This window comes from Rhodoligotrophos appendicifer (genome assembly GCF_007474605.1).
In the GTDB taxonomy this organism is placed as follows: domain Bacteria; phylum Pseudomonadota; class Alphaproteobacteria; order Rhizobiales; family Im1; genus Rhodoligotrophos; species Rhodoligotrophos appendicifer.
In genome coordinates this window covers 1-56,847 of record NZ_VHKL01000009.1, presented here as the reverse complement: position 1 = coordinate 56,847, position 56,847 = coordinate 1, and the positions used below count along the sequence as shown (strand labels likewise).

Genomic DNA, 56,847 nt, shown 5'->3' with positions numbered 1-56,847 from the left:
CGTGGTTCTCCGGCGTCGTTTTGCTCGCCATGGTGCTGATGTTCTGGACGGCCTCGCGCTACGCGACCTTCCGGCGCCGGCAGGTGGCCGAGGCCAAGGACACGCATGCAACCACCCATGCCCACCGGCTGCCACGCCGCCGCATCGTCTTTGCCATGGGAATTTTGATGGTGCTGCTGCTGTCGAAGAATGCCTATACGGCGAGCTTCACATCCTATTACACCTTCTATCTCATCGAGCGCTTCGGCGTCACGGTGCAGCTCTCTCAGATCATGCTGTTCCTCTACCTCGTGGTCGGCGCCTTTGGCGTGATTGCCGGTGGCATGCTCGGCGACCGGATCGGCCGCGACCGCGTGATCTGGCTGTCGATTCTCGGCACCCTGCCCTTCGCGCTGATGCTTCCCTATGCTGACCTGTTCTGGACCGGAGTGCTCAGCGTGGTCGTCAGCCTGATCATTGCGAGTGCCTTTTCCTCGATTCTGATCTATGCCATCGACCTTGTGCCCCATCGCGTCGGACTGGTCGGCGGGCTGTTCTACGGCCTGTCCTTCGGCCTGGGTGGCATTTGCGCTGCCGCACTCGGCGCGCTCGCCGATCGGATCGGCATCGTCAATGTGTTTTGGCTCTGTGCCTGGTTGCCGGCCATCGGGCTCCTGACCGTCTTTCTGCCGCGCAACACGCACCGCGCCTGACCATTGATGATGCGCACCGGGCGATAAGGGCCCCGTCGAAGCAGCCCAATCCATGGCAATTCGGCATCGGCGAGAGTGCCGGTTCCGATCTGGAACGAGTCGCAGCTGTCCTTGTTGACGTACAGAAACCACTCTGGAGGATAGCGATGAAAATCAAACTCTCAATCGCCACGGCAGCGGTGTGTCTCGGCGTTTTTTCCCTGCAGGCAGCCCCGGTGAGCGCGGCATCGAGTGTGGGTGGACTGACCCAGTCAAGCGTCGCGACGACGGCTGAGGCAAACCCGGTGCAGCTGGTTGCGTCCCGAAAATACAATCGGAACGAACACGGGCAACGCTACCGCAGTCGCCACAAGGGTTACGACCATTATCATGACGGCTACTGGTATGCGACGCCCTGGTGGACGGCGGCAGCCGTCGGTGGAGCCATCGGCGGCGCCGTTCTGGGTGGCGTCGCGAACACCGTGCAGGGTGTAGGGAACGCCGTCACCGGAGGTGCTGCCGGCGGCAATCACGTCGCCTGGTGTCAGGAACGCTACCGGACTTACGATCCCTCGACCGACACTTATGTTGGCCGCGGCGGCGTCAAGCGCCAATGCGAAAGCCCCTACTGAGATAGGGGACCAACCCTGCAGGGAGGAATCCCTGCAGGGCTTCTGTGCCAGCATTGCTGCACGCGCCCACTGGAACTCCCAGGCAGGCCACACCCGATCCGCCGGCTTATCGCCTACCTTTAGGTCTCTTCAGATTTTCAGAATTGTGCGGTGGGACGAGGATGCCGTCCTGCGCTAAGCTGGCCCTCTCGACAAGGGTCGAGGTTGAGCGCCGTGGGTCGGCAACAACCGATCAGGGGCTGCGACATCCCATAAAGGTCTCCGAGAGAATCACTCATGAAGGCGACGGTTGAGCTCAGGAACATCGCTGGCACCCAGGCTGCGCTCGGCTGGGCTGGGTCTCATACGCTTGTGGTCGATCGGCCTGAAGGCCGCGCCGGCGGTATGGGACTGGGCTTCAACGGCGCGCAACTCCTCGCCCTCACCATAGGCGGCTGCTTCTGCAACGATCTCCGCTATGTGGCCGCCGAGATGAATGTGGAGCTCGGCCGAATAGAAATCGGCGTCACGGTCGAGCTGGAGGGTGATCCGCTGCTGGCAACGTCCGCCACGATGACGGTCTCATGCGAGACAATGGACGGATCGGACTCCCGACAGGTAATCGAGAAGGCAAAAGTGAGCTGCATGGCGACGAACTCCCTTCGACGCGGCTTCCCCATTAGCGTTCTCAGCCGCGACTAGCAGCAGAGCTGCATGGCGTGTACGGGGCCCCCTTGGCCGGAAGTGGACCAACTGGTCTGTGATCCTTGCCGGCGAACTGCGCCCGTTGAGGATGATGACGAACCGTTACGATCTCATAAATAAATGTTGCAGCGCAGCGCGACTTGCGGCTATTCCGAGTGAACCGCATGGACCCGGTGAGATCCCGGGTGGCTCTTCCGGCCGCCGACCCGCCGGACAACTGAACCGATTTCCCACTGTTTGATCCACGGCCCCCCGGCCGCGGCGGTTCCGTTATTTTCTGGACAGTCATGAAGTCTGTTTCTGCCTACCGCGATGAGTGGTTCGGCAACATCCGCGGCGACCTGCTCGCGGGGCTCGTCGTGGCACTCGCCCTCATCCCCGAAGCCATCGCCTTTTCCATTATCGCCGGGGTTGACCCAAAGGTCGGCCTCTACGCCTCCTTCTCGATCGCGGTCATCATCGCCTTCACCGGCGGCCGTCCCGGCATGATCTCCGCCGCGACCGCCGCGACCGCGGTGCTGATGGTCACGCTGGTCAAGGATCACGGTCTGCAGTACCTGCTGGCGACCACGATCCTTGCCGGCGTGCTGCAGATCGCAGCAGGACTGTTCAGGCTCGGCGACCTGATGCGCTTCGTCTCCCGCTCGGTCATCACCGGCTTCGTCAATGCGCTGGCAATCCTGATCTTCATGGCGCAATTGCCGGAACTGATTGGCGTGCCCTGGCTGACCTATGTGATGGTCGCTTGCGGCCTCGGCATCATCTACATCTTTCCGCGCCTGACGAAGGCGATCCCGTCGCCGTTGGTCTGCATCATCGTGCTGACGGCGATTGCGCTCTGGTTCGGCATGGACATCCGCACCGTTGGCGACATGGGCGAACTTCCGGCGACGCTGCCGGTCTTCCTCTTGCCGGACGTGCCGCTGACTTTCGAGACCTTCATGATCGTGCTGCCGTATTCGGCAGCGGTCGCGGTGGTCGGCCTGCTCGAATCATTGATGACCGCCTCGATCGTCGATGAACTCACCGACACCGGCAGCGACAAGAACCGCGAATGCGTCGGCCAGGGCACGGCGAATATCGTCACCGGCTTTCTCGGCGGCATGGCGGGTTGTGCCATGATCGGCCAATCGGTCATCAATGTGAAGTCGGGCGGCCGGGGAAGGCTGTCCTGCTTCGCGGCTGGCGTGTTCCTGCTGATCCTATGCGTCGGCCTCGGCGATTGGGTCTCGATCATCCCGATGGCAGCCCTCGTCGCGATCATGATCATGGTCTCGATCGGCACCTTCTCCTGGTCGTCCATCCGCAACCTGCGAGACCATCCCCGCCGTTCGTCGACCGTGATGGTGGCGACCGTCGTCGCCGTCGTCTTCACCCACAACCTCGCGATCGGGGTTCTTCTCGGGGTGCTGTTGTCCGGCCTCTTTTTCGCATCGAAGGTGGCGCAGATCTTCCGCGTGACGTCGATACAATCGCCGGACGGGCGGGAGCGCTCCTATGTCGTGGAAGGCCAGGTCTTCTTCGCCTCGGCGGACGACTTCCTCAAGGCGTTCGACTTCAAGGAGGCTGTCGAAAAGGTGCGCATCGACGTCAGCCGCTCCCACATCTGGGACCTGACGGGCGTTGGCGCGCTCGACACCGTCATCCTCAAGTTCCGGCGGGAGGGTGCCGAGGTCGAGGTCATCGGCATGAACGAGGCCAGCGCGACGCTCGTCGACAAGCTCGCCATCCACGATAAGCCGGGCGCGCTCGACAGCCTGACGAGCCACTGAGGGAGAAATGGCCATGTCAAAGATACTCGCCTTCATCGACGGGTCGATCTACGCCGAAAGCGTGTGCAGCCTCTCGGCATGGGCTGCATCCCGGCTGGCGATGCCGGTCGTGATCGCGCACGTGCTCGGCCGCCGCATGTCGGGTGCGTTCGATCTGAGCGGCAGCCTGGAAGTCGACGAGCGGACCGCGCTACTGGATGAATACGCCCGCCTCGACGAACAGCACGCCAAGTTGGCACAAGCCAAAGGCCGTGCCCTGCTGGAAACGGCCAAGGGTCTCGTCAGCGCTCAAGGTCTGCAGGCGGACACGCGCCTCCGCCATGGCGATCTGCTGGAGGCACTGTCCGACTTGGAGAAGGACGCTGCCATCGTCGTCATCGGCAAGCGCGGCGAGGCGGCCGACTTCGCCAAGCTCCATCTTGGTTCGAACCTCGAACGTGTCGTCCGGGCCTCGACCCGCCCCGTGCTGGTGGCCGCACGGAAATATCGGCAGATCGAGCGCTTCCTGATCGCCTTTGACGGCGGCAAGAGCGCCAACCGTGCTGTGGATTTCGTCGCTTCAAGCGGGCTGCTGAAAGGACTGAAGGCGACAGTGCTGTCGGTTGGCCCCGACACGGTCGACAACCGCTCCCGGCTCGAGGCTCCCATCCGTCGTCTCCACGAGGCGGGCTTTGAGGTCGAAGGGGTACTCCTGACTGGTGATCCCGACGATGTCATCGTCAGTCAGGTTGAAACGCAGGACATCGGTCTCCTGGTCATGGGCGCCTATGGCCATTCCCGCATTCGCAGTCTCGTCATCGGCTCGACGACCGAGGCCATGGTCCGCCGCTGCAAGGTGCCGGTCCTGATGTTCCGCTGACCGGTCAATCCAGAAAGCGATATCCGACTCCCGGCTCATTCAGAATGAAGCGCGGAGAGGTGGGGTCGTCGCCGAGCTTGGCGCGGAGGCGTCCGATGAACACGCGCAGATATTGCAGGTCGTGCTCGTGGGCGGGGCCCCAGACATCGCTCAGAAGCTGGCGATGGGTGACGATCCGGCCGGCGTTGCGTGCGAGCATGGCAAGCAGGTCGAACTCCTTGCGCGTGAGCTTGATCACGTGTCCGGCGAGGGCGACCTCGTGGCGGACCAGATCGATGCGGAGTTCGCCGTGGACGATTTCGGGGATGGTTGCGGCAGAGTTCCGGTTCGATCGCAGGAGAGCCCGCACGCGCGCCATCATCTCCGAGATGCCGAAGGGCTTCACGACGTAATCATTGGCGCCCGCGTCGAGGGCGGCGACCTTCTCATCCTCCGACTGGCGCACGGACAGGATCAGGATCGGTACCTGCGACCATTCGCGGATCCGGGCGATTACCTGCTTGCCGTCCATGTCTGGAAGGCCGAGATCGAGAACCACCAAATCCGGCTGGACCGTGGCCGCCTTTGCCACTCCGTCACGCCCCGTAGCGGCCTCTTCCAGGCTAAACCCCTGCGCCTCCAGCGCCACGCGCAGAAACTTCCGGATGCCGGGATCATCCTCGACCAGAAGGATACGGCCCGTGTTCATGCGGGTGTCTGCCGGCGGGGCGCGGTCTTCGGAAGCGTCATCACGATGCGGGTGCCATGGCCGTCGGCCTTCGCGACCTCAGCTCTGATGTCGCCGCCATGAGCATCGACGATTCCCTTGGCGATGGCCAGCCCCAGCCCCGTGCCGCCGGGCTGGCCGTCGCCAGCGCGCACTCGGAAGAACATGTCGAAGACGTGCGCCCGATCGGCTGCCGGGATGCCGGGGCCTTCGTCGGAGATGGACAGCACGAGATTGTCATCTGTCTCCGCCACGGCGACCTTCACCTCCGATCCAGGGGGGGCGTACTTCGCGGCATTATCGAGCATGTTGGTGACCACCTGTTCCAGAAGCACCGGGTCGCCCGGCACGTCGGGCAGCGATGCTGGAAGGTCGCGCACCACGCGATGCCCCGCAAGGTCCCGCTCCAGTCGTCGAAGCGCGCGCCCGACCACCTCGCTGAGGTCGACCGGTTCCCGCGACACCTTCAGGGCACCGTAGCCGAGCCTGGTCATGTCGAGAAGGTTCTGGACGTAACGATTGAGCCGCTCGCCTTCGTCGCGGATCGTCTCGGCCATCACCCTTCGCCCTGCTTCACCCAGCGCACGGTCGGCCTCAATCAGCGAGGTGGCCGCACCGATGATGGAGACGAGAGGGGTTCTCAGATCGTGACTGACGGAAGAGAGCAGCGCCGCGCGCAGGCTTTCGGTTTCCGCCAGCAGGCGCGACTGCTCCATATCGGCCGCCAACTTCGTCCGTTCGATGGCGACGGCCACCTGATCGACGAGCGAACCCAGCAGTCGGCGCTCGTCGGTCGTGATATAATGGCGCGTGCCGAACTGCACGCCAAGCAGACCATGCACCCTGCCGGCACTGTTCATCGGCAGGAACAGCCATGAGGCCGAGGGCAATGTCTGGGACGACCAGCCGGCGGGCTCGTGCTTGTCCCAGGCCCATTCCGCAGCACCCCGATCCCGCGCGTCGAGCTGGTCCTCCGGCGGCATGCCACCGACGATCGCGAGCTTGCCCGACGCATCCGGCATCAGGATCAGCGCGGAGCATTGCATGGTGGAGGCGACATGCGTGACGGCCGCCCAGACCACGTCGTCAAGTGAGGCCACGCTTGCCACCTTGCGGGCGAAGTCGAACAGGTTCGCAGTCCGTTTCGCGATCGCCCTCTGGCCTTGGGCCTGGTTGCGCAGACGGGCCGCCAGATTGCCCGTGACGATCGCGACCAGGAGGAACAGGAAAAGCGTCACCACCACGTTCTGATGGGCGACCTCGAACGTGTAATAGGGCTCGGTGAGGAAGAAATTGTAGCCGAGAAAGGCAAGCACGCTGGCATAGATGGACGGCCACAGGCCGAACCGGCTCGCCACGGCGAGCACGCCGACCAGAAAGAACAGCGACAGGCTCTCGACCGGGAAGATGCGGTTGACGAGCATGGCGGTCGCGCCGGTGACGACCACGGTCAGCGTTGCCCAGAGATAGGCCTTCGGGTCGCGCTCCATGGCCGGGCGCGGCGCCCGGATAACCGCCTTGCGGGCTTCGGTCGGATCAGGGGAGACGATGGTGACCTCGAAGTCCTCCGCCTTGCGGATGATCTCCTCGGCGACGGTCTCGCGGAAGAAACTGGCCGTGAAGAGGCGCGGCCGCGGCCGCCCGATCACGATCCGGGAGACGTTGCGGCTGCGTGCGAATACGAGGATCTCGTCGGCGACGTGGCTCTCGGCATTGATGGTCGCGATCTCGGCGCCGAGCGTCTCGGCCAGCCGCAATGTCTCGGCGATCGCATCCTTGGCCGCGTCGGGAAGATGCTCCGACTGGGCCGTCGTCACGCTCGCCGCGATCCAGTCCGTCCGCGACCGCTCGGCCATCCGCTTGGCGGCCCTCACCAGCGCCTTGGAGACGGGAGCCTCGTTGACGCAGACGAGGACGCGGTCCTGTGCAGGCCAGGGCCCCGGGATGGCGTGGCTCCTCATATGGGCGGCCATCTGTGCATCGACGCGGTCGGCGGCAACCCGCATGGCCAGTTCGCGCAGCGCCGTCAGGTTGCCCTTGGAAAAGAAGTTCTGGATCGCGCGGGCGATCTGGTCATGAATGTAGACCTTGCCCTGGCGCAGCCGCTCGATGAGTTCCTCCGGCGGAAGATCGACCAGCTCGATGTCCTCGGCGAGCTCCAGAACCTTGTCCGGGACCGTCTCGCGCACCTTCACCCGTGCGATCCGCGCGACGACGTCGTTCAGGCTTTCCAGATGTTGGATGTTCAGTGTTGAGTAGACGTCGATGCCGGCCGCCAGCAGTTCCTCGACGTCTTGCCAGCGCTTGGCGTGGCGGCTGCCCGGCACATTTGTGTGGGCAAGTTCATCGACGAGGGCAAGTTTCGGCCGCCGCGCGATGATGCCGTCGAGATCCATTTCGGCGAGCAGGCGCCCTCCATAGGGGATCTGCGCCCGTGGCAGGACCTCCAGGTCGACCGTGAGGCGCTCGGTTTCGGCACGGCCATGGGTCTCGACGACGCCGATCACCACGTCGACGCCGTCGGCCCTGCGGCGCTGGGCGGCTTCCAACATGGCGTAGGTCTTGCCGACGCCCGGGGCCGCCCCAAGGAAGATCTTCAGCCGCCCACGTCCCTCTTTCGCCGCTTCGGCGAGCAGGGCTTCGGGCACCGGGCGGCTTTCCTTCTCCATCGTCACTCGCCGGCCGGCGGCGCCGGGAAACGCTCGTCGAGAGCGAGGTTGAGCATGAGCACATTGACACGCGGTTCACCAAGCAGACCAAGCGTGCGGCCCTCTGTCCGTTCGGCGACCAGCGCCCGGATGGCTCCCGTGTCGATGCCTCTCGCGGCGGCGATGCGCGCCACCTGGAAGCTTGCAGCTTCTGGCGAAATGTCTGGGTCGAGGCCGCTGGCGGACGCGGTGACGAGGTCCACGGGCACCCGGCCCCCGCCGTTCTCGGCGCTGATCCGCTGCGAGTCGGCCGTCACGCGCTCGACGAGCACCTTCGACGTCGGACCGAGGTTGCTGCCCCCGGTCGAGGCGGCATCGTAGCCCTTGCTGCCGGCAGCCGACGGCCGGCTGTGGAAGTAGGCGTCTCCCGTGAAGGACTGGCCGATGAGCGAAGAGCCGATCACCTGGCCGCCGCGCTCGACCAGGCTGCCGCCGGCCTGTGATGGGAACAGCGCTTGCGCGGCTCCGGTCATCGCGAGGGGATAAGCGACCCCCGTAAGCGCCGTGAACAGCACGAGCATGGTCAGCGCGGGTCTAAGTTCGGAAATCATGGTTTCACCTCATACGATGCCGGCGGCGTTGACAATAAGGTCGATCGCCTTGATGCCGACGAATGGAACGATGAGGCCGCCGAGGCCATAGACGAGAAGGTTGCGCCGCAGCAGGGTCACCGCCGTGGCGGGCTGATACTTCACGCCGCGCAGCGCCAGCGGGATCAGCGCGATGATGATCAGCGCGTTGAAGATCACAGCCGACAGGATCGCGCTGCCGGGACTGCCGAGCCGCATGGCGTTGAGCGCGTCGAGCGCAGGATAGGCCGTCACGAACAGTGCCGGCAGGATGGCGAAATACTTCGCCACGTCGTTGGCGACCGAGAAGGTCGTCAGCGACCCGCGGCTGATCAGCAGCTGCTTTCCGACCAGGACGATCTCGATCAGCTTGGTTGGATCCGAATCGAGATCGATCAGGTTTCCGGCCTCCTTGGCGGCGGGCGTGCCCGTGTTCATCGCGACGCCGACATCGGCCTGCGCGAGCGCCGGTGCATCATTGGACCCGTCGCCGCACATGGCGACGAGCTTGCCTTCGGCCTGCTCCTTGCGGATCAGCTCCAGCTTCCGTTCCGGGGTCGCTTCGGCGAGGAAGTCGTCGACGCCCGCCTCGGCAGCGATGGCGGCCGCAGTCAGCGGGTTGTCGCCCGTGACCATGACGGTGCGCACCCCCATGCGGCGCAGTTCCGCGAAGCGCTCCCGGATGCCTGGCTTGACGATATCTTTCAGGTGGATCACGCCCAGCACCTGCTTGTTGCGGGCCACCAGCAGAGGCGTACCGCCGGTTTTCGCGATCGCCTCGACGAGCGCGCGCAGCTCCGCGGTGGCGACGGTCCCGCACCAGCCGAGGATTGCATCCGAGGCACCCTTGCGCAATGTCGTCCCATCCTTCAGGTCCGCGCCTGAGATCCGCGTGTTGGCGGAGAAGGGAATGGCGTCGGCGATTTGGTCAGTCCTGTCCATGGTCCGCTCGACATACTTTCTCGCAAAGTCGACGATCGAACGTCCTTCAGGGGTTTCGTCGGCGAGCGAGGCGAGAAGGGCGGCTTCGGCCATTTGCTTCTGACTGACGCCCGGAAGGGTCTCGAAAGCATCGGCCATGCGCGCGCCGAAGGTGATGGTGCCCGTCTTGTCGAGCAGCAGCACGTCGACGTCGCCCGCGGCTTCCACTGCGCGGCCGGACTTGGCGATGACGTTCGCCTTCACCAGGCGGTCCATGCCCGCAATGCCGATGGCCGACAGAAGCCCGCCAATTGTGGTGGGGATCAGCGTGACCAGCAGCGCGACCAGGAAGACGACCGGCACGACGGCGCCGGAATAGATCACGAAGGGCTGCAGCGTGACGACGACGATCAGGAAGATGATCGTCAGGCCTGCGAGCAGGATGTTCAGTGCGACCTCGTTCGGGGTCTTCTGGCGTTCGGCGCCCTCGACCATCGCGATCATGCGGTCGAGGAAGCTCTCGCCGGGCTTCGAGGTGATCTTGACCTTGATCCAGTCGGACACGACGCGCGTGCCGCCCGTGACCGCCGAGCGGTCGCCACCGGCTTCGCGGATCACCGAAGCCGATTCGCCCGTGATCGCGCTTTCGTCGACGGAGGCGATGCCTTCGACGATCTCGCCGTCCGCGGGCACGATGTCGTCGACCGTCACGAGCACCAGGTCGCCAGGCTTCAGCGCGCGGCTGGAGACGACCTCGTGGGTCTCTGCGTCGACCGAGGCGAGCTTGCGTGCCGGCGTCTCGGACTGGGTGGCGCGCAAGCTGTCGGCGCGGGCTTTGCCTCGGCCCTCCGCCATGGCCTCCGCGAAATTCGCGAAATAGACCGTGAACCAGAGCCAGGCGGCGATCTGGCCCGCGATGGCGAGGGTGTCGCCACCGACGAAGATGTCGCGGAGGAAGAGCAGGGTCGAGAGTGCCGCCACGACCTCGGTCACGAACATGACCGGGTTCTTCGCCATGACGCGCGGGTCGAGCTTGGCGAAGGCCACCCTGAACGCTGGACCGGTGACGCGCCAGTCGAAGAGGGAAATATCGGGTTTCTTGCGCATGATGGTGTCCTTTAGCTTCGATCCGACGTCAGAGGCCACGAGCAGGCCTTCCATGGCCGCAGTCAGGACCGGCAGGCCAATCAGAGAAAGCAGGATGGTGGTCGAGGCGCGCAGCCGCTGTGGCTTCGCCTCGAAGGGCCGGCGGGGAGATTTTCGTGTCCGGGCCCATAGGTATTCGCACTCAGTAAGTCTTGCCGGCAATCATCGAGACATGCTCCGCGATCGGACCCAGCGCCAACGCCGGAAAGAAGGTCAGTCCGCCGAGGATCAGGATCACGGCGATGAGCAGAGTGACGAAAAGCGGCCCCTGCGTCGGGAAGGTGCCGCTGGACGCCGGCGCCGACTTCTTGGTCGCCAGTGAGCCTGCGACTGCCAGCATCGGCACGATGTAGACGAAGCGGCCGAGCAGCATCGCGATGCCCTGCATGGTGTTGTGGTAGGGCGTATTCGCGCCGAAGCCTGCGAATGCCGAGCCGTTGTTTCCTGTCGCGGAGGAATAGGCGTAGAGGATCTCCGACAGGCCGTGCGGTCCCGCGTCCTGAAGCGACGACAGCGAGATCGGCAACACGGCCGCGAGGGCGCCAAGGCCGAGTACGCCGACGGGCATGACCAGGAAGGCGATGACGGACAGCTTCACCTCGCGCGCCTCGATCTTCTTGCCGAGATATTCCGGTGTACGGCCGACCATCAGTCCGGCGAGGAAGACCGTCAGCACCACGAAGGACAGCATGCCGTAGAAGCCGGATCCGACGCCGCCGAACACCACCTCGCCGACCTGCATCAGGAGCATTGGGGCCAGCGCGCCGAGCGGCATGAAGCTGTCATGCATGGAGTTCACCGAGCCGTTGGATGCCGCCGTCGTCGCGGTCGCCCACAGCGCCGAATTGCCGACGCCGAAGCGAACCTCCTTGCCCTCCATGTTGCCGGCAGCCTGCTCGACGGGAAGCTGCGCGAAAGCCGGGTTGCCGGAGACCTCCGAGCCGTAGGTCAAAGCGAGTGCGCCGAGGAACAGGATGCCCATGGCGGCGAAGATCGCCACGCCCTGGCGCATATCCTTCACCATCTTGCCGAACATGAAGCAGAAGGCCGCCGGTATGAGGAGCAGCGAGATCATCTCGATCAGGTTCGAAAGCGGCGTCGGATTTTCGTAGGGCACGGCCGAGTTGGCGTTGAAGAAGCCGCCGCCATTGGTGCCAAGCTGCTTGATGGCGATCTGCGAAGCCGCCGGCCCTTGCGCGATGGTCTGCTGCGCACCTTCAACAGTTGTCGCGGTGACATAGGCCATCAGGTTCTGCGGCACGCCCTGCCAGACGAGAAAGAGCGTCAACAGGATGGACAGAGGCAAGAGCACGTAGAGGACAGAGCGCGTGAGATCGACCCAGAAGTTTCCGAGAGTCTTCTGCTCGCGGGCGAAGAAGCCGCGAATGATGGCGACGCAGACCGCCATTCCGACGCCGGCCGAGACGAAGTTCTGGACCGTCAGGCCGACCATCTGGCTGAAATACGACAGGGTCGTCTCTCCGCCATAGGCTTGCCAGTTGGTGTTGGTCATGAACGACACGGCCGTGTTGAATGCCAGGTCCGGCGAGAGCGGCCCGAGAGCTTGCGGATTGAGCGGCAGCAGATGTTGGAGGCGCAGGATTGAATAGAGCAGCACCCAGGACCCGAGGCTGAAGGCAAGCACGCAGAGCGCATATCGCGTCCAGTGCTGGCTTTGGTTCGGCCGGACTCCCGCCAGAGCGAAGACGCCGCGCTCGACGGGCTCTAGGACTGGAGAGAGCCATGTCCTGCCGCCCTCATAGACGCGGGCGAGATAGAGGCCGAGCGGCCAGCCGAGCGCGGTGACGAGGGCCGCATAGACGATGAACTGGAGAATATCGGGTGCCATCGGGCTTATCCTTGCGCGCGGTCAGAACCGTTCCGGCCGAACCAGCGCGTAACAGAGATAGACGAGGAGGAGAGCGGCTACTGCGCCGCCGATGAGCAGATCGAAAGTCATGGCGTGACCTCAGAGCCGTTCGAGCAGACGGACGCATGCCGCTGCGCCAAGGAAGAAGCCTGCAGCCAATGCGATGAAGAGGATGTCGAGCATGGGACGCTCCATGGTTTCAGGAGCGTCATATCTGTTGCGCGAACGCATCAACGCGCAATGTTCAATCGGCGACCTAGGCGTAAACGGGGCATAAACATACCCGAACTCCACGCCCTGAATGCGCTGGAACTCGCCTCGAGACTCCAGATCCGCTTCTGTGAGACCGACAGACAGCTGGCCAGCGACAACGATGGCTGCCCAGCGAGCAGCCATCGTTCCGCGCAATCAGTTCAGCCTGCTCCGGAGCGGGAGCCCCGAACATGAGGGAAAGCGGGGTGAGGTCAGCGTTCCCTATCTGACGAGTTCGATCTCGCCCGGCCGCCAGGTCTTGTTGAACCATGGCTCCAGCGGACCGTAGAGGCGAAGGATCATGAACCATCCCTTCTTGGGGATCGTCTGCACCCAGTTGTGCTCCATTCCCGCCGGGGCCTCGGGTCCGAAATAGACATCCGTCGAACCATCCGCATTGACCTTGACGGCCTTGCTTTGGCTGCTGACGCTCGGAGCTTTCTGGTCGGTTTGCAGCATGGAACGGGTCTGGTTGTCATAGACGATCACCGACCAGAAATCTTTCACCGGGATGTTGGGCGGCAGGCGGAGCTTGTAGGTCTTGCCGCCATCGAAGGGATCGCCCTTCGCATCCTGAACCGACCAGGGATATTGCGAGCCCTGGCCCACCATCTTCTCCTCCATGGCCGGCGTCACGGCGACGGCAAAATAGTAAAAGAAGACGGCACCATCCAGGTTGCTGACCCCGGGTGCCGACTCGAACTTGTAGCCCCCCAAGAAGGGCAGACGCCATGCGCTGTCCGGATAGAAATAGGCATCCTTCGAGCGGATCTTGAAGGCGATCGTTCGCGCCGTCACGGCGCCGATATTGGCGGCATCCGTGAGGATCGCCTTCATCCGCTCATCGGGAGTGAAGGGCTGGCCCTTGACGATGCCGATCGAGGCAAACAGGCCCAGTGTGGTGGGATCGGAACCCTCCGCCGGCTCTTCCTGGATGACCTGGTTCAGCAGAGTCCAGAACGAATAGTCGCCCGGCGCGACGAAGTTCGATGGAATTCCGGAGGCATCGACGAATTTCATCGGCGGCGGGTTGGCGGCCTCGGCCAGAGGATAGATCCGCAGGGTCTTCTTGACCGACTCGACTCCGGGTTTGGGAGAGCCGTCGACGAGGAAAGCGCGAAAGACGAAGTAGCTGCCGAAGGTGCTCGGCCGCAAGACGTGATACCCGGCGGGGATGTCGCCCGTGAAGCCCGGCGGCAACAGAAGGTACTTGCCGCCCGCGCCCTTGTCGGCCCCGGTGATGCCGATGTCGCCCACCCATTTGTACCAGAAGTCATCGACCGTCCCGAGCACCTTGGGCGGAACCTCGGCGACCACCGGGCCCTTGCTCGTGTCGACCCAAATGAAGTTATAGATCGTATTGTCGTTGCCGGTCAGCGCGACGGTCTTGGAATCCATCAGGCTTTCCCAGATCACATTCGTCTGGTTATCCGGCCCGAACTTGCGCAGTGACTCGCGCATGCCGGCCTGATTGACGATCGGGATCGCCAGCAGATACGCCTGCAATGCGCGGGACCGGTCCAGATTGTCATAGATTTTGTCGACGGTATCGGCCGACGGATAGCCATAATTGAGATTGAGCGTCCCGATCGACGACGGGATCTCGTCGGGGACGGCGACGCCCGGCGCGACAGGCGTCGTCATGGTGTAGGTCTGCGCGGAGGCAGCCATATCGGCGGAAGCGGCGGTGAGGCCGACCAGCATCGCCGCGACGGTGCCGAAAATAAGTCTCGCCATACCAGTCATCGCTTTCTCCTCATCGACATCCGCCGCCACGCCTCAGCAAGTTTGCAATCCTTATTGCGCCACAGTGATACCGGGCGGCTGCCATGCTCCCGTGCCGATCGGCAGAATCGAGGGTGCTTCGGTTTTCGGCCAGTAGAGCCGCATGACCATGTAGATCGGGCCGTCCGGAGCCGGCAGCCAGTTCGCTTCCTTGTCCGCACCCGGAGATGTGTGCTGGATGTACAGCGTCAGCGACCCGTCGGCGTTCTTCTTCATGGTCGGCAGCATCGGCGAGTTGATCAGATAGCGATTGATCGGATTTTTGATCAGCAGCTGCGTCTTGCCGTCATACATCGTCACCGACCAGAAGGCGTTGACCGGCGGCAATTGGTCGGCCGGGAAGGTCAGCGTGTAATTGTGCTGGGCGCCGTCGAGGGTCTTGCCGGCATCATCGACCCGCGTGATCGGATAGACCGCCTCGACTGAATCGTTGCCGTAGATGCCCGCCTTGGCGCCGGCGGCGCGTTTCAGCCAGTCGCCATTGTAGAATGCGGCATTGCCAAAGAAGGAATTGACCTGCCATCCGTTGAGCGATACGCCGCCCTTCGCGACGGCCTCGTCGATTTTTCGCTCGCCTTGCTTCATTCCGACGAGAATTTCCGCCTTGTGCTCAAGGGGCAGGTCCTTGAAGTTGAAAGTCTTTCCAGGCCCGACACCGATGCGCGCAAGCTTCGCGCGGATATCCCGCTCGCTGTCGAGCGCCGGCGCGAACTGCAAGCAGAAATCGAGATAGTCGAAGAAATTCGTCTTCGCGAGTTCCTTGTCGATCTTCGGGAAATTAGCAGGCGGCGAGGCGGGCGGCGCCGGCTGCTTCAGATAGGCGGAAAGCGGCTGGGCCTCATAACCGGCCTGCACCTTCATCACGTTGTCGATGTCGCCCGGATCGAAAAGTTGGGTGCGGTAGAGCACGAACGAAAACTGCGTGGTCGACCGGAACACGTTGCTGACCCCGGCGGGGGTTGCCCCCGTCCAGTCCGGTCCGGCGACCATGTAGTCGCCAGCCTCGCTCCCCGTGGCGCGACTGCCGATATATCCGTAATTGAACGCGTTGCCGTCGATGAGCTGGACAGCATAGTAGCGCTTCGGGTCCACCGCCGGGACCGAGAGCACCATCGGCTCCGCCCTGAGGTCCACCCACAAGATCGAATAGGGCGTGTCGCTGTTCGGCGTGACGACGGCCGTATCTTCATAGGTCGCGACGTGGGATAAGTTCTTGATCTGATTGAACGGCGCCTTGAACTGACCCGAGCTCTTGTCAATGGCGAATTCGTACATGATGCCGTAGTTCATCACGATCGGCAGACCGTAGATGAAGCCCTCCTCGGCGATGTCCTTGGCCTCGATGATGTCTGGATAGCCCTTCGCCATGAGACTGCTTGGCTTCGCAAGTGCAAGACCAGCGGCGAATGCCGCAGCCGAGCGAAGCAGGTCGCGTTTCGTAAGCATCTGAACACTTCCTTCCGGGTCGCTGCTTGCGTTCTGGCGCGCAAAGGCAGCAGAGGGGGCTGCGCGACCTCCGATGATTGACAACACAAGCGGCCAATTCAGACCGATCGTATGTCTTCCTGCGCAGTCGATCGCGACACCATTGAACTGCACGGCGTTGTGTCACCACTCATTTTGCGCCAAGTCTAACAAATTGCTTCGAGGGTAACGAGAATGCTCACGACGCCGGTCATTTCGAATCTGACAGTGAGTGGTCTCCCTCAGCTCATTCGCCGCGAGTTGGGTGAGCGCACGCTGGCGCAGGCTGTGCGAGCCGCCGGCGTTGATCTCGAGACGATTGAAGGCGAAAGCTGCTTCATTCCCCACGCGGCGGCGCTGAGGTTCATCGAAACGGCTGCCCATGCGGCCGGCGAAGTGAATTTCGGCTTGCTGATGGCTCCACAGATGGACGTCGCCAATTACGGGACCTATGGGCGGTATATTTATGCGGCCGAAACCCTCGGCTTGGCGATCGGCCGGGCGATCGAAGCGCTCGCCTACCATTCCAACGCCGACACGATGGCCCTCGACATCCGCGGCGACGAGGCCCGCTTCAGCTATGGCTTCGCGCTCGCGGGCCGTACCGGCTATCATCACGTCGCAAACGTCGCGGCGGGTGCGCTGTTAAGCGTCTGCCGCCACTTCCTGTCGGCCAACTGGCGCCCGCTGAGGATCGAGCTCGATATCCCTAGGCCGCGCCAGACCGCGCCCTTCGAGGATATGTTTCGCTGTCCCGTGGTCTTCAACGCACCAATGATGACCGTCGTATTCGACCGGAACTGGCTCGATGCGCGACGCTCGACGCCAGCCGCGGGACCGATCATCAGCATAGCCGACGTCGCGCGCGATCGGCGCGGCGCCGCCCCGCGCGACACGCTCGGCGTCATCTCGGAGCACATCCGCCTTCAGCTCCGGGGCGGCTCGATGTCCATCGACAGCACCGCCCGCGCGATGGACACCAGCATTCGTACCCTGCAGCGGGAGTTGAATCGCGAGGGAACGGACTTCCGCACCCTGGCGAATGCTGCCCGCGCAGGGCGCGCTCATGAGCTGCTCCAGCACACGGATGCCTCGATAACCCGTATCGCCGCGGAGCTTGGTTACTCCACTCCGGCCAACTTCAGCCGCGCCTTTCGCAATGCCACAGGCATGAACCCCAGCGCGCTGCGGGCGAGTGATTGATGCTGCCGAGTGCACGGGCCAGTTCGAGCTGCACGCGGTCACCAGGGGAACTGCGAAGCCTTCGTCTCGACCGTGGTGCTCAAGACGCCAAGATGCGCACCGGTACTCCTTTTGATGCGGGCGTCTTGGACGCCTGATCATGGTACCAGAGGGGGACCAACGGGTTCATCTCCGGATAATAGGCACCCACACATCTGTCCGGCAGCGAGAAGGGGGTGACGGTCAGACCGCCGACCTCGCGGTGAACGTCATCCTCGGCATCGCTGACGAGAGAGACCACTTGGCCAGGTTCAAGCCCGGCGCGTGCCATTTCGGCTGGATTGATCAGCAGCACGTCCCGCGTCCCCTCGATTCCCCGCAGGCGGTCGCTATAGCCGTAGATCGTGGTGTTGAATTGGTCATTGCTCCGCATGGTGATCAGCCGGTAGCGTCCGGGTGCATCCCCGACACCGATCGCGGAGAGCATGGCCGGCGTGGTGAACTGCGCCTTGCCGCTCTCGGTCTTCCATTGCCGTTCTCGGGCGCTGTTGCCGCGATAGAACCCTCCCGGCGTGAACAGGCGCCCATTGAAGTCGCGGAACATGTCGGGATAGGTCTGCTCGATGAGATTGCGGATCGTGCCGTAATCCTCGACCCAAGCGTCCCATGTCACCTTGGGGTTCGGTGCCAGCGTCGCCTTCGCCAATCCGGCCACGATGGCCACTTCCGAGAGCAGCTGATCGCTGGCGGGCTTTGCCTTGCCGAGGGAGCCGTGAATGCAGCTCAGGCTGTCTTCCATGGTGACCGTCTGCGGACCGCTCGCCTGAACGTCTTCTTCAGACCGTCCGAGGCAGGGCAACAGATAGGCGACCTCGCCATTGACCAAGTGGCTGCGATTGAGTTTGGTGGCGATCTGCACCGTCAGGCGCATGCTGGTCCACGCAGCTTCCATGGCCTCGCGGTCCGGGATGGCGCGGATGAAATTTCCCCCCAACCCAATGAACGCTTCGACCTCGCCCCGGCGCAAGGCTTCGCAGGCCTCGACGGTATTCATGCCTTTCTCGCGTGGGGGCTCGAAGCTGAAAAGCGTCGCGAGCTTATCCAGCGGAACCAGCTCGGGCTTCTCACTGATGCCCACGGTCCGCTGGCCCTGAACATTGGAATGGCCGCGCACCGGCGAGATTCCGGCGCCTTCTCGTCCGATGTTTCCCTTCATCAGCAGAAGATTGATGAAGGTCGCCACGTTTTCGAACCCGTGGAAGTGCTGCGTAAGGCCCATGCCGTAGATGCCGATGACGTTCTTAGCCTCGATGTAGACCTGGGCCGCCTCGGCGAGGGCCTCGCGGCTGAGGCCGGAGGCCGCCTCGATGTCCTCCCAGGATGTTTGCTTCAGCTTCTGTGCAAAGACCTCGAAGCCCACCGTATGGGTCTCGATGAAGTCGACGTCGAGCACGTGCCGATTATGGTCGCGCCAGCTTGTCTCCTCCGCGGCAAGGACCTGCTTGCACAAGCCCATCAACGCAGCGATGTCACCTCCGGCTTTGACCTGATGGTACTGGCAGGAGATCACGGTCTCCTTGCCAGTCAGCATCTCCGACATGTCTTGAGGATTGACGAAGACCTCGAGACCCTTTTCGCGGACCGGATTGAAGGTCACGATCTTGACGCCGCGGCGCACGCAGGCCTGGAGATCATGAAGAAACCGAGGGCTGTTTGATCCCGTGTTCTGGCCGAAGAAGAAGATCGCGTCGCATGTCTTGAAATCGCTCAGCACGACCGTCCCCACGGGAGCACCGATGACCTTCTTCAAGCCCACCGAGGTCGTCTCGTGGCACATGTTGGAGCTGTCGGGCAAATTGTTGTGGCCGTACAGACGAGCAAACAGGGCATAGAGATAGGAGGTTTCCAGGCTGGCGCGCCCCGACGCATAGAAGACGGTCTTTTGAGGGTCCAGCGACTGGAGCTCCCTGCCGATCTCGGCGAACGCCTCCTCCCAGCTGCACGGGACATATGTGTCGCTGCGCCGATCGTAGCGCATCGGGTGAGTGAGCCGGCCCTGTTGTTCGAGATCGTAGTCTTTCCAGCCTCTGAGCTCCGTCACGGTGTGCTCTGCGAAGAAGTCCGGCGTGCAGCGCCGTGTCGTCTGTTCCCACAGCGTGGCTTTTGCCCCATTCTCGCAGAATTCGAAGGGATGATGATCGGCAGGCTTGGTCCAGGCGCAGGACACGCACATGAAGCCGCCGGGCTTATTCTGACGCATGAGGGTCTTGCCAACCGACGGCCGGTCGAGTTCAGCGGCGAAGATGCGACTGATGCCACGAACTGAGCCCCATCCTCCTGCCGGAGAGTCGGAATGGACGACCTCTGCGTCGATCTGCTTTTTCGTCATGGGGCTTGCCTTCTCGAGCACGTTGCGGCTGTTCAGCTCCCGTCAGCACTGTGCTGGGGCTGGACGTCGAGTCCTGCAAAACGCGAAAAGAGAGCCATCGTTCCGGCTTGGAACGCAGGAGAAGACGAACCAAAGAGGTGAGGGCACCGACACGGAGGCCTGGCCTCCGATCCTTGTCGGCACCTATAAGGTCGTGCTGTGCCCGTGCCTCCGCCGGATTGGCGGGATGGGGGATCGGCAAAGGCAGCGCGGTGGTGATCTCAGTCGGTGACGCGTGGCCGGAAATTTGGCACCCCAAGCGGTAAGGTTTTTCTATCCCTGCTGCGAACGCGAACGCTCGGAGGTGGGGACCCAGACCTTGGCGACGCAATGCATGAAGAAGGCAAAATCCTCCGGCGCGACGAAGAGCTGGCCCTTGATGGCGCGATCGATCGACGGCAGCCAGGTCTCTGCATCCTGCCAGTTTTCCGTGTGGCTGAACTTCACCGCGAGAGAGCGGCCTCGGGAAGTCTCTTGGCCCTGTGCCAAGAGCACGACCCGCCCGGGAGTTCCCTGCGCCGTGATGAACTCTGTAGCCCGCTCAGGGAAACGGCTGCTCTCCGCCAGCGCCAGCGCCATCTCAGCGGCCGACATCCGCCCCCCCACGACAGCGCCGCCCGCTGTCGCAAATCCCCCCATGACCGCTTCGTCGAGCGCGCCCTGATAGAGGCAGAGGATCTCATCAGTCAGGTGTCTCGAACGGGCGGCGAAGTCCACGACGAACGGCATGTCACGGCAGTTCTCCACCATGAGTTCTGCGCAACCGTACCGCTTCGCGTCTGCCACCAGGGCATCCAACAGCAGGGGAGCCAATTCGAGGAGGCAACGCCCGCCGGCATCGATGGACAGGCATCCGGATGCGTGTTCTTTCGTGATGACCGCCTTGGGAAGAGGAGCGCGAGGCTGTTGCCCCATGAGCCGAAGCGCGTTCAAAGCCGTACCCGTGGCAGCCTGGCTCGCTGCCAAGGTATGGGCACCGCGCTCAGCCGTCGAGAACGAGTATCCCAGGCCACGTAATGCGTGAACACCGTTCCGCAACAGTTCAGCATAGGAAACAGCGATCATCTCCATCAGCCGTGAGCCTCGGCTGCGGGCTTCACCGGCATCATCCAGTCGCGCATCTCCCCCCGTGCGATCTCGGTCGGCGTGGGCGCACCCTGCAGAAGCACCCCTCGGACCCACGCCGAGCTTCTCGGCGTGCCGCTCTCAAAACCAAAGATCGTCAGCAGGAAGCGAATGACCTTCAATGGTAGAAACTCGCGATCGACGAGGTTGCCACGGATCTCCCCATAGGGTTTGTCCGCCATGAACTGGATGCGGGAAATCACATAGGCGTCGTCGGGAAACTGCAAGGCGAAGCGCGCAACCAGCTCGTCGTCGGCACGCCCGTCCAGATGCTGCCAGAGCTGTTGCACCGCTCCGATGACATCGACGAAGGTTTCGAACTCGACGCCGGAGTCGACAAATCGTTCACCACGTCGCTGCTCACCAGCTTCTTCGGAATGATACCAGAAATGCCACCGCCGTTCCGGCGCGGATCGATCCAGGTGAATGGCCCACGCATAATGCCTCTCGATGAGCAGACGCAGCTCTTGCACTGTCATGTGAGGATCGATTTTTCGCTGCTGCCGCATGGCCGGGGGGATCAGCGCCAGCAGCCGATGGGACGCAGCCGGATACAGGTCGATGAGCAGGGCATTGAGCTGCTCCAGAGCGTCCGGTCCGAGACTGCTCTTTGTCATTTCGCAGAGGGAAAGCCAACAAGGGGCACCCGGACGTCGGACCCACGCCTCCAAGGATTCCAAAAGCAGTTCCAGATCGCTGGCCAGTTCCTCATGGCTCGTCAGGCCATGTTCGGGGCCTGCCACCTCGCGGTAATAGCGCACCGCCCGTTGCAGTTTCTCCCGCAGCAGTGGCAGTTGCACCTCGACCGAAGAGGGGGGCTCGGTCTTCGCGTAAGCCAGCGCGAGTTCTCGGGTGAGGCACCAGATATTCACCCATTGCGGCCAACGGACGAGAGCGCATGTCATCCCCAGCCCGGACGAATTTCCGACCCCGATGTAAAGTCGAGTTTCTGGCGACAGCTCCACGGCCTGATGTGATCTGCGGCGGGCAATCGCTTCGACAAAATCCAGTCCGATCTCTCGCCACATATACACCAGGAAAAGATCCATATGGTACGGCGTCGCGAAAGGATGGTCCGAATCGATGCCGATCCAACTCGCCGCCCCAGCTCGGCCATTGCCGTAGAAGCCGGCGTTGCGGATCACGTAGCCGCCATTGCGCGCCAGCTCATCGAGATCAGGTTGAAGGCCCTCCGACAGCCGCTCGACTGTATGTTCGAAGGCCCGCGGACTGCGATTCGCAGCCGTCCAGCCGTAGGAAGCTGCATCCGTCCGGCCGCCCCATTGCGGAATCGCCATGGCTGCCAATTCGCGTTTCACGAGGGCTTCATCGGCGCGCTGCCGGGTCAGCGAGGCAAGGAAGTCCGCGGTCTTATCCATCCGGCGCCCAGGCTTTTCTTCGCCGTCCCAGGATGTGAGCACGATAAGCGTGAATTCATGTCCGTTGGCTTGGAGATCGTAGACGGCAAAGCCGTTGCCCACGGGATCGGTCTCGATCTCACGCCGGCTGATCGTCCAGCGCTCCTGCACCATCTTGTCCAGCAGCGTCCTGGAGATGCTCAGGGCGCAGGATTTCATCGCGCTCAGGGCATCCGGCGTCATGATCTCGTCGGGATCGCGCAGAAGCGGCAGCATTGCTGCCAGGCGATCCTCGCCATAGATAACGTGAAGCTGCGAATGCATTCGGGGGTCGAGTTCCATCATCGTCTCGCCGGCTAAGCAGGATCTAAAGAGGCAGCCGCGAGGGCCGCCGCCGGATGTTGACGGATTTCAAATACGTATAGCTTTCGATCTCCTCAAGGTTTCCCTCACGCCCGAAGCCGCTCAACTTGATTCCGCCGAAAGGGGATCCCAGCGCCCAGGATACAGCGCCGTTCACTTCGATATAGCCGACCTCCAGGTCTCGCTCGACCTGCTGCACCATGTTCAGATCTTCCGTCATGATCGCGGCGGTCAGGCCCACGGCGACCCCATTGGCGATCTGGATCATGCTGGCATAATCCGTCCAGTCGATCATGGTGATGATGGGGCCGAAAATCTCGTCCTGGGCAATCCGCATCGATGGTGTCGTGTCGACGAAAAGCGCCGGCGTGAGATAGAGACCCTGCTCAAAGTCTCTGCCCTTTGGGCGTTCGCCGCCGACGGCGAGGCAGGCGCCTTCCTGCCGGCCCGACTCCAGATAATGCTGACAACGATCGTACAGGGCCTGGAAACTGATCGATCCCATCTGGCCCTCGGGATCGAAAGGCGGTCTGACCCGGAGCGCCTGCAGGCGGTCCACGAGTCTTGCCTCGAATGGACGGCGGACGGAGGAATGAACCAGGATGCGAGAGGTCGAGCCGCAGGACGCGGCCTGCCAGCTGAAGTTCATCCCCGCGATTGCTGTGTCCGCAGCCAGATCCAGGTCGGCATCAGGGAAGACGATCAGGGCATTCTTTCCGCCAAGCTCGAGGGTCAGCGGCACCAGCCTCTCGGCGGCGGCCCGCATGACCGAGCGCCCCGCCTCGGTGCTGCCCACCAGCGAAAGGCGGTCGATGCCCGGATGGCTGACCAGCGGGAGTGCCACCCTTTCATTGGACCCCGTCAGGATCGACAGGACGCCTGGCGGGAATATGTCCGCGACCAACTCACCAATCAGCAGGGCCGACAGGGACGTATGAGGAGACGGCTTCATGATCAACGCATTGCCGGCCAGCAGGGGAGCCGCAGCCGCCACCCCGAATCCATAGGCGGGATGATTGAACGGCAGCAGCCGCGCCACGACGCCGAACGGCTCGCGTCGCGTGTAATGGAGGCCGTTATCGAGCTGCGTGGCCTCTCCCTTGAGCTCGTAGCCGACGGCGCAGAGATACTCGATTGCCTCCGCGGCATAGCCGGGATCGGCCCGCATGCCCGAATAGATGTTCCCGCTCTCCAGCGAATCCAGGGCTCCAAGCACAGGAGCGTGCTCGCGAAGCGCCGCCGCGAGCTTCAGCACGGCGGCCCGCCGCTCGGAATATGCCAGACGCCTCCAGTCCCGCTGCCCGGCTTTTGCAGAAGCGACGGCACGATCGAGGTCGTCGCGGCTGGCATCGGGGATTACGGTGAGCTTGCGGCCCAGCGCAGGATTCCAGGTCTCGATGGTCGCTCCATCGGCAGCGGTCACGAGCTTTCCGTCGACCAACATACGGAATGGATGGTTCACAAGCTCGGCCAGCTCGCGGGTCGAGGGAATGTCGCGGCCAAAGGCGGCCGCTCCTGCATTGATCATCATATCCTGCAAAGTTCGTTGGACGCATGTTTCGTATTATGTATGACAGGATACGATGGTCGTCCTCGGCTGTCGATAGCGTTCCATCTCACCGACATCGACGGTCGGTCGCATCCGCAAGAGGGTCCAACTCGATGCAATATGTCCGCCTTGGAAAGACCAACCTTCAGGTCTCGCGCCTGTCGTTGGGAACCATGTCCTTCGGGAGTCCTGAGTGGCGGTCCTGGACCCTCGACAAGGAGTCGGCCCGCGAGGTGGTGAAGGTCGCGCTCGAAGGCGGGATCAACCTGTTCGACAGCTGCAATTTCTACTCCATGGGCCGCAGCGAGGAGATTCTTGGCGACCTCATTGGAGAGATGGCCAACCGCGATGATGTGATCATCGCCACCAAGGCCGGCTACGCCATGAGGCCGGCACCGACGGCACGGGGCTTTTCCCGCAAGCATCTCTTCGAGCAGGTGGACGCATCCCTCCGGCGTCTCAAGATGGACTACATCGACCTCTATCAGACGCATATCTGGGACTCGAGCACGAACCTGGATGAAATGATCGTTGCCTTCGACGACCTGGTTCGCAGCGGTAAGGTGCTCTATGTCGGCGCCACCGACATGCCGGCATGGCAGTTCGTTAAATGTGTCACCATGGCCGAGGAGCGAAAGCTCGCCAGTTTCGTGACGATGCAGAACCACTACAATCTCGCTTGGCGCGAAGATGAGCGCGACCTCATCCCCTTCTGCGCCGCACAGGGGATCGGCCTGCTTCCCTACAGTCCTCATGCCCGCGGCCTGTTCTGCGGTCCTGCACGGCGGGATCCGGCAAGCCAGACGGAACGATACAAGACCGATGATTTCGCGAAGGCGTGGTTTGGGCGCGCAGCCGATGAGGCGCTCGCCGGGCTGGTGGATGACATTGCGGCCGAAGCGAACATGCTGCCATCACAGGTGGCGCTGGCTTGGGTTTTGTCGAAATCCGCGGTGCACTCTCCGATCATCGGTGCAACCCGACCACACCATGTGCGCGATGCTCTCGCCGCACTCGAACTTAGACTGTCTCCCGAGGTGATCGCACGCCTCGAAGCCGCCTATGTTTTAAGGCCAGCCAGCGCGCATGCCTGAATCAGAAAGAGGGCGAGGCCTGGCCTCGCCCTCTCATAACAAAGATAGACCTGCAGTGGATTAAACGAACCACCAGCGTTCGGCGCAGCGATCGCCATCCATCTCGCCATTGCCGGCGACTTTACCGGTGCCGATTTTTGAGTTGGTCGCCTGGACGAAGTTCAGGAAGCAGGGAAGCACGGTTCCGCAATCGTCTCGGATTAGGGCCTGGATGTCGTAGTACATCTGGCGGCGCTTCGCGTCATCGGCCTCGCTGCGCGCGGCAACGAGCAACTGATTGAACTGCGGATTGTCCCAGTGGGTTTCGTTGGAGTCGGCACCCTTCTCATAGCAGATCGAGAGAATAGCGTCCTCGGTCGGACGGCCGCTCCAGAACGAGACGCACCACGGCACCTTCATCCAGATGCGGCTCCAGTAGCCATCGCTCGGCACACGCTTCAGGTTGATGTTGATGCCCGCCTGGCGCGCGCTCTCCTGATAGAGAGCACAGGCATCGACCGCTCCGTTGAAGGCCGCGTCGGACACGTTCAGTTCGAAGGCATGACCCTCCATGCCCGCCTTTTTCATGTGGAACTTCGCCTTGTCCGGATCATAGGCCCGGATCGGCAGGTTCGGATCGAAGAAGCGGTTCACCGGTGCAATCGGCTGGTCATTGCCGACCTGGCCAAAGCCCTGGAGAACGTTGTCGACGATCTGCTGCCGATTGATCGCATATTTCAGGGCCAGCCGGACGTCGGGATTGTTGAACGGCACAGCGTCGACAAGCATCGGCAGAGTGAACTGCTTGGTACCCTGCACGTTCTGCAGCTTGAGGTTCGGATTACGCTGCACCAGCGCTGCCGTCTTGGTATCGACACGGTTGATCGCATCGACCTGGCCACTCACCAATGCGTTCATGCGCGCCGAGGAATCGTTGACGACGAGGGTGTCGACCTCGTCGAAGAAGCCGCGATCTGTGCGCCAGTAGTTCTCGTAGCGCTTGGTCAGCGCCCGGACGCCGGGTTGGTAGGACTGTAATGCGAAGGGACCGGTACCGACGCTGGTCAGCCAGTCGGTCGTCCCAGCCTGCATGATGACCAGATGGTAGTCACTCAGCGACATGGGGAAGTCGACCGATCCAACCTTCAATGTAAAGATGACTGCGTTTGGTCCGTCGGCCTTTACGTCGTCCACATTGGCGACGGTGCTCTTGGCGCCCGAGATGCTGTTCGGCCCGCGGTGATGGTTGATGGTGAAGACCACATCCTCCGAGGTGAAGGACTTGCCGTTGTGGAATTGCACCCCTTTGCGCAGGTTGAACTTCCAGGTCTTGAAATCCGCCGAGGGTTCCCAGGATTCAGCCAGGGAGGCGCCGGGCGAGAAATCCGGCATCACGTCGACCAGGGTATCGCGCACCTGCGCGGAAATGTTCTGGATGACGCTATCCCAAATGGAACCCGGCTCGAACGTGTCGGTCGTGCTGCCGCCTGCCAGGGCCAATCTGAAGCGCCCCCCACGCTTTGGCGTGGACTCCTGAGCCTGGAGATGGCTGCCCGGAAGCAGCGCCAAGCCGGCTGCACCGGCGCCGACCATGAACCCGCGCCTGGAGACGCCAGGCATCAGCAAATTGTCCGTCATGGAGTGTTTTCCCTCATATTCGGCGACCCTGCCTGATCGCCCCTCACGGCAGCCGGTCACTTTGTAATACAGATGATAATCATACGTGAGGACACGGGTCTAGGCCTCCCTTTTATCAAATCGCATTTTTGCCGTTCGGCCCAAAAAGGCACCGTGAGCAGCACAATGCGGCCAACAGCGGCGGGTCGCGCTTTGAGCGGATTGACTCGTTCTTGTCATACAATATAGTTCAGACGGCAGGGGTGAGGCCTTGAAACATAATCTATTTCCGTGACGGGTAATTCCGAATGTTGATCGATTGGCACACCAATCTCGCTCTCCCGGAGCATTACGGCGACGAGGAGAACGGCGAGCTCCAGACTCGAGTGAAAAACAGTGCAAGCGGGGATCCCGAGGCGCATGTCAGGCACGTGGCCGACATTGCGGAAAAATTCGTGGTGATCACCATGTACTTCCCGCTCCTCAACACGTTCGTGCCGAATGAATTCGTGGCGGATTATGTCCGGCCCTTTGGAGATCGAGCCAAGGGCCTTGCCTGCGTTGAGCCGATGAAGCCGGGTGCACCGAGCCAGTTGGAATATGCGATCCGTGAACTGGGCCTGCACGGACTTAAGATCTCTCCGGTGTATGGCGGGTTCGATCCATGGGCGCGTGAAGCCGGCGATATCTATCGGAAATGCGTGGAATTGAACATTCCTCTGCTCTGGCACCAGTCGGCGGGCTATGCGAGCAAATGCGCCCTCGAATACGGTAATCCGATCCTGCTCGACCGGGTTGCTCGCGAATTTCCGCAGCTGCGCATGATCGTCGCCCATTTCGGCCAGCCCTGGATTGGCGAGACGGCGGTGCTGCTGCGAAAAAACCCGCAGATTTTCTGTGACTTGTCAGCGCGCTATCACCGGCAGTGGCAGCTCTACAATGCGCTCATGCTTGCGCTGGATTACAACGTGACCGATCAGCTGCTGTTCGGTTCGGATTTCCCGCTCAGGACGCCGACGGAGGCCCTGGCGGAGTTCCGGGCACTGAATGACTGGAAGGGCAAGGCGATGCTTCCGGAGTTTCCGCCAGAGATCATTGAGGACATTATCAACAATCGGCCCCTCGAGCTGATCTGGCCCGAGGGCTGATCCGTTGAAGAGGTCGCCACTGGAACAGGATCGACAGGCCCGCGCATGGTAACGCTGATTGCAAAGCGGCTATGGGCCGGTGCCATTGCACTGCTGATCTTGCTCACGGCCATTTTCTTCGCCACAAGTCTGTTGCCAGGCGATCTCGCTGAAATCGTTCTTGGTCGCGACGCTTCCGCCGAAGCGCTGCAGAACTTCCGCCACGGCCTCGGCCTCGACCAACCTCTGTACATCCAGTATTGGCACTGGCTGCGTGGCATTTTCCGCGGCGATCTCGGTCATTCGCTCGCATCCGGCATGGCCATCAGCGACATGCTGTTTGAAAGATTGGGGAATACTCTGTTCCTGGCGCTCTATGCGGCCGTGATCGCCGTGCCGCTGGCGCTCGTCCTCGGCATCCTGACTGCGCTCTACCGGGATACGTTTTTCGACCGGGTGCTCAATGCCGGCACATTGGTGTCGATTTCCTTTCCCGACTTTTTCGTCGCCTATGTCCTGATCCTGCTCCTCACCATCACCTTTCCAATTTTTCCCAGCATCGCAAGTCTGCTGCCGGGGGCCAGCTTCTCCGAACGCCTCTATGTGACGTTCCTGCCCGCTGTGACCCTCTCGCTCTTTGTGATGGCCCACATGATGCGGATGACGCGGGCGGCCATCATTGATCTTCTGTCCCGGCCCTACATCGAGATGGCCGACCTCAAGGGGTTGCGAAAGCTGCGGATCATCGTGCGGCATGCCTTGCCGAATGCCTGGGCCCCGATCGTCAATGTGATCGCCTTCAACCTGGCCTATCTCGTCCTGGGGGTGGTGGTGGTCGAGGTCGTCTTCGCTTACCCCGGACTGGGCGGTCTGCTCGTGGATTCGGTGGCCCGCCGTGACATTCCGGTCGTACAGGCGGCGTGCCTGTTCTTCGCCTGCACATATCTCTTGATCAATTTGATCGCCGATATCCTGGCCATGCTCAGCAATCCGCGCTTGCGGCATCCGAGATAACTCATGAGATCTCCGCTGCGCCATCTTCGCAAGCTCTCCTGGGCTGCCCGCCTCGGCCTTCTTTTGGTCGTGCTCTACTTGATGGTTGCGGTTCTTGCGCCGCACATCGCGCCCTATGGCGAGACCCAGGTGGTCGGAACCGCCTTTGCCCCCTGGACCGAGACGAGCTGGCTTGGCACCGACAATCTCGGCCGTGACATGCTCTCGCGCCTCATCTACGGCGCCCGAAACATGATCTTCCTGGCGCTTGCCATCAACATCCTCTCATTCGTCTTGGGAGGTGGCCTGGGGATTCTGGCTGCCCTTCAGGGTGGCTGGGTCGATCAGATCATCGGGCGCGTCACCGATGCGATCATGGGCGTTCCGCAGCTGATCCTGGCGCTGCTGCTGATCGCCATCATCGGCAATTCCGTGCCGATCCTGATCGGCATCATCGTGGTTCTCGACGGCACCCGCGTCCTTCGCCTGTCGCGGGCGGTCGCGATGAACGTGGTGGCCACGGACTATGTGGAGGCAGCGAGACTGCGTGGGGAAGGGAACTGGTGGTGCCTCTGGTCGGAGGTCCTGCCCAATATCCGCACGCCTCTGATGGCCGAGTTCGGCATCCGATTCTGCTACGTCTTCCTGTTCATCAGCGGATTGAGCTTCCTAGGCATCGGCCTTCAGCCCCCCGGCGCCGACTGGGGCTCGATGGTGCGGGAATCCTCCGTGCTCATCACCTTCGGTGATTTCACGCCGCTCCTGCCAGCCGCGGCGATTGCCGTTCTCACGATCAGTGTGAATTTCATCGTCGACTGGCTGATCCACAACAATGCAAAGGCCCGTCTGTGACGAAACCATCGCGGGGCAATCCGACTGATCCCATCATCGTCATCCGGGGACTTCGCATCGAGGCCGGCGGCGACGGTGCCTGGGAAGAAATTGTCCATGGGATTGACCTGGAACTCCATCCAGGCGAGGTGCTGGGCCTGATTGGGGAGTCCGGCGCGGGCAAGTCGACCATCGGGCTGGCCGCCATGGGCTATGCCCGGAGCGGCGTCCGGATCTGCGGCGGAGAGATCGTGTTTGACGGTCGCGACCTGCTCAAGGTCGGCGAAACGGAGCGACGTCGGCTCCGCGGGAGGCGGGCGGCCTATGTGGCGCAAAGCGCCGCGGCCGCTTTCAACCCGGCCCATCGCCTCATCGACCAATGCGTCGAGGTGCCCCTGCTCAAGGGACAACACGACCGACGGTCCGCACAAGCGCTGATCCAGGACCTGTTTGCAAGGTTGCAGCTCCCTGAACCCAAGACGATCGGACAGCGCTATCCGCATCAATTGTCCGGAGGTCAGCTGCAGCGGGCCATGACTGCGATGGCCATGGGACCGCATCCGGAGGTGATCATCTTCGACGAGCCGACCACGGCTCTTGACGTGACAACCCAGGTGGAGGTCCTGGCCGCGATCCGTGCGGCGGTCCGTGACCTGTCCCTGTCCGCGATCTATATCTCTCACGATCTCGCCGTGGTGGCTCAGATTGCCGATCGGATCATGGTGCTCCGGCATGGCAGTCTGGTGGAGTCGGGGCCGACGACTGAAATCCTCAGCGCCCCCAAACAGGAGTACACCAAGCGCCTTGTTGCTCTGAGGCAGTTTCAAAAGCAGCATGTGGCCGTTCACTCTGAGACCATACTGACCATCAGGAACATCGAGCTGGCCTTCGGGGACAAGCCGGCTCTCGCCGATGTCAGTCTCGATGCCGGCGTGGGAGAAACGGTGGCCATTGTCGGCGAGTCCGGCAGCGGGAAAAGCACGCTCGCCCGAGTGATCGCCGGCCTCCTGCAACCAGAGCGGGGCACGGTAAGCCTTAGCGGCGAGCGCCTGCCTCCCGATTATCGCAACCGGACGCGCGATCAACTGCGCCGGATCCAACTCGTGCACCAGAGTCCTGACACAGCTCTCAATCCGCAGCAAAGCGTGCGGAAGATCCTCGGGCGTGCCGCAAACTTTTACTTCGGCCTTCGTGGCAATGCGCTTGCCGATCGCATCCGGGAATTGCTGAAGATGGTCGAACTCGACCCGGACCGACTGTTGGATCGAAAGCCTGAAGAGCTCTCCGGAGGGCAGAAGCAGCGCCTCTGTATCGCCCGTGCGATCGCGGCCGATCCCGTCCTGCTGATCTGCGACGAAGTCACCTCGGCGCTCGATCCCCTCGTGGCGGAGGAGATCCTGAAGCTGTTAGACAGGCTGCAGAGGGAGCGCCGGCTGACTTACCTCTTCATCACCCATGACATCGCCACAGTCCGGGCGATCGCCGATCGCGTGGCGGTTTTCCAGGCTGGTCGCGTCGTCGAGCAAGGTTCAAAGGAACAGGTCCTGTTGTCGCCAACCCAGGCCTATACCGAAACACTGCTGTCTTCGACCCCGGAAATGGACACGCATTGGCTGGATGGCCTTCTTGCGCGCCGCGGCAGCGCAAAGACCTGAGGAGAAGTCGGTGACGCATCCATCAGGCCGGACAGGTGCGCCTTTCGATTTCATCGTGATCGGCGCCGGCTCCGCCGGCTGCATCGTCGCGGCCCGGCTTGCCGAACGATCGACACATCGGGTGCTCCTGATCGAGGCCGGTCCGGGGGATCGTCACCCCTTCATTGCCATGCCCGCCGCCTTCACTTACGCGGTCGGCAGCAGCAGGTTTGACTGGGGCTTCAAGTCGGAGCCTGAACCGGGTTTTGATGGACGCCGCATCGACTGTCCGCGTGGGCGCGTTCTCGGCGGCTCCTCTTCGATCAACGCCATGGCCTTTGTTCGCGGACAGGCGGCTGATTATGACGACTGGGCACAGAGGGGACTGAATGACTGGAGTTTTGAACGCTGCCTGCCGTTCTTCAGGCGCCTTGAAACCTTCAGCGGCGGTGCCGACGCCTATCGCGGCGGCGACGGCCCCCTCCATGTTACGCGGCCAGTATACTCGACACCTCTGAATGGCCTTTTCCTCGAAGCGTGCCGGGAGGCCGGTTACGCCCTCTCGGACGACACGAACGGCGCTTGCCAAGATGGCTTTGGTCCGATGGAGCAAACCATTCATCATGGCATCCGAGAAAGCACCTCCCGCGCCTATCTGCGCAGGCTGGGCAGGCGCGGCAATCTGGAGATCTGCAAGAGTGCGCACGTTACTCGCATCGTGATGGAGGGTCGCCGGGCCGTGGGTGTCGAATATCGGCGGGGTGGCGCGGTGCATCAGGTCCACGCGGCCGGTGAAGTCATCCTCTGCGCAGGCGCAATAAGTTCACCGCAAATTTTGATGCTGTCAGGTATCGGCCCGGCAAGTGAGCTTGCCCGCTGTGGCATCTCGCTCGTCCAGCATTCCCCCGAGGTGGGCCAGAACCTGCAGGATCATGTCGATGTGAGCTGCAAGCATCTTGCACTTGGCCCGGTGACCATGACCTCGCTGCTCAAATGGTACCGTCGGCCTGCGATCTTCCTTGAGTGGGCGGCCCGGCGACGTGGCGGCGGTGCGACGAATCACTTCGAGGTGGCCGGCTATATCCGTGCGGATGGAAGCGACGGGCGGCCGGACATCCAGATTTGCTTCATCCCCATGATGGTTAGCGCCCACGGCGATGCAATCTCAGGCTCCCATGGGTTCCAATCGACCATCATGGGCCTCCGGCCTTACAGCCGCGGGCATATCGGTCTGCGCAGTAGGGATCCGTTGCAGGCGCCTGCCATCACGTTCAACTATCTGACGGATGGGCGTGACATCCAACCCTTGGCCGACGGGATCCGCCGCTACCGCGAAATCGTCGCTGCATCCGCGTTTTCGAGCATTGCTGGAGCCGAAGTCGCTCCCGGTACAGGAGTTGTGAGTGACGAGGATCTCGATGCCTTCGTGCGGGCCACCGGCAAGTCGACGCATCATCCCTGCGGCACCTGCCGCATGGGGATCGACGATCACGCGGTTGTCGATTCCGATGGTCGGGTCCGCGGGGTGGCCGGCCTTCGTGTCATCGACGCCTCCATCATGCCGACCATCACCAGCGGCAACATCAACGCCCCGACCATGATGATCGCGGAGAAACTTGCCCATGGCATGCTCACGGAGGCGCCGCGATCAGATTGATTGGCGGAGATTGCACGATGAGGTAGAGCCTTGTGCAACGCCTGAGCCGCTTCCTTAAGGAAAGACGCGTGGAATGAGCACTCCGACTGGTAGCTTCGAAGGCTTGCGCATCGCACAACCCCGCACGACCTTGCGTCAGCAGGTCGTCGAGGTCTTGCGAAAGGCGATCCTTGAATTCCAGTTCCGGCCGGGAGACCGGCTCATCGAACGGCATCTCTGCGAAATCACGGGGGTCAGCAGGACCAGCATTCGCGAGGCCCTGCGCCATCTGGAGAGCGAGGGGCTGGTCACGGTCGTTCCGCATCGCGGCCCCATCGTGGCGACGGTGTCGGTGGACGAGGCCTCCAAGATTTATGAGGTGCGGGCCGCCTTGGAGGGACTTGCTGGCCGCCTCTTCGCCGTGCGCGCCAGCGACGATGATGTCGCGCAACTGCAGCGTGCGTTCCAACGGCTGAAATCCGTTGTCGAGAGCGAGGGAGACCCCGGTGAAATCTCCCTTGCAACCACCGAATTCTATCGGATCTTTTTGGAAGGATGCGGCAACGACATCGTTGCCAGCCTGACGAAATCGCTGCAGGCGCGCGTCGTGTTGCTGCGCTTCCAGTCGATGGCTCAGCCGGGCCGCGGCCTGCGGAGCATCGGGGAGATCGAGCTGATGGTCGATGCCATCGCGCGTCGTGATCCGGACGGCGCGCAGACCCTTTGCGAGGTCCATGTACAACGCGCCTGTGCGGCAGCTCTGGCTCATCTCCGGCGACCCGTGAAAAAGCCGGCCCCTTTGGCAACGCCTGGCGCAAAGCCCAGTAAGCCTGCGAAAAAGGCCGTGCCGAGCGCGGAGAGGAAGAAGGCGCCCTCCCGACGGATTGTATGATAGAATACGTCTTACAATTGTTTACAGAGATCAAAGCTTGCCTATACTCTCCCTTGCGATCCGCCAATGGGAGAGGGGACTGTCATGTCTGAAGTCGAGGAGTACCGGCCGAACGCCAAGCTGCTGGGGACCGAGAACGCCTTCAAGCTTGCGGTCTTCGCCTTCAATGTCAGCCGCGCCACCTCCCTGACGTCCGCAGAGGGCACGATCGAGGTCACTTGGCCGGAGACGGTTCATATTGCGCAGACGGCAGAGCGTCTCAATTTCGACGCCGTGATCCCCGTGTCCCGCTGGAAGGGGTTCGGCGGTGTCAACAATCAAAACGGCCGGTCATTCGAGACCTTGAGCTGGGCTGCGGGCATCGCTGCGATCACGAAGTCCATCCAAGTCTTCGCCACCGTGCACGTGCCGACCATCCATCCGGTGCGGCTGGCGAAGGAAGTCGCAACCATCGACCACATCTCCAATGGTCGTTTCGGGCTCAACGTTGTTGCCGGATGGCACGACAAGGAGATCGAGCTCTTCGGAACCACGGTTGGGGATCATTCTCGCCGCTATGCCCTTTCGGATGAATGGATGAGGCTGGTCAAGCGGATCTGGGCTGAGACTGAGTTCGACTTCAACGGCGAGTTTTTCCAGGTCCCTGGAGCGCAGAGCGAGCCCAAGCCGTTGCAACGCCCTTACCCGGTGCTCATGAGCGCCGGCTCCAGCCCCGCGGGCCGTGACTTTGCCGCACGCCACACGGATCTGATCTTCATCATGTTTGACGATTTCGAGAAGGCCGCGCAGACCGTTTCGGAGATCAAGTCGACGGCTCGGGAGAAATACGGCCGCGAGGTCAAGGTGATGACAATGGCCACCATCGCCTGCGCCGACACCGAGCAGGAGGCCCGGGATTATTTCGAATATTGCGTCACCGAGAAGGGCGACTGGGAGACAGTGGCGCGCATCCTCGGCACCTTGGACCGCAATTCGCAGAGCGTGAACTACAAGGCCAGCAGCGTGGCACGGCAGTATATCGCCGGCTATGGCGCCGTTCCCCTGATCGGCAACCCCACGCAAGTGGTCGAAGGCTTCCAGCGGCTGGCTGCGACGGGACTGGACGGTGTGACCGTCACATGGGTTGATTTCAAGAGGGGCTTGGAAGTCTACGAGAATAAGCTCCTTCCCATTCTGCGCGACACCGGATTGCGGGCCTAGCAACCTCTCTGGAGGCGCCCCCGAGCCCGTAACTGGCTAGCCGCCGAAGGTGTCGCCATGTCAAAGCAGCACCTGAGCTTCAATTGCAGCCTTATCGATTACGGAGAACACCGCCGCGATCTTGCCCTTCCTCAGGGTGTAGAAGGCGTGCTCATGGAAGACGATGCGCCTTCCGCCCACAGGAATGCCAAGAAATTCACCGATCGGCGTGCAGTCGAAACGAATCCGGGCGGCGACATCCGTTTCATCCGCCACGCTCGCGCTGCCCGCTGCTGAATGAGCACATTCGATTGACGGCGCCGCATGACGGGGAGACTATCGGCTATGAACGCCTCGAGACCTGCCTTGGTACCGCGCCTGATCGACCGGTCGAAGTGGCCGCGCCCTTTGAGGCGCAAGAGCGTCGAGGTCCAGTTCCCTGGACCCTTGTTCGTCTGGAGCTATGCCAAACTCCCTCTGACGCTGAAGAATATCTCGATTGACGATCTCGACTTCGTTGTGCCGGCAGGCCCGCATGCCGGGATCGTATCCTATTGTCGCGATGCCGAATTCGATCCGGCCAAGCCCGACATCATGTTCTGTGCCGGCGATCGCGCCGGGCACTACACGCTGCAGGCGGTGGAGCGTACATCGAACATCGTGCTCGCCGAGGTCCCGTTTGAGATCACCATAGACTGGGCGGGCGAGCACGGACCGCCGCTGACATTCGCTGGCGCATTCGACCTGCCCACACCCTTGCTGGCTTGGGGCGACGACTCTGGCGAGGTGGCGAACGCTAATGTGCGCCCAGCCCCGCAGCGCCTGAACATTGCAGTTGTCTTCGTCGACACCGCAGATGCGCGATATCCGGAAGATGCTGCCGAGTTTGCGGTCATACGCGACCGCTGGATGAACGAGGTGATCCATGGCGTACAACACGAGGGCAAGACGGTCAGTACGCGCTCCTATCTGCGTGAGATGTCCTACAACAAGTACGACATCTCCGCACAGCCCTTCGGCCCCGTGCACCTGAGCAATAATTTCAAGGATATACTCGAGTCTAGTCTTGTCGGTTCCAAGTTTGACAATGATCAATTCCTCATGTGGAAAATTCCCAATTGGGGGCCGTTGTTAAGCCAGTCCATGAACCCTGACACGCCGGGCGGCGGCATTGATCTTTCGCCATTTACCACCGTAATCTTCGTGCAAGAGCGCTGGACCGAAGCCTCGGGCGCTGTGAACGATGTCTGGCCGCAGGCGAGTTATGGCCCCCACCTTCTCAATAAGGGCCTTGTCGCGACAAGCCGGTGCTGGGGGCAAGAGTTCAGGGAGGGTCGTACGATCCACTCGACGATGGCGCACGAGCTATTCCACACAATCTATTTGGACGACCAGTATTTTCCGAACACAGGCCGAAACGCGCGCTATTGGGATCCTATGGTATGGGACGTCGAACTCCCGCATCTCTCCTTGGTGCATCGGCTCATGCTGGGTTGGGTTCAGCCTGAATGGGTCAAGACCTACAATTTCGACTATAACGACACTGGTCTGATCCGCGAGGAAATCTCTCTGTCGCCGATCGAGCGCGGGCAACCGCCGCAAGGCCGATATGTTGGCATTGAGGTGCGCATCGCCGCCGGCTGGAATTATTACATCGAATATCGCTCGGCGCAGCCCGATCACGTCGGAGATCAGCGGCTCCCGACAAACAATGCCCTGCTTCTGACCGACGCCAACAGCCAGTCGCGTCCTTTCCTCCTCTTGGTCAAGAACGACGCGGACCGGGACGGCAGCGTGCTGACGGAGGGAAAGAACTACTGGGAGACCGATCCGACTGATCCAACCTTTCCGGTGGACTTCAAGGTGACCGCGGGACCGCTCACCGCCGACGGTGGCAAGGTCATCATCGAGTATGGTGTGCGCAGCCGACCCGACCCGGCCATAAGACCTTGGCCGGCAGGTCCCGACAGGCCCTGGCAAAGCCCGGATATTTTCGTGCGGAACGCTCGCTCCAGCCAAGATCCTTACTGGCACAATACGCCGTGGGAGGGGCATGCGAATACTGTCGAGGCTTACGTGAAAAACCTCGGAACGCTCGAAGCCAAAAATGTTCGGGTGGAATTCTTCCAGCGCATTTTCAACATGGGGGGCTTGATCAACATTCCCGACGCCCCCCTCATCCCGTTGCCATCAGATGACAATGTGAAAGACATTTTGCCGGGGCAATACGTCAAGTTCACGACGAACTGGTTTCCGCCGATTGGCGGTCACTACTGCCTCGTCGCCAGGATCATAGAATACGAGACGTCGGGCCCACATCCAATCAAGGAAACCTCGATCTTCAACAACGAAGCGCAAAGCAATTACACGCGCTTCATCTCCAGATCGTCATCTCCAGCGTCGCGCGAGATCGCTCAAGTGGTCGTGGGCAACCCCTTTGACAAGCCGACTAGAGTGCACATTCGCCACGGTCAGACGAACCCGCTCTACCGAACCTATGTGGAGCACACGAGCCTGCGCCTGCTGCCTGGGGAAGTGCGGCAGGTCAAGGTCATGAGCGAATTCGATCCAACCCTGGTGGGAAATGTCGTCTTGCGGATCGACGCCCACACGACGCTTCCCGCAATGCAGTCGGAGCGCGAAGACTACATCAAGCGGCGAGAAGTCCGAGCGAAGTTTGAGCCAGTGCCAAACAAGCTGAGCGTCTGCGCCTTCATCGATGACCCCCGAGACGATTTTGCCGACACACAGCGAGTGTTGTCCGGTGTCGAGATCGAAGTGGCCACTGGGACGAAGACCCGGATCGATTCATTCTACGTGAAGGGCAGGACGGTCGTGGGGCGCGTCGTGGAAGACACCGGCTCGCGGATGCCAGAGCCGGTTCCCACCGGCAGCATCATTTTGACGTACCGTACCCGGTCCCGGAACAGGGACCTGAGAACCATTGAGCAAAGCGTCCCTCTCAGCGGCGATGGGTGGTTCTCAGCAAACATGCCTGCCGCACTCAGGTCGCTCAGAGCGGGGACTGTCCAAGCTTATTATGTGCCAGAGGAATTCTATGGCGACTGTGAAAGTGCCACGATCAGGCTGGACGGCTGAAGGCGGGCGCGAACAACTACTCGCCTGGTGTTTGGGGCTCCGGTGAGGGCATGAACCTATCTGGATCTGCCAGAGGCTGTTTGGTTTGAGTAGACGCCATGGCGACCGTTCCCGCACATCTGCTGATTCTCCAATTTTTTGCTTCCCCTTGGACTTTCGTTGGAGACCCAGTCTAAGTTGTCTCTGGCTATTTGGTTTCGAACGGCTTCCAGATGAACGTTGAATTTCGCGTTCACCAGTTTGGGGCGGCGCTGCGAAGATCAAACTCAGGCAACATCAAGGTCCTCAAGCCAGAAAGGATTGGAGTTCCCGTGAACGTCAATTTGCGTGATGTCGCTTCGCTTTATCCCGAGCGCGGCGGCCCGGTTCAAATGTTCTATCGCCCCGAGGACCTGCCTCGCCTTCCCCGCATCGCCCGAGCTGAGGGCAGCTACATGTGGGACACCGAAGGGCGGCGCTATATTGACGGGTCATGCGGGCCGGTCGCCACGAATATCGGCCATGGCAATCCAGCGGTCCTCGCCGCGATCAAGGCCCAGGCGGACCGGGTTACCTTCGCCAACCGCACCGTGTTCGAGAACGAGGCGGACGAAGAGCTTTCCAATCTTGTCGCCAAACTTGCTGGCTCGGGCTTCGACCGGGCCTTCTTCGTCTCCGGCGGCGCCGAGGCGAATGAGGGCGCCATCAAGCTCGCGCGCCAATTCGCTGTCGCCAGGGGCGAAGCCTCGCGCTGGAAGGTCGTAGGTCTTGAGCAGAGCTATCATGGGCCGACCGCCGGCACCCTGGCTGTCAGCGGCGACCCCGCGGCAAAAGAGATCTTCGGTCCACTGGTCGTCTCCATGCCGAAGGTCCCTTCGCCGTCCACCTATCGGCTACCGGGAAACCACACGGTCGAATCCTACGCCAATTCGTGCGCCGACGCGCTCGAGGACTGCATCCGTCGCGAGGGTGCAGACACTGTCCTCGCCTTCATCATGGAGCCCGTTGGCGGCGTAGCCACGGGTGCTCTCGTGCCACATGACACCTATTTCCGGCGGGTGCGCGAGATCTGCACGAAATATGGCGTCTTGATCATCTTCGACGAAGTCATGGCCGGCGCGGGCCGGACCGGGACCTTCCTGGCCGCCGATCACTGGCCCGACTGCCGACCCGACCTCGTAACCCTGGCGAAAGGTCTCGCTGCCGGTTATACGCCCTTCGGCGCCGTGCTGGCGCCGGCGCATATCGTGCGCACGGTCACCCAGGCCGGTGGCTTCATGCATGGCCATACGGCTGCGGCCAATCCATTCTCCTGCGCGATCGCCTTGGCGGTTGTGAACGAAGTTGTCGATCGCGGCCTGATGGAGAGGGTGAATGAGACCAGCCCCGGCTTCCGACAGCGCCTTGAGGCTATCGCCGCCGCCAGTTCGATGATCGGTGACGTTCGGGGCATGGGCTTTCTGCTGGCGATCGAACTTGTCGTCGACAAGGAGAACAAGACCTCCTTTGCTGTTGAGCACAATGCAGCAGTGCGGTTCTGCGAGGTCGCGCAGCGAAACGGTCTGCTGCTCTACACGCGTCGGACGGCCTGGGGAAGAAATGGCGACTGGGTCATGGTCGCCCCGCCGCTGACGGCGACGGATGACGAGCTATCGGAAATCCTGTCGCTGATCGAGAAGACGATCGGGGATTATGCTGAGATCACGCGGCAATGGCGCTGAACGGTCAGAGTGGTGAGGTGGCGGACTCTATCTCCGCCCTTTGCCGGTGAGCGAATTCAGCCGGGGACGAACCAGGAGTCCTCGGGTCGCCAGTCGAGGCTGACGGCCTCACCGGGGGAGAAGCGCGCCTGGTTGCCCGGCACGATGGCGACCAGAGGCGCTCCATGGACGCCATCCAGCTGGTAGCGCACCGACTGCCCAAGATAGATGACGTCGATCACGGTGGCACGGAGAGCCTCATGGTCTCCACCGGCCTTAAGCACTATGTTTTCCGGCCGAACGATCAGACGTGCATCGCGTGATTGGCGGGTTGGCGGTGGGCAGGAGACGGAAATGCCGTCCGAAACCTGCAGCCGGTGTTGATCGCCCCGGCTCTGGACCTCTCCCTGGAAGACATTGGCGGTCCCGAGGAAGTCGGCAACGAAGAGGTTGGCGGGGCGCAGATACGCGTCCTCCGGTGTGCCGATCTGCTGGATGTGACCTTGGTCGAGGACGATCAGCCGATCCGAGAGCGACAACGCCTCCTCCTGGTCGTGAGTGACGAGCACGGTGGTAATCCCCAGGGACTTCTGCAGCTGTCGAAGTTCCACCTGCACCTGCTCGCGCAGCTTGCGGTCCAGCGCCCCCAAGGGTTCGTCGAGCAGCAGAATTGAGGGTTGGAAAACGAAAGCTCGGGCGAGGGCCACGCGCTGTTGCTGACCGCCGGAGAGTTGCGCCGGGCGGCGCTTTTCGAAGCCGGTGAGCCGCACTTTTTCGAGGGCCTCTGTGACACGGAGTCTGGTGTCCTCGGTGCTCAACCTTCGCACCGTCAGGGGAAACGCAATGTTGTCGTAGACGCTCAGATGCGGGAAGAGGGCGTAGTTCTGGAACACCAGCCCGACATTGCGCTTGCCGGATGGCTCGAATGTCACGTCGCGGCCACCAATCAAGATTTGCCCCGACGTGGGCGCGGACAAACCGGCAATCAAGGTTAGCAGGGTGGTCTTGCCGGAACCGCTGGGGCCAAGAATCGTGACGAATTCGCCTTCGCGGACGGACAGGTCGATATTCGCACAGGCAACGAAGCTGCCATAAGTCTTCTCAACATCGACCAACTGTATAGTGCTCATTCCAGGACCCTCACCGTCCATCACGCGTCACATGTGCGGGGTCTTTCGCAGAGCCTCCCGGAGCGCTTTTTTCGATTGATATCACAGATGTTGTCAATCGATATCACATATGACACACTTCTCCCTTGCAGGCGTAGCAAATATAAAAAGAGCGTGACCGCAAATTTATCAATATTCAGTGAAATAAATCGAGATTATATTATACGCCACAAGGTTTGCGGTGACCCTGAGCTTTTTTCGAATCGAAATTGTTCCTGCCTTGACACAATAAACAGAAGATAGGGAGTGAAAAAAGCATGAAAAGCGCCATTAACAGTGGTTTCAAGGCTTTGACCGTAAGCGTTTTGCTGATGTCCGTTTTTGGCCTCGCAGCAAGGGCGGAGGTCAAGGAATTGCGCATGATCGAAGCTGGCGGCCCCTCGGGAGAGTCTGTTGAGAAGGGATACATCGAGCCTTTCACGGCCAAGACGGGGATTAAGGTCACTCGCGAAAGCCCTGCTGGCCTGGGCAAGCTGCGCGCAATGGTCGAGGCGAAGAACCTGACTGCCGATGTGGTCGAGTTGAGCAGTGGTGAACTCGAGCAGGCCAAGGCTCTCGACCTGGTCGAGAAACTGGATTGGGACGCGATCAAGCCGGATCCCATTTTCGGCGAAGCGAAGCTAGATGATGGCCTCGGCTGGCAGTATTACTCAACCATCCTTGCGTGGCGTGCGGACGCCAAGCCGATCTCCACCTGGGAAGAACTGTGGGACGTGGAGAAATTTCCGGGCAAGCGAGCACTTCCGGACTATCCGACCTATATCCTCCCCATGGCACTGATTGCCGATGGGGTGAAGCCGGCGGATCTCTACCCGCTCGATCTCGACCGCGCTTTCGCGAAGCTCGATAAGATCAAGGACCACGTCGCGGTCTGGTGGCAGGCAGGTGCCCAGCCGCCACAATTGCTCAAGGACAATGAAGTCCAGTATGCAGTGTCCTGGTCAGGGCGCGTTGTCGACGCGGAGAACATTGACTTCACTTATAATCAAGGGCAGCTCGATCTAACCTATTTTGCCGTACCCAAGGGGATCGCTGCCGATCGCAAGGCTGCCGTGATGCAGCTCATGCACGAGATCACGGTTGCCAAGAACCAGGCCGTTGCAGCCGGGGTCGTCGCCTACACGGGACCCAGCGAGGGTCTGGATGCGCTCCTGCCGAAGGACAAGCTCGATACTTATCCGACGGTAGCGAAGAACAAGAACGTGCAGTTCTTGATGGATCCGAAGTGGTGGTACGACCACGCGGATGAAGTCGAGCAGCGTTGGCAGGAATTCAAGCTCGGTCTGTAAGCGGCCAATCTATTGCAACACAGGAGATGGCAGGTCGGATCTCCTCCGGCCTGCCTATGCATGTGATGGCAGACTTAGCACCAACAATCCCCCGTGCGAGGCGGGGACTGACTGCACCGGCCGGCCTGCCCCAGGTCGCCCCTGCGGCAGTCTTTATCCTGTTGCTGTTCAACGTCCCGCTGTTGCTCATGCTCTCCTGGTCGATCGATCCCGGCGACAATCCCTTCAAATATTATGCGGCCCTGGCGCAGGGCTCGGTCTATATGAAGGTCCTCGGAAATACGATCTACATTGCGCTGCTCACGACCTTCGCCTGTTGCATGCTCGGCTATCCACTCGCTTATTGGATGTGGAGCCTTCGCGCGCGCTCGCAGATTCTGGTCCTGGCGCTGGTGGTGCTGACCTTCTGGATCAGCATTCTGGTGCGCACTTATTCCTGGATCGTCATCCTCGGCAATGACGGCATCGTCAACCGCTCATTACGAAGCCTCGGTGTCACTGAAACTTCAGTCGCCTTTCTTTACAATCAGTTCGGCGTGATCGTCGGCACCACCAACGTCCTCTTGCCCTTTCTGGTGTTGCCACTCTTCGCTGCGATGCTGAAGCTGGACCGGCGACTGCTGCAGGCGGCGGAATCCATGGGTGCCTCTCAGGCACGAATCTTCTTCCGCATCTTTCTGCCGCTCACGTTCCCAGCACTCGCTGCCGGATCAATCTTGGTCTTCATCCTGACGCTTGGCTTCTTCATCACCCCGGCGATCCTTGGGGGAGGGCGCGTGCCGATGATTGCCAACATGCTCGACCTGCTGATCAATCGCATGCCGCGCTGGGAAAACGCAGCTGCAATTTCCACCGTCCTCTTAGTGCTCACCTTGCTGTTCTATGCCGCATATCAGTGGGTCGAGAAGAAGAGCCGCATCTAACTTCGCCGGAGCGTCCAATGGAGAACCCATCGTCGCTGACACGTTGGCTGATCACGGTGGTCGGCGTTTCGATCCTTTTGTTCCTGTGTTTGCCCATCGCCATCGTTATCCCGATGTCCTTCTCCAGCGCGGACACACTCGCCTTCCCGCCGCCCAGTCTGTCCCTGCGCTGGTACAGGTCGTTCTTCGAGGATCCGCGTTGGCTCGAGGCGGCACGAACGTCCTTGTTCGTCGCTCTTGCATCCAGCACCCTTGCGGTACTGTTCGGCAGTGCGGCCGCCTATGGTTTGGTCCGGGGCACGTTTGGTGGTCGCCGCATCCTTGAGGCGAACTTTCTCGCTCCAATCATCGTCCCCCAGGTCATCACCGCGCTGGCCCTCTATATGTATCTAGCGAAGTTCGGACTGCTGGGAACCTTTGGCGGGCTGATCCTGGGACATACGATCTTGGGGCTCCCCTATGTCGTGCTCCTCATGTCGGTAGCGATCCGTTCGTTTGATGTTCGCATCGAGCAGGCGGCCCTCAGCCTCGGGGCGTCGTGGCAGGAGATGTTCCGCCGGGTGCTCATTCCCAATCTGATGCCGAGCCTTTTGGCGGCCTGGATCTTTGCCTTCATCATTAGTTTCGACGAGGTTATCGTCACGATCTTTTTGTCGGGTGCACATGAGACAATCCCAAAGAAGATGTTCAACGAGCTGGTCCTTCGGGTCAATCCAACGATCACGGCAATCGCAACTCTGCTGATTGGATTCACGATCATCACTATGGGTCTGGCTGCTTGGCTAGCTAAGCGAGGAAGCGTCTCCGCGATCCGCGGATTAGATCACTGAAGGCCCGCTTGTGCTAAGAGGTCACGGCCGAACGGGCAGAGATTGAAACCAGAAATCGTCTCCGGCCCGCAAAATAGATCAAGGTCTGGCCGGAGAGGGACATGAGATCTGTTTGGTCAGCCTCCAACCAAACGCGGCAACGATGCCGCGGTCAGCGGAAATGTCACTCACCATGCGCTCCATTCACTTTTGATCCGTCAGTGAATGGGCTCCAGTGTCAACAGTCCGCCCATCGGCCCCATTCCGGTCATTCAAACCCGAACTGAGACCTCCCAAAAGCGGACGCACGTTATAAAGTTATCTCGATAGTCAGCAGAAAGTTGGCATCCCGCCGCGCGCGCCGGAGAGTATGGAACTGGCGCATCGCTATGTTATTGTAGGATCAATTGATTTCTGAAATCCCGCGAGCGCCACGCAAGTCAAAGACGTGCCGCTACGCCATCGGACGCTAAACCTCGTCTGCACGTCCTGCAGTGAACAGATTTCCCCGGCCCTGCTGGCTGCCCTCTCTGCAGCAAGGACAAGACGGGCTGCGCAGCTTGACGGAACGACGATAGACGACAAGCGAGAGTGTCACCTCGCCGTGCGGATGGCGCAACCGACCAGCCGGGCGACAGCCCGGCGCCGCTCCAAATCGGCGCCCGCGACCCTCTGCATAGCGGTCCACACCGGAAAATCCGTCAGCACGATCACAAGCTGAAGCACGGCGTCCGGCAGGGCTTCAACCTTGACGGCTTCGCGGACAAGTGCGGCAACGCCCGCCTCCACGGCGCGCAGAAATTCGTCCAGCTCGGGGATGAGATGTCTGTCGGCATAGGCGGCCGTGAGCCGAAGCGCTCCGCGTCGGTAGAAGCGGTCAACCTCGTCGACAAGGCGGTGCAGACGATCCTCCATCCCGACGACGTCCTTGAATATTTCCGAAGCCCGTTCGGGCACCGGCGGGTCCATCTCTTTCCAAACATGCGCGCCGCAGGCCGCGACCAACGATCCCAAGGTGGGAAAGTGGCGATAGATCGTCGCCGCGCCGATACCGGCGCGTCTGGCAATGTCCACGAAGGACGTTGCCGCCACACCCTTCTCATCATGCATCAGCATCGTCGTGCTCACGATGCGATCGCGCATCTCGGCTTGGGTCTTGGCGCGGTTCTTCATCCGATAACTGCGCCGCGTCGTACGATTGACCATATTGACGATATTTACATTCCGTGGAATTATTATTCCGCCAATATGCCCGGTGACGCAGCCAGGTGTCCAGTGAGAATCCGAGATGAACATCATTCCTTCCGCTGCCACGAGCACGCCTTCCCGCGCTGGCGAAATACGGTTTCTCGGCCTCCTGACCTGGATCAAGGCGGACCGGGAATTGACGGGCGGTCACTTCAGCCTGATCGAGCAGGTCATACCAGCTGGCTTCGAGTCGCCCTGGCATATGCATCGTTCTGAGGACGAGTCGTTTTACGTCCTCGAGGGCCAGATGTCGGTGATCTTGGAAGACGGATGTAGGCTGCTTCAGGCAGGCGACTTCGCCTTCGGTCCGCGCAACATTCCGCACGGATTTCGCATCGAAGGCGACGTGCCGGCAAGAATCCTTCTGATGACGACCGGAAGCGATTTTGCCGATTTCATCGCTGAGACGAGCGTTCCGAGGGACACGCCGCCGGCTGCTCCAGACATGGCGCTACTGATGGCGGCCGCTGAACGGCACAGCATCGCCATTCTCGGCCCACTGCCACGCTAGCAGCAAGGACTTGGCTTTGGCGCGAGGCCACCAGAGATGGTGGAGCGCCGACCGGAGAAATGGAACGGGAACCTGCGCACGGCTGTGCGATGTGCTAGCCACTGCCGATCCGGTCCGATGCGCTATCCCCGCCGCGCGATGACGATGCCGGCGAGCACGACGATGCCGCCGATGGCCTGCATCGCGCCGATCGGCTCGGCAAGCACGAGCCAGGCGAGAATGCCGGCGACGACCGGCTGGATCAGCAGCGTCAGGGAGGAAAAGGCCGGGGAGAGCCAGGCCAGCGCATAGGTGATCATGCCCTGGCCGCCGGCATGGCTGATCCAGGCGATGCCGAACAGCATGGCGAGGCCGAAGAGCGTCGTCGGGAAAAAAGCCGGCTCATAGACGAGGGCCACGGGCAGCAGCGTGAGGCCGGCGGCAGCCGTGGTCCAGAGCATGATGGACAAGGTGTCGAAGCGGCGGCGCAGGCGGCCGACGCCGAGAATGTAGCCGGCATAGAACATGGCGGCGACCAGGGCCGTCAGATCGCCGCGCAGGCTGCCGTTCCCATTGAAAAGGGCCGGGCCGCCCTTGAGGACGATCACCCCGACGAGGGCGATGACGAGCCCCGCGGTGAAGCGCGCCGTGATGGCGGTGCGGAAGAAGAACCATGAGCCGATGGTCACGAAAATCGGCGCCATGTTGGACAGCAGGGTGGCGTTGGCGACGGAGGTTTCGTGGAGCGCGAGATGCCAGGCGGCCAGGTCGGCAGCGAGCATCACCCCCGGCACGGCGAGGGCGATAAAGTCGCCAAGCCGCTCGGGCTTGCGGCTCTCGGTGTCGGTGGCCCGGTCGACGACAGCCCAAAGGCCGAAGGGGATCAGGGCAAGGCCGAGGCGCCATACCGCCGTGGTGATGGGGCCGAGTTCGGACAGGCGCACGAAGATCGGCGAACCGCCGATGGCGATGCCGCCGGCGAGCAGGGCCAGCAAGGCGATCGTGCTGTCCCGGCCAGCACGGGCGGGCGTCAGCGACCTGACGGTCATGGGATGATCCTTGTCGGAAGGCTTATGAGGCGAAGTCGGGCTGGTCCTTCAACAGGATGCGGCGCACGCTGTCGAGATGACGGCGGGCACTGGCGGCATCGCCCTCGCGCATCTGCTCGTAGGTGCGCCGGGCGATGTCGGCCGCCACCGGCACGAGCTTGCGGCCGGTGCTCATGGCCTTGACCTGCACCTCGCAGGCGCGCTCGAGATAATAAAGGTCGTCCCACGCCTCGGCGATGCTCGGGCCGATGACCATGACGCCGTGATTGCGCATGAAGATGATGTCGGCGCCGCCGGTGGCCGCGGCGATGCGGTCGCCCTCGCTCTCGTCCAGGGCCAGGCCGTTATAATCTTCGTCGACCAGGGTGCGGCCATAGAATTTGAGCGCCGTCTGCCCCGCCCAGACCAGGGGATCGCCTTCGACCATGCTCAATGCCGTCGCATAGGGCATGTGGGTGTGGAAAGCGGCGTGAGCGCGCGGCTGGTTCTTGTGCAGCCGGGCGTGGATGTAGAAGGCGGTCGCCTCGGGCTCGCCTTCGCCCGCAACCACGTTGCCGTCGAAATCGCAGATGAGCAGGCTGCTGGCGGTGATCTCTTCGAAGGCGAGGCCATAGGGATTGACGATAAAGAGGTCGTCATGGCCCGGGACCAGCGCCGAGAAGTGATTGCAGATGCCCTCTTGCAGGCCGAGACGGGCCGCCATCCGGAAGCACGCGGCCAGGTCGCGCCGCGCCTCCCACACCATGGGGTCGTCGAGGTCGCTGTTGCGCAGAATCCTTGGTCCGGACTGCGACGTTAGTTCATGCGCCATGGCGCGTTCCTCGATCGTGTTCTTGGCGGTCTTGGATCCTGCCGGAGAGTCCCGTCAGGCACCGAAGACGCGGGTGAAGATCTTAATCAACGTGCTTCGAGTGATAGCCCATATCGAACAGGCTTTCGAGGTCTGCATCGTCGGGCAGCGCCCAAATCTCCAGATCCTGCTTGAGGAACTCGAGGAAGTTGCCCTCGCCGCGCCAGCAGGACGCGCCGGGAATGGATCAGTCCGCCCAGGCGGCACGCCGTGAGCTTATCACCGCCTCTCGTGATGGCCTCCGACGCAACAATCGACTAATAACTCAGGTCAATCGCTTAGCGGGCTCGATCACCTGGTCGTGCCATGGCCAATATCCAGTGCAGGAATATTCACGATGCGTGAACCGACGCCACGAGAGCACGGAGCCGCCGAAGCCCTCACCCTCCAGGCTCTGCCCGTAACCGCCCACGAATTTCGGCCCTATGGCGAACTTCTGGAACCGCCCAGCGACGTCGGACGCACGGATTTTGTGTCGAACCTTCAGAATCTGCGCCCGCATATGCCGATCAACATCGCGCTCATCCGCACATCGATCGCAGCACTCCCGCTTCACGTCACTGAAATGGAGCGGCATCGTTTCTCGACCCAGGTGTTTTTGCCCTTGGACGTCGAGGCCTATCTCGCGGTCGTTGCCCTCGACCAAGGTGGTCAACCGGACCTCACAACGATGCGGGCATTCGAAGTCAAAGCGCCGCTTGGCATCAGCTATGGCGTCGGCGTCTGGCATATCGGAATGATTGCCCTACGAGGTGCCGGACAATTCGCGATGCTGATCCATGAAGATGGATCGGCAGACGATTGCGAATTTCTGGCCATCCAACCGTGCACTGTCAACAGCCAGGCGATGGAGCAATAAAGCTCTTTGGGACGAGACCTTCGTTCGCGCACTATGCCTGAGGCAAAAACCAGAGCATGACCTCCAAGGACCATCTTCCGGCATTGTTCAGCAGCACGTCTAAGCCGCCATGGGCCTCGACGGCGTGGGCGAGGGTCGGCACCGCGTCATCGGGCGCCGCCGCGTCGGCGATTACGGTGGAGATATTAGGGTGATCGCTGCAAAAGCTGATGGCCAGGCGGTTCACAGGTTGATCGAACCGATGGCCATCAAAAGCCCCACGAATTCCTCCTCGTAGACGTCGCCCGGCGCGTGATGCGGACAGCGATCAATAGTCCCAGAAGGCCGGTACCCAGCGAAAGGCATCGCCCTCGACTGCCACCCGGCCGACGGACGGGAACGGCAGGTGCGTAGCCACCAGTTGCTCGCCGGCCTCCGCCAGCTCCGTCAGGAGACGAACCCGAACGCGGGCTGCCTCCTCGGGGTCGTGTTCGAAACCGTTGTGCCAGTCGGGGTGGTCAAACCCGACCGCGAAAACGGCGTCGCCGGCGAACGTCAGCCGGTCATCGCCGGATGCCAGGCGGACCACGCTGTGCCCGGGAGTGTGGCCGCCGGTACGACGGACGACCACCCCGGGTGCCACCTCGTGCTCCTCATCGAACAGCCGCAGCTGGCTGCGGTATTCCTTCGCGAACCGCTTGGCGGCCGACCGGAGCGCGTCCGGAAACCCCGTCGGCATATAGGCATGGGTGAAGTCGGGCGCCTCCCAAAACTTGACCTCGGCGGCCGCCACGTGGATCCGCAGGTCCGGACCCAGCCGGTCTTTCACCCCGTCGACGAGCAGCCCGCCGATGTGGTCCATGTGCATGTGGGTAAGCACCACGTCGGTCACGGACTCAAGATCGATGCCGGCGGCCTCCAGTCGCTTGACCAATTGCCCAGCTCTCGGCAAGTTCAAGTTGGGGTCCAATCCTAGCCCGGCGTCGATGAGTATGATCTGACCGCCACTCCGCACCACGACCACGTTTAGCGACCAGTCGAAAGCGTCCGCCGGCAGGAACATGTCGTTCAGCCAGGCCGCCCGTAGGGCCGGGTCGGCGTTGTGTCCCAGCATCTTGGTAGGAAGCGGTAGCACGCCATCGCTGATTACCAGCACGTCAATCGCGCCGACCCGCACCGCGTAACGCGATGGAACCAGTTCTTCGGGCGCAGATCTGCCGGAGTGTGAGGTGTAGTCCAAGCTCATGCTTGTCCTCTGCTGGCCGTCACTTTTCTGATGTGTTTCATTCTGGAGGGCGAGGTGGTTCAGACGCTTTGTCATGGTCGTTCTCCGATTGGGCTGGCGAGAGAATTTGCGGTCCAAAATTCGACCCGACCAATCGCCCGCCATCAATGAGCGGAGGATGCATGAAACCCGCCACGAAGACTTTGTAGAGAGCTTGGATTGCTGTGGACTCTGGCTTGGATTTTTGTCCAAGAACCAATGCAGTAACCGCGCTGACAATGGCCTTTCCGCATTGCCATCGGCCGTCCGGTCGGCCCGGCTACGTGCTCGGAAAGTGGCAAAGCTGGCCTCAACGGCTGACATGAGGCGCGGAGATGCCTGACGGCTCGGTGGGCCGCGAGAGGCCCGACGGCTTTCGAGCGAACGTTGATCAGAACAGACGGATCTCCGGCGCATACTTATTGCTCGTCATGCTCATAACGGCCCAACCTTCTTAGAGTAGGAGCCTCCGACAAACCCGTCGCGGTTCAGGGCGCAGAGCTGCCCTCGCCAAAGGCGCTAGGGACATGCACATGAGGTGCGGTGAACGACAATTTGCCAGCAATCCGCGTGCCCAGGAGCGAGCGTCATTGACTGGTCTCGAAGATCCTCTCGAGGCCTCGATCCCAGTACGGGTGCCGCCCAAATCGCTCGACGAGCCAGTCGATGAAGACCCTCACCTTCGGTGCCAGTTCGCGCGAACTCGGGTAAAGCGCCCAAAGCGTCTGTGTGGAGACGAGGGGGTACTCGGGAAGGGCTGGTACGAGGGCGCCGGAGCGAAGCTCGTCAGCGGCGCACCAAGTGGCCATCAGAGCGATGCCGAGCCCCGCACAGGCCGCATCGCGCACGGCACCGCCGTCGTTGATTCGCAGGCCTGGGGTGATACGCCGCTCGATCAGCTCTCCGCCCTTTCCTCGAAATGTCCAGAGATCGAGCGTACCCACAACGAGGCAGGAGTGTTCTGCGAGGTCGTTGGGCGTATTCGGCCGCCCGCGCCGCTCGATGTAGTCGGGCGAAGCGACCAGCACCCGTTTATCTGGAGCGAGCCGCCGCGCGACGAAGGACGAGTCGCCGAGCTCGGAATAGCGAACCGCCACATCGAAGGCACCTTCGACGAGATCGACAACACTGTCCGAGATGCGCAAGTCGAGGGCCAACTCGGGATAGTGCCGACAGAAGTCGGGCAGACCCGGCACGATATGCATGCGCGCGAACGAGGCCGGAGCCGCTACCCGCAGGGTGCCGCGCGGCGCGGCTTGCTCCCGCCCGAGCGCCGCTCGGGCGGCTTCTGCTGCGAGCACAACGTGCTCTGCATGCGGCAGGAAGGCGAGGCCGTCCTCGGTCAAGGTCGCCTGTCGCGTTGTTCGGTGGAGAAGCCTGGCCCCAAGCTTTCTCTCCAGCGCCGCCAGTCTCGCGCTCGCGCCCGCCGGAGTGAGGCCCAAGTCGCGGGCTGCAGAGCTGATGCTCCGGAGTTGAGCGATGCGCACGAACAGGTTCAAGTCGTTCACGTCCATTGCGCCGCTTTCAAAGTTTCGTTGAAACTGATCCTAAATCCGGCCCGCTACCAAGGGCAATCGCCACAAGTCAAATAGAAAGCGTCCCAACGGGACCATGGGCCGTGGAGCCCGCTCTTGCCTCCAAACCGAAAGGACATTGTTATGACCGAGACCATGAAGGCAGCCGTCCTCACCCGCTTCGGCGGGCCGGACGCGTTTGAGCTGCGCGAGGTGCCGGTGCCGGCAGTCGGTCCGCGCCAAGTGCGGGTGCGGGTGCATGCCACTGCCGTCAATCCGCTGGATTACCAGATCCGCCGCGGCGATTACATGGACGACGTGCCGTTGCCTGCAATCATCGGCCATGACATCTCGGGCGTTGTCGAGGAGTTGGGCTCGGACGTTCGCGAGTTCTCAGTTGGCGATGAGGTCTACTACACACCAAAGATCTTCGGCGCCGCCGGCTCCTACGCTGAGCAGCACGTCGCCGATGTCGAACTCGTCGGCCGCAAGCCCGGGAACCTCACGCACCTTGAGGCGGCGAGCTTGACGCTCGTTGGCGGCACGGTTTGGGAGGCGTTCGTCCAGCGCGCGCAGCTGAAGGTCGGCGAGACGATCCTCATCCACGGCGGTGCAGGCGGTGTCGGCACGATCGCGGTTCAGGTAGCGAAGGCGATCGGCGCGCGGGTGATCACGACGGCGCGCGCCCGCGACCACGACTTCGTGCATTCGCTTGGCGCCGACGACGCAATCGACTTTACTGTTGAAGATTACGTGGAGGCGGTCGCTCGTCTGACCGGGGGTGAGGGCGTGAACGTCGTCTTCGACACGATCGGAGGCGACACGCTCACCAGAAGTCCCCTGACGCTCGCTGCCTTCGGGCGTGTCGTTAGTCTCGTCGATATCGCTCAGCCGCAGAACCTGGTCGCGGCCTGGGGCAAGAACGCGGCCTACCACTTCGTGTTCACGCGTCAGAACCGAGGCAAGCTTGACGCGCTCACAAGTCTCGTCGAGCGCGGCCTGGTGAAGCCCGTGATCGGGGCGACGCTGCCGCTCGCCCGCATGGCTGAGGCGCACGAACTTCTGGAGAACGGCGCCGCACGGGGACTGCGCGGTAAGGTCGTGATCGACGTGTCGGGAGAGGCGGTCGCCTTGCCCCCCGCCCAGCGAGCCGCCTGACACGTCGCGCGGACGGTCAGGAAGGCTCGTCCCGGCCGTCCGCCCGAGAGGAGAGAACGAATGGTAAAGCACGACCACGAGCGGCCCTCCGCGACCAGTACTCCACCGATTGCCGAAGTGTGGCGGAGGGGGTGGGATTCGAACCCACGGTGCGCTTGCACGCACAACGGTTTTCGAGACCGCCCCGATCGACCACTCTGGCACCCCTCCGCAGGGAGCGGTGGCATTCTTCTGCCGCCGCAGGTCGTCAGGGGCGATCACATAGCGCCGAATGCGCAGCGTGCCAAGCCCTGCCGCGAAACTCTCTGCGGGGCTCTCCGAGAAAACGCCACCGGCTTCCTTGACAGCCTGCCGGTTCCGCGTATATTGCCGCGCAAATGGCCGGGCGCTGCTTGAGCGCGATCCTGGCTTTGTCTTTACGCCAGGCGGATTGGTAATATGTACGCAGTCATTAAGACGGGCGGCAAGCAATATAGAGTTGCTGCAGACGATGTGATCCAGGTTGAGCGGCTCACCGCCGAGCCGGGCGATGTGATTCAGCTTGACCAGGTGCTGATGGTGGCGGGAGAGGGCGATCCGCAGATCGGTGCCCCCCTCGTGGCCGGCGCCACTGTATCGGCCGAGGTGGTCGTGCAGAACCGGGGCGCGAAGATCATCGTCTACAAGAAGCGTCGCCGGAAGCATTATCAGCGTAAGAACGGCCATCGGCAGCTGCTGACGACCCTTCGCATCACGGAGATCGCGGCGGGCGGCAAGACTTACACCGGTAAGGCCAAGAGCGCGAAGAGCGATGCGGCACCGGCCGAAGCGGCGAGTGCTGAGGCGGCCTCGGCCTGAGTTTATAACGGCGTTGCGGCGCCTCGACGAAGTTTTCGGAGCAGACAGATGGCTCACAAAAAAGCAGGCGGTTCTTCTCGTAACGGTCGCGACTCCGCGGGCCGCCGTCTTGGCGTGAAGAAATTCGGTGGCGAGAGCGTCATTCCGGGCAATATTCTCGTCCGCCAGCGCGGCACGAAATGGCATCCCGGCACCAATGTCGGTCTTGGCAAGGACCACACGATTTTTGCCCTTATTGAAGGGAAAGTTGAGTTTAAGACGGGTCGCAGCCAACGCACTTACGTATCGGTAGTACCGGCTAGCTGACGGCGGCGGAAAATCTCCGACCGCCGCGTTCCATCGAACCGGCGGATCGGAAAGATCCGAGATCTTGCGAAAGCAAAACGGGGAGATGGCACGCACCATCTCCCCGTTTGCATGTTTACTGCCTCGCAAGGATGCCGACCATGACCATCGCCGTCACGTGCACAGCGCCGGCCAGCCCGTTCATCGAAACCGACCGGCTGATCCTGAAGCGCCCGGACCGCTCCCATGCCGAGCGCATTGCGCAACTCTGCGACGACCCGACGATCGCCGAGAACACCGCTCTGATCCCTCATCCCTACGCCGTGAGCGATGCCAATGAATGGCTCGACCTCATCGAGGCTCGGCCCTCGGCGGATCTGGTCTTTGGCATCTACCTGAACATCCCCGATCCGGTTTTGATCGGCGCTGTCTCCCTCCAGCGCGAGGAGCAGAACAGAGACCCGAAGCTCGGATATTGGCTGGGGGCGGCCTATCGCGGCCATGGGTTCAGCACCGAAGCCGCGCGCAGCGTCATCCGCCATGGTTTTCTGGCCCACGACTTCACGGCGGTGAGTGTCTCCTGTCGCATCACCAATGCGGCCTCGCGCCGGGTGATCGAGAAATGCGGCTTTACCTATGCCGGCCTCGGTCGCGCACATCTGCGATCGCTGGACCGGGAGGAGCCCATGGACCTCTTCCGGCTCACCCGCGAACAGTGGCAGAGGCGCCGGCGTCGCTAGCTGACCCGAGGCCGCGCGGCCTCGGGTGCGTGACGGGGGTGGGGGCTGTCGCCGGCTCTTTCACACCTGCATCCGCCTGCTCGTAGCATCCCGCTAAGCATATATTCAACCGTGGATTGTATCAAGGAAGAGCAGTCAGTAGGGTTGCGTGGTCGACGTCCGATGCCGCATCAATTCAGCGGACCTTCGGTAACTTTTCATCATCTGTGGCGGGGATCGAGATTGCGGTCCCCGCCGTCCTTTAGGGGCGGTCCATGATCAAGAGTTCGGTTGTCATCCGTACGACGCCGTTGCTGTCCATTGAGACCGACCACCTCATCTTTCATCTGCCGCGCACCGAGGACATTCCACAGATGCTGGAAATGTCGACGGATCCGTCCCTCGCCGAGAATGCGCTCACCCAGGTTGATTTCACGCCGGCGAGCATGGCGGCGATGCTTGCCAATCTACCGGATCCCCCCACTCCGCAACTGACTTTCTTCGGCCTCTATCTGCGCAAGGATCCTGCTCGTCTTTTCGGTGTAAGCACCTTGGGCCGGCTCCCTGGTGACACGCGATCCCGCCTCAGTCTTTGGATCCGTCCGTGCCACCGGCGTCAGCGTCCCTTTGGCGACATCATCCCCGCCATGCTGGAATTTGCCTTCAGATATCTGCGCCTCAAGGAAGTCGAGGCCAACTCCTTCGCCCATCAGCCCATGAGCCCCCGTGTGCTTCACCGTTACGGATTCAAGGATCATGGCGAACGCATGGGCTATGCCCCGGCCACCGGAGTGACCGCGCCTTTACTGGTCATGCGGATGAGCCGCGCCGCTTGGTTCGGAACTCATCGGCAACACTGTGTTCGACTGCAGCCGGTGCCGGCGAATCGGCCGCTGCCGGCGATGCAGCAGCAGCATGCGCAACGTCACAGGCCCTCTCTCGTATAGGAGATGACCGACAGGAATCGGATGGGCAACTTCACCATCTCCTCTGGTCCGTGCGGCGCATCGGCGTCGAAGAACAGGCTGTCTCCCGGCTTGAGGTGATAGAGCTGGTCTGCATGCCGGTAGACGACTTCCCCCTCGAGGACGTGGAGGAACTCCAGCCCTTCATGCTGGAAGAGCGGGAACACGTCGGAATCCTGCGTCAGCGTGATCAGATAGGGCTCCACCACGACCGGCCCATTGGCCCCGCCGCTATGTCCCAGCAGTTGATACTGGTGGCCGGCGCGCGTTCCGCGGCGTTCGATCACCAATCCTTGCCCCGACGGAACGTAGACGGCATCGCGGCGCTCCTCGAAGCGCCGGAAGAAGGCGGTGACCGGCACTCCCAATGCGGTGGAGAGGGTCTGCAGGGTCGTGAGCGAAGGGGAGGTGAGGCCGTTTTCGATTTTCGACAACATTCCGGGAGACAGTCCCGCAGCCGCCGCGAGATCGGCAACGGTGATCCCGAGCTTGACTCGAAAGCTCCGCACCTCGCGGCCGATGGCAACCTCCAGCAGATTGGCGCGCGCGCCGCCGAGCTGATGCGGATTCTGTTCGCCCTGGGGTCTTGGTGCTGCCCGCGGTTCCTTCGTCATGTGCTGGTTCTCGACCCCTCTTGAACACGCCGATGCAGCATTGATTTGGTGCATCGCAGCAGCCGCCGCTGGTTGACACTATGATTAAAATATAAGCAGGCTCATTCCTGCCAAGAAAATTCTATTGCCATCAGTCAACATGGTGGCGGGCAAGTCTAGGGGGAATTGTGATGTCTGTCTCACCTAACCAAGCGGTCCAGGAGCGAGGGGCGACACTAGATCAGCGCATCAACGGCATGCATTCTCGCGATCGTATGGGAGCGATCGCCTTTGTCGTCGTGCTCTGGTTTGTCGTGCTTTACGTCCTGTATCAAATCTGGCCTGTCGTGACCAATCCGGCCATCCAATGGATCCTTCTTGGTGCCGGCTCCCTCGTCCTGTTGTTCAACACGGCCGCCATTGTGGCGATGCTCCGTCACTACGAGGGCGACAAGCACTTCATCTATGCGCTGGACCTGAAGCATCTCGATGAGGCGCGCCGTCGGGGCCGCGTCTGAAGGGGGGAATAAAGCATGGCCATTTATCAACCGCCGAAACAGGGCTTCGTCGGACAGATTGTCGACGTCGTCGTCCTGCTCATACTCACCATCGGGGCTCTTTACCTACCGCTCTATTTGGGTCTGGCCGGGGCCGCCAAGACGCCGGCACCCATTGCCAACCCCACCTGGGAGGCACTGAACCAGAACGCCGGTGAGCAGGCCCAATGGCAAGCGTTGGGATACAGCGATCCGGCCGCCGCCCAGGACATCATCACCGCTCGCTTCGACTACTCCTTCGACTGGACCGCCCTCATCGTGATGGCTGTCCTCGTGCTCGGCTACTTCTTCCTCGTGGTTCGTCTCTCCGACAAGGAATACCGCGAAGTCATAGCCGAACGCTTCGCCGACAGACGCTAGGAGGGCCTCGCAATGGATTACTGGAACATCCTGGAATACTGTGCAGGGCGGTGACAAATTAGGCCATGGAGCGCCGACGTGATGGCGGTGCGGGCGGAGTAAAAGCCGTCCATTGGCTAGGCTGGT

General features: G+C 61.9%; 52 protein-coding genes, 1 tRNA gene and 1 other annotated feature (1 of these 54 only partly in view). Of the genes, 29 read left to right on the top strand and 24 right to left on the bottom strand.

The genetic code is table 11. The features are described from left to right. The 5 genes from FKM97_RS19355 to FKM97_RS19335 form a co-directional block, all read left to right on the top strand. Nucleotides 1-692: the 3' portion of an MFS transporter gene (locus FKM97_RS19355; protein WP_144294086.1), read on the top strand. It extends 514 nt beyond the left edge of the window; only the last 692 of its 1,206 coding nucleotides appear in the window; the start codon falls outside the window, past its left edge; its stop codon occupies nt 690-692. A gap of 146 nt (nt 693-838) precedes the next feature. Further along, on the top strand, nt 839-1,303 hold the full coding sequence (locus FKM97_RS19350) for a BA14K family protein (protein WP_144294085.1): 465 nt from the start codon (nt 839-841) through the stop codon (nt 1,301-1,303). A 276-nt stretch (nt 1,304-1,579) separates the two neighbouring features. Further along, complete coding sequence (locus FKM97_RS19345) at nt 1,580-1,984, top strand: OsmC family protein (protein ID WP_144294084.1); 405 nt, start codon at nt 1,580-1,582, stop codon at nt 1,982-1,984. A 166-nt stretch (nt 1,985-2,150) separates the two neighbouring features. Next, nucleotides 2,151-2,206, top strand: a sequence feature (sul1 is cis-regulatory element that is thought to sense ions involved in sulfur or methionine metabolism; They are found in Alphaproteobacteria). A 68-nt stretch (nt 2,207-2,274) separates the two neighbouring features. After that, nucleotides 2,275-3,759, top strand: coding sequence for a SulP family inorganic anion transporter (locus tag FKM97_RS19340; protein ID WP_144294083.1), 1,485 nt, complete (start codon nt 2,275-2,277; stop codon nt 3,757-3,759). A 13-nt stretch (nt 3,760-3,772) separates the two neighbouring features. Further along, nucleotides 3,773-4,618, top strand: coding sequence for a universal stress protein (locus tag FKM97_RS19335; RefSeq protein ID WP_144294082.1), 846 nt, complete (start codon nt 3,773-3,775; stop codon nt 4,616-4,618). A gap of 4 nt (nt 4,619-4,622) precedes the next feature. Here the strand turns inward: FKM97_RS19335 and FKM97_RS19330 are convergent, their stop codons facing one another. The 9 genes from FKM97_RS19330 to FKM97_RS19290 form a co-directional block, all read right to left on the bottom strand. Further along, a complete protein-coding gene (locus tag FKM97_RS19330) occupies nt 4,623-5,306 on the bottom strand; it encodes a response regulator (RefSeq protein WP_144294081.1) in 684 nt (227 codons plus the stop codon). Next, nucleotides 5,303-7,993 carry a sensor histidine kinase gene (locus tag FKM97_RS19325; RefSeq protein WP_144294080.1) on the bottom strand — a complete coding sequence of 897 codons (2,691 nt, stop codon included), beginning with the start codon at nt 7,991-7,993 and terminating at the stop codon, nt 5,303-5,305. The genes FKM97_RS19330 and FKM97_RS19325 overlap by 4 nt, the downstream gene beginning before the upstream one ends. 2 nt (nt 7,994-7,995) lie before the next feature. Continuing rightward, nucleotides 7,996-8,583: a potassium-transporting ATPase subunit KdpC gene (gene kdpC / locus FKM97_RS19320; protein WP_144294079.1), complete on the bottom strand. Its 588-nt coding sequence runs from the start codon at nt 8,581-8,583 to the stop codon at nt 7,996-7,998. Between the two features lie 9 nt (nt 8,584-8,592). Continuing rightward, the gene (kdpB, locus tag FKM97_RS19315) at nt 8,593-10,629 is read right to left on the bottom strand and encodes a potassium-transporting ATPase subunit KdpB (RefSeq protein ID WP_144294326.1); all 2,037 of its coding nucleotides are present in this window, start codon (nt 10,627-10,629) and stop codon (nt 8,593-8,595) included. A gap of 181 nt (nt 10,630-10,810) precedes the next feature. Next, nucleotides 10,811-12,517, bottom strand: coding sequence for a potassium-transporting ATPase subunit KdpA (gene kdpA / locus FKM97_RS19310; protein WP_144294078.1), 1,707 nt, complete (start codon nt 12,515-12,517; stop codon nt 10,811-10,813). Nucleotides 12,518-12,538: 21 nt separating this feature from the next. After that, nucleotides 12,539-12,628, bottom strand: coding sequence for a K(+)-transporting ATPase subunit F (gene kdpF / locus FKM97_RS19305; protein WP_144294077.1), 90 nt, complete (start codon nt 12,626-12,628; stop codon nt 12,539-12,541). A 9-nt stretch (nt 12,629-12,637) separates the two neighbouring features. Further along, nucleotides 12,638-12,934 (bottom strand): hypothetical protein, encoded by a 297-nt coding sequence (locus FKM97_RS19300; RefSeq protein ID WP_144294076.1) that lies wholly within the window; start codon nt 12,932-12,934, stop codon nt 12,638-12,640. 78 nt (nt 12,935-13,012) lie between these two features. Further along, complete coding sequence (locus tag FKM97_RS19295; protein ID WP_144294075.1) at nt 13,013-14,536, bottom strand: DUF1254 domain-containing protein; 1,524 nt, start codon at nt 14,534-14,536, stop codon at nt 13,013-13,015. Between the two features lie 51 nt (nt 14,537-14,587). Then, nucleotides 14,588-16,021, bottom strand: a complete 1,434-nt coding sequence (locus tag FKM97_RS19290; protein ID WP_144294074.1) for a DUF1254 domain-containing protein — start codon at nt 16,019-16,021, stop codon at nt 14,588-14,590. Between the two features lie 213 nt (nt 16,022-16,234). Here FKM97_RS19290 and FKM97_RS19285 point away from each other — a divergent pair, with 213 nt between their 5' ends. Then, complete coding sequence (locus tag FKM97_RS19285; RefSeq protein WP_144294073.1) at nt 16,235-17,242, top strand: AraC family transcriptional regulator; 1,008 nt, start codon at nt 16,235-16,237, stop codon at nt 17,240-17,242. A gap of 79 nt (nt 17,243-17,321) precedes the next feature. On the opposite strand, the gene FKM97_RS19280 is transcribed toward FKM97_RS19285, so the two are convergent. From FKM97_RS19280 to FKM97_RS19265, 4 genes are all read right to left on the bottom strand, one after another. Then, the gene (locus FKM97_RS19280) at nt 17,322-19,610 is read right to left on the bottom strand and encodes an FdhF/YdeP family oxidoreductase (RefSeq protein WP_144294072.1); all 2,289 of its coding nucleotides are present in this window, start codon (nt 19,608-19,610) and stop codon (nt 17,322-17,324) included. A 312-nt stretch (nt 19,611-19,922) separates the two neighbouring features. Beyond that, complete coding sequence (locus FKM97_RS19275; protein WP_144294071.1) at nt 19,923-20,720, bottom strand: hypothetical protein; 798 nt, start codon at nt 20,718-20,720, stop codon at nt 19,923-19,925. Beyond that, entirely contained in the window at nt 20,720-22,477 is a 1,758-nt protein-coding gene (locus FKM97_RS19270; protein WP_144294070.1) for a hypothetical protein, read from the bottom strand. Before FKM97_RS19270 ends, FKM97_RS19275 begins: the two co-directional genes overlap by 1 nt. 22 nt (nt 22,478-22,499) lie before the next feature. Beyond that, on the bottom strand, nt 22,500-24,026 hold the full coding sequence (locus FKM97_RS19265; RefSeq protein ID WP_144294069.1) for an aldehyde dehydrogenase family protein: 1,527 nt from the start codon (nt 24,024-24,026) through the stop codon (nt 22,500-22,502). Between the two features lie 131 nt (nt 24,027-24,157). Here FKM97_RS19265 and FKM97_RS19260 point away from each other — a divergent pair, with 131 nt between their 5' ends. After that, nucleotides 24,158-25,138 (top strand): aldo/keto reductase, encoded by a 981-nt coding sequence (locus FKM97_RS19260; RefSeq protein ID WP_144294068.1) that lies wholly within the window; start codon nt 24,158-24,160, stop codon nt 25,136-25,138. A 60-nt stretch (nt 25,139-25,198) separates the two neighbouring features. Here the strand turns inward: FKM97_RS19260 and FKM97_RS19255 are convergent, their stop codons facing one another. After that, the gene (locus FKM97_RS19255) at nt 25,199-26,755 is read right to left on the bottom strand and encodes an ABC transporter substrate-binding protein (RefSeq protein ID WP_144294067.1); all 1,557 of its coding nucleotides are present in this window, start codon (nt 26,753-26,755) and stop codon (nt 25,199-25,201) included. A gap of 287 nt (nt 26,756-27,042) precedes the next feature. On the opposite strand from FKM97_RS19255, the gene FKM97_RS19250 reads away from it, so the two are divergent. From FKM97_RS19250 to FKM97_RS19220, 7 genes are all read left to right on the top strand, one after another. Beyond that, entirely contained in the window at nt 27,043-27,882 is an 840-nt protein-coding gene (locus tag FKM97_RS19250; protein WP_144294066.1) for an amidohydrolase family protein, read from the top strand. A 45-nt stretch (nt 27,883-27,927) separates the two neighbouring features. Beyond that, a complete protein-coding gene (locus FKM97_RS19245; protein ID WP_144294065.1) occupies nt 27,928-28,875 on the top strand; it encodes an ABC transporter permease in 948 nt (315 codons plus the stop codon). 3 nt (nt 28,876-28,878) lie between these two features. Then, complete coding sequence (locus FKM97_RS19240) at nt 28,879-29,706, top strand: ABC transporter permease (protein WP_144294064.1); 828 nt, start codon at nt 28,879-28,881, stop codon at nt 29,704-29,706. After that, nucleotides 29,703-31,340, top strand: coding sequence for an ABC transporter ATP-binding protein (locus FKM97_RS19235; protein WP_144294063.1), 1,638 nt, complete (start codon nt 29,703-29,705; stop codon nt 31,338-31,340). The genes FKM97_RS19240 and FKM97_RS19235 overlap by 4 nt, the downstream gene beginning before the upstream one ends. A gap of 10 nt (nt 31,341-31,350) precedes the next feature. Beyond that, nucleotides 31,351-32,976 (top strand): choline dehydrogenase, encoded by a 1,626-nt coding sequence (locus tag FKM97_RS19230; protein WP_170241015.1) that lies wholly within the window; start codon nt 31,351-31,353, stop codon nt 32,974-32,976. 73 nt (nt 32,977-33,049) lie between these two features. After that, nucleotides 33,050-33,847: a GntR family transcriptional regulator gene (locus FKM97_RS19225; protein ID WP_144294061.1), complete on the top strand. Its 798-nt coding sequence runs from the start codon at nt 33,050-33,052 to the stop codon at nt 33,845-33,847. An 84-nt stretch (nt 33,848-33,931) separates the two neighbouring features. After that, nucleotides 33,932-35,047, top strand: coding sequence for an LLM class flavin-dependent oxidoreductase (locus FKM97_RS19220; RefSeq protein ID WP_170241014.1), 1,116 nt, complete (start codon nt 33,932-33,934; stop codon nt 35,045-35,047). A 60-nt stretch (nt 35,048-35,107) separates the two neighbouring features. Here the strand turns inward: FKM97_RS19220 and FKM97_RS19215 are convergent, their stop codons facing one another. Continuing rightward, nucleotides 35,108-35,302 carry an ester cyclase gene (locus FKM97_RS19215; RefSeq protein WP_428977921.1) on the bottom strand — a complete coding sequence of 65 codons (195 nt, stop codon included), beginning with the start codon at nt 35,300-35,302 and terminating at the stop codon, nt 35,108-35,110. Between the two features lie 69 nt (nt 35,303-35,371). Here FKM97_RS19215 and FKM97_RS19210 point away from each other — a divergent pair, with 69 nt between their 5' ends. Together FKM97_RS19210 and FKM97_RS19205 are read left to right on the top strand one after the other, a co-directional pair. After that, a complete protein-coding gene (locus tag FKM97_RS19210; protein WP_144294058.1) occupies nt 35,372-38,125 on the top strand; it encodes a hypothetical protein in 2,754 nt (917 codons plus the stop codon). Nucleotides 38,126-38,436: 311 nt separating this feature from the next. Then, nucleotides 38,437-39,825, top strand: a complete 1,389-nt coding sequence (locus tag FKM97_RS19205) for an aminotransferase family protein (protein WP_205015192.1) — start codon at nt 38,437-38,439, stop codon at nt 39,823-39,825. 56 nt (nt 39,826-39,881) lie between these two features. Here the strand turns inward: FKM97_RS19205 and FKM97_RS19200 are convergent, their stop codons facing one another. Beyond that, the gene (locus FKM97_RS19200) at nt 39,882-40,934 is read right to left on the bottom strand and encodes an ABC transporter ATP-binding protein (protein WP_144294056.1); all 1,053 of its coding nucleotides are present in this window, start codon (nt 40,932-40,934) and stop codon (nt 39,882-39,884) included. A 296-nt stretch (nt 40,935-41,230) separates the two neighbouring features. Here FKM97_RS19200 and FKM97_RS19195 point away from each other — a divergent pair, with 296 nt between their 5' ends. The 3 genes from FKM97_RS19195 to FKM97_RS19185 are packed head-to-tail and all read left to right on the top strand — an operon-like array spanning nt 41,231 to nt 44,015. Then, the gene (locus tag FKM97_RS19195) at nt 41,231-42,262 is read left to right on the top strand and encodes an extracellular solute-binding protein (RefSeq protein WP_144294055.1); all 1,032 of its coding nucleotides are present in this window, start codon (nt 41,231-41,233) and stop codon (nt 42,260-42,262) included. 26 nt (nt 42,263-42,288) lie between these two features. Continuing rightward, nucleotides 42,289-43,185, top strand: coding sequence for an ABC transporter permease (locus FKM97_RS19190; protein WP_144294054.1), 897 nt, complete (start codon nt 42,289-42,291; stop codon nt 43,183-43,185). Between the two features lie 17 nt (nt 43,186-43,202). After that, on the top strand, nt 43,203-44,015 hold the full coding sequence (locus FKM97_RS19185) for an ABC transporter permease (protein WP_144294053.1): 813 nt from the start codon (nt 43,203-43,205) through the stop codon (nt 44,013-44,015). A 573-nt stretch (nt 44,016-44,588) separates the two neighbouring features. Here the strand turns inward: FKM97_RS19185 and FKM97_RS19180 are convergent. Beyond that, nucleotides 44,589-45,167: a TetR/AcrR family transcriptional regulator gene (locus FKM97_RS19180; RefSeq protein ID WP_170241013.1), complete on the bottom strand. Its 579-nt coding sequence runs from the start codon at nt 45,165-45,167 to the stop codon at nt 44,589-44,591. A gap of 115 nt (nt 45,168-45,282) precedes the next feature. On the opposite strand from FKM97_RS19180, the gene FKM97_RS19175 reads away from it, so the two are divergent. After that, the gene (locus FKM97_RS19175) at nt 45,283-45,753 is read left to right on the top strand and encodes a cupin domain-containing protein (protein ID WP_205015190.1); all 471 of its coding nucleotides are present in this window, start codon (nt 45,283-45,285) and stop codon (nt 45,751-45,753) included. Nucleotides 45,754-45,875: 122 nt separating this feature from the next. Here FKM97_RS19175 and FKM97_RS19170 read toward each other — a convergent pair whose 3' ends face one another. Beyond that, nucleotides 45,876-46,781, bottom strand: a complete 906-nt coding sequence (locus tag FKM97_RS19170; RefSeq protein ID WP_170241012.1) for a DMT family transporter — start codon at nt 46,779-46,781, stop codon at nt 45,876-45,878. A gap of 22 nt (nt 46,782-46,803) precedes the next feature. Next, nucleotides 46,804-47,592 carry an aldolase gene (locus tag FKM97_RS19165; RefSeq protein WP_144294051.1) on the bottom strand — a complete coding sequence of 263 codons (789 nt, stop codon included), beginning with the start codon at nt 47,590-47,592 and terminating at the stop codon, nt 46,804-46,806. Between FKM97_RS19165 and FKM97_RS26390 the strand changes: the two genes are divergently transcribed. Both FKM97_RS26390 and FKM97_RS19155 read left to right on the top strand, forming a co-directional pair. Further along, entirely contained in the window at nt 47,591-47,845 is a 255-nt protein-coding gene (locus FKM97_RS26390; protein ID WP_170241011.1) for a hypothetical protein, read from the top strand. The genes FKM97_RS19165 and FKM97_RS26390 overlap by 2 nt on opposite strands. 123 nt (nt 47,846-47,968) lie before the next feature. Next, the gene (locus FKM97_RS19155) at nt 47,969-48,490 is read left to right on the top strand and encodes an ureidoglycolate lyase (RefSeq protein ID WP_144294050.1); all 522 of its coding nucleotides are present in this window, start codon (nt 47,969-47,971) and stop codon (nt 48,488-48,490) included. 31 nt (nt 48,491-48,521) lie between these two features. Here the strand turns inward: FKM97_RS19155 and FKM97_RS19150 are convergent, their stop codons facing one another. The 3 genes from FKM97_RS19150 to FKM97_RS19140 form a co-directional block, all read right to left on the bottom strand. Next, nucleotides 48,522-48,716, bottom strand: coding sequence for a hypothetical protein (locus FKM97_RS19150; protein ID WP_144294049.1), 195 nt, complete (start codon nt 48,714-48,716; stop codon nt 48,522-48,524). Between the two features lie 81 nt (nt 48,717-48,797). Further along, nucleotides 48,798-49,715, bottom strand: a complete 918-nt coding sequence (locus tag FKM97_RS19145) for an MBL fold metallo-hydrolase (RefSeq protein WP_246105192.1) — start codon at nt 49,713-49,715, stop codon at nt 48,798-48,800. A 605-nt stretch (nt 49,716-50,320) separates the two neighbouring features. Continuing rightward, entirely contained in the window at nt 50,321-51,247 is a 927-nt protein-coding gene (locus FKM97_RS19140; RefSeq protein ID WP_144294047.1) for a LysR family transcriptional regulator, read from the bottom strand. Nucleotides 51,248-51,391: 144 nt separating this feature from the next. On the opposite strand from FKM97_RS19140, the gene FKM97_RS19135 reads away from it, so the two are divergent. Beyond that, nucleotides 51,392-52,405, top strand: coding sequence for a zinc-dependent alcohol dehydrogenase family protein (locus FKM97_RS19135; protein ID WP_144294323.1), 1,014 nt, complete (start codon nt 51,392-51,394; stop codon nt 52,403-52,405). A gap of 120 nt (nt 52,406-52,525) precedes the next feature. Here the strand turns inward: FKM97_RS19135 and FKM97_RS19130 are convergent. Continuing rightward, a tRNA-Ser gene (locus FKM97_RS19130) sits at nt 52,526-52,615 on the bottom strand. A gap of 228 nt (nt 52,616-52,843) precedes the next feature. Between FKM97_RS19130 and rplU the strand changes: the two genes are divergently transcribed. The 4 genes from rplU to FKM97_RS19110 all read left to right on the top strand — a co-directional run bounded on the left by rplU (nt 52,844) and on the right by FKM97_RS19110 (nt 55,193). Then, on the top strand, nt 52,844-53,242 hold the full coding sequence (gene rplU, locus FKM97_RS19125) for a 50S ribosomal protein L21 (RefSeq protein ID WP_144294046.1): 399 nt from the start codon (nt 52,844-52,846) through the stop codon (nt 53,240-53,242). Nucleotides 53,243-53,290: 48 nt separating this feature from the next. Beyond that, nucleotides 53,291-53,548, top strand: a complete 258-nt coding sequence (gene rpmA / locus FKM97_RS19120; RefSeq protein WP_144294045.1) for a 50S ribosomal protein L27 — start codon at nt 53,291-53,293, stop codon at nt 53,546-53,548. 140 nt (nt 53,549-53,688) lie between these two features. Continuing rightward, nucleotides 53,689-54,267, top strand: a complete 579-nt coding sequence (locus tag FKM97_RS19115; protein WP_170241010.1) for a GNAT family N-acetyltransferase — start codon at nt 53,689-53,691, stop codon at nt 54,265-54,267. 254 nt (nt 54,268-54,521) lie between these two features. Beyond that, complete coding sequence (locus tag FKM97_RS19110) at nt 54,522-55,193, top strand: GNAT family N-acetyltransferase (RefSeq protein ID WP_144294043.1); 672 nt, start codon at nt 54,522-54,524, stop codon at nt 55,191-55,193. Here FKM97_RS19110 and FKM97_RS19105 read toward each other — a convergent pair. Continuing rightward, nucleotides 55,172-55,825 (bottom strand): helix-turn-helix domain-containing protein, encoded by a 654-nt coding sequence (locus FKM97_RS19105; protein WP_246105167.1) that lies wholly within the window; start codon nt 55,823-55,825, stop codon nt 55,172-55,174. The two genes, FKM97_RS19110 and FKM97_RS19105, sit on opposite strands and share 22 nt — an antisense overlap. A 170-nt stretch (nt 55,826-55,995) precedes the next feature. On the opposite strand from FKM97_RS19105, the gene FKM97_RS19100 reads away from it, so the two are divergent. Next, nucleotides 55,996-56,322, top strand: a complete 327-nt coding sequence (locus tag FKM97_RS19100) for a hypothetical protein (RefSeq protein WP_144294041.1) — start codon at nt 55,996-55,998, stop codon at nt 56,320-56,322. Between the two features lie 15 nt (nt 56,323-56,337). After that, entirely contained in the window at nt 56,338-56,721 is a 384-nt protein-coding gene (locus tag FKM97_RS19095; protein ID WP_144294040.1) for a hypothetical protein, read from the top strand. Nucleotides 56,722-56,847 lie beyond the last annotated feature (126 nt).

Coding starts and splice junctions, on each gene's coding strand:
- FKM97_RS19350 (WP_144294085.1), top strand. CDS start 839: ATGAAAATCAAACTCTCAATCGCCACGGCAGCGGTGTGTCTCGGCGTT.
- FKM97_RS19345 (WP_144294084.1), top strand. CDS start 1,580: ATGAAGGCGACGGTTGAGCTCAGGAACATCGCTGGCACCCAGGCTGCG.
- FKM97_RS19340 (WP_144294083.1), top strand. CDS start 2,275: ATGAAGTCTGTTTCTGCCTACCGCGATGAGTGGTTCGGCAACATCCGC.
- FKM97_RS19335 (WP_144294082.1), top strand. CDS start 3,773: ATGTCAAAGATACTCGCCTTCATCGACGGGTCGATCTACGCCGAAAGC.
- FKM97_RS19330 (WP_144294081.1), bottom strand. CDS start 5,306: ATGAACACGGGCCGTATCCTTCTGGTCGAGGATGATCCCGGCATCCGG.
- FKM97_RS19325 (WP_144294080.1), bottom strand. CDS start 7,993: ATGGAGAAGGAAAGCCGCCCGGTGCCCGAAGCCCTGCTCGCCGAAGCG.
- kdpC (WP_144294079.1), bottom strand. CDS start 8,583: ATGATTTCCGAACTTAGACCCGCGCTGACCATGCTCGTGCTGTTCACG.
- kdpB (WP_144294326.1), bottom strand. CDS start 10,629: ATGCGCAAGAAACCCGATATTTCCCTCTTCGACTGGCGCGTCACCGGT.
- kdpA (WP_144294078.1), bottom strand. CDS start 12,517: ATGGCACCCGATATTCTCCAGTTCATCGTCTATGCGGCCCTCGTCACC.
- kdpF (WP_144294077.1), bottom strand. CDS start 12,628: ATGACTTTCGATCTGCTCATCGGCGGCGCAGTAGCCGCTCTCCTCCTC.
- FKM97_RS19300 (WP_144294076.1), bottom strand. CDS start 12,934: ATGGCTGCTCGCTGGGCAGCCATCGTTGTCGCTGGCCAGCTGTCTGTC.
- FKM97_RS19295 (WP_144294075.1), bottom strand. CDS start 14,536: ATGACTGGTATGGCGAGACTTATTTTCGGCACCGTCGCGGCGATGCTG.
- FKM97_RS19290 (WP_144294074.1), bottom strand. CDS start 16,021: ATGCTTACGAAACGCGACCTGCTTCGCTCGGCTGCGGCATTCGCCGCT.
- FKM97_RS19285 (WP_144294073.1), top strand. CDS start 16,235: ATGCTCACGACGCCGGTCATTTCGAATCTGACAGTGAGTGGTCTCCCT.
- FKM97_RS19280 (WP_144294072.1), bottom strand. CDS start 19,610: ATGACGAAAAAGCAGATCGACGCAGAGGTCGTCCATTCCGACTCTCCG.
- FKM97_RS19275 (WP_144294071.1), bottom strand. CDS start 20,720: ATGGAGATGATCGCTGTTTCCTATGCTGAACTGTTGCGGAACGGTGTT.
- FKM97_RS19270 (WP_144294070.1), bottom strand. CDS start 22,477: ATGATGGAACTCGACCCCCGAATGCATTCGCAGCTTCACGTTATCTAT.
- FKM97_RS19265 (WP_144294069.1), bottom strand. CDS start 24,026: ATGATGATCAATGCAGGAGCGGCCGCCTTTGGCCGCGACATTCCCTCG.
- FKM97_RS19260 (WP_144294068.1), top strand. CDS start 24,158: ATGCAATATGTCCGCCTTGGAAAGACCAACCTTCAGGTCTCGCGCCTG.
- FKM97_RS19255 (WP_144294067.1), bottom strand. CDS start 26,755: ATGACGGACAATTTGCTGATGCCTGGCGTCTCCAGGCGCGGGTTCATG.
- FKM97_RS19250 (WP_144294066.1), top strand. CDS start 27,043: ATGTTGATCGATTGGCACACCAATCTCGCTCTCCCGGAGCATTACGGC.
- FKM97_RS19245 (WP_144294065.1), top strand. CDS start 27,928: ATGGTAACGCTGATTGCAAAGCGGCTATGGGCCGGTGCCATTGCACTG.
- FKM97_RS19240 (WP_144294064.1), top strand. CDS start 28,879: ATGAGATCTCCGCTGCGCCATCTTCGCAAGCTCTCCTGGGCTGCCCGC.
- FKM97_RS19225 (WP_144294061.1), top strand. CDS start 33,050: ATGAGCACTCCGACTGGTAGCTTCGAAGGCTTGCGCATCGCACAACCC.
- FKM97_RS19220 (WP_170241014.1), top strand. CDS start 33,932: ATGTCTGAAGTCGAGGAGTACCGGCCGAACGCCAAGCTGCTGGGGACC.
- FKM97_RS19210 (WP_144294058.1), top strand. CDS start 35,372: ATGAACGCCTCGAGACCTGCCTTGGTACCGCGCCTGATCGACCGGTCG.
- FKM97_RS19200 (WP_144294056.1), bottom strand. CDS start 40,934: ATGAGCACTATACAGTTGGTCGATGTTGAGAAGACTTATGGCAGCTTC.
- FKM97_RS19195 (WP_144294055.1), top strand. CDS start 41,231: ATGAAAAGCGCCATTAACAGTGGTTTCAAGGCTTTGACCGTAAGCGTT.
- FKM97_RS19190 (WP_144294054.1), top strand. CDS start 42,289: ATGGCAGGTCGGATCTCCTCCGGCCTGCCTATGCATGTGATGGCAGAC.
- FKM97_RS19185 (WP_144294053.1), top strand. CDS start 43,203: ATGGAGAACCCATCGTCGCTGACACGTTGGCTGATCACGGTGGTCGGC.
- FKM97_RS19180 (WP_170241013.1), bottom strand. CDS start 45,167: ATGAAGAACCGCGCCAAGACCCAAGCCGAGATGCGCGATCGCATCGTG.
- FKM97_RS19175 (WP_205015190.1), top strand. CDS start 45,283: ATGAACATCATTCCTTCCGCTGCCACGAGCACGCCTTCCCGCGCTGGC.
- FKM97_RS19170 (WP_170241012.1), bottom strand. CDS start 46,781: ATGACCGTCAGGTCGCTGACGCCCGCCCGTGCTGGCCGGGACAGCACG.
- FKM97_RS26390 (WP_170241011.1), top strand. CDS start 47,591: ATGGCGCGTTCCTCGATCGTGTTCTTGGCGGTCTTGGATCCTGCCGGA.
- FKM97_RS19165 (WP_144294051.1), bottom strand. CDS start 47,592: ATGGCGCATGAACTAACGTCGCAGTCCGGACCAAGGATTCTGCGCAAC.
- FKM97_RS19155 (WP_144294050.1), top strand. CDS start 47,969: ATGCGTGAACCGACGCCACGAGAGCACGGAGCCGCCGAAGCCCTCACC.
- FKM97_RS19145 (WP_246105192.1), bottom strand. CDS start 49,715: ATGAGCTTGGACTACACCTCACACTCCGGCAGATCTGCGCCCGAAGAA.
- FKM97_RS19140 (WP_144294047.1), bottom strand. CDS start 51,247: ATGGACGTGAACGACTTGAACCTGTTCGTGCGCATCGCTCAACTCCGG.
- FKM97_RS19135 (WP_144294323.1), top strand. CDS start 51,392: ATGACCGAGACCATGAAGGCAGCCGTCCTCACCCGCTTCGGCGGGCCG.
- rplU (WP_144294046.1), top strand. CDS start 52,844: ATGTACGCAGTCATTAAGACGGGCGGCAAGCAATATAGAGTTGCTGCA.
- rpmA (WP_144294045.1), top strand. CDS start 53,291: ATGGCTCACAAAAAAGCAGGCGGTTCTTCTCGTAACGGTCGCGACTCC.
- FKM97_RS19115 (WP_170241010.1), top strand. CDS start 53,689: ATGACCATCGCCGTCACGTGCACAGCGCCGGCCAGCCCGTTCATCGAA.
- FKM97_RS19110 (WP_144294043.1), top strand. CDS start 54,522: ATGATCAAGAGTTCGGTTGTCATCCGTACGACGCCGTTGCTGTCCATT.
- FKM97_RS19105 (WP_246105167.1), bottom strand. CDS start 55,825: ATGACGAAGGAACCGCGGGCAGCACCAAGACCCCAGGGCGAACAGAAT.
- FKM97_RS19100 (WP_144294041.1), top strand. CDS start 55,996: ATGTCTGTCTCACCTAACCAAGCGGTCCAGGAGCGAGGGGCGACACTA.
- FKM97_RS19095 (WP_144294040.1), top strand. CDS start 56,338: ATGGCCATTTATCAACCGCCGAAACAGGGCTTCGTCGGACAGATTGTC.